This is a genomic window from Rahnella sp. 1L-D-7-B-C2 (genome assembly GCF_057290995.1).
Window position 1 is genome coordinate 287,383 of the sequence record NZ_JBXAVQ010000003.1, and the last position, 57,671, is coordinate 345,053.

At 52.8% G+C, this 57,671-nt stretch carries 48 protein-coding genes and 1 pseudogene (2 of these 49 only partly in view); 29 read left to right on the forward strand and 20 right to left on the reverse strand.

The genetic code is table 11. The annotated features are described in order from the left end of the window. The 3 genes from AC0Z7K_RS07565 to AC0Z7K_RS07575 all read left to right on the forward strand — a co-directional run. Positions 1–658, forward strand: partial view of a glycoside hydrolase family 10-like protein gene (locus AC0Z7K_RS07565; protein ID WP_485613680.1) — the 3' portion only. 617 nt of this gene lie to the left of the window's left edge; the window shows 658 of its 1,275 coding nt (coding positions 618–1,275); the start codon falls outside the window, past its left edge; the stop codon is at positions 656–658. A 452-nt stretch (positions 659–1,110) separates the two neighbouring features. Beyond that, complete coding sequence (locus AC0Z7K_RS07570) at positions 1,111–1,416, forward strand: YdgH/BhsA/McbA family protein (protein ID WP_413530805.1); 306 nt, start codon at positions 1,111–1,113, stop codon at positions 1,414–1,416. 508 nt (positions 1,417–1,924) lie between these two features. Next, positions 1,925–2,185: a helix-turn-helix domain-containing protein gene (locus AC0Z7K_RS07575; RefSeq protein ID WP_413530830.1), complete on the forward strand. Its 261-nt coding sequence runs from the start codon at positions 1,925–1,927 to the stop codon at positions 2,183–2,185. Between the two features lie 77 nt (positions 2,186–2,262). Here AC0Z7K_RS07575 and AC0Z7K_RS07580 read toward each other — a convergent pair whose 3' ends face one another. Together AC0Z7K_RS07580 and fabV are read right to left on the reverse strand one after the other, a co-directional pair. Next, complete coding sequence (locus tag AC0Z7K_RS07580; protein ID WP_485613682.1) at positions 2,263–2,943, reverse strand: GNAT family N-acetyltransferase; 681 nt, start codon at positions 2,941–2,943, stop codon at positions 2,263–2,265. 502 nt (positions 2,944–3,445) lie between these two features. Continuing rightward, positions 3,446–4,642, reverse strand: a complete 1,197-nt coding sequence (gene fabV / locus AC0Z7K_RS07585) for an enoyl-ACP reductase FabV (protein WP_485613684.1) — start codon at positions 4,640–4,642, stop codon at positions 3,446–3,448. A gap of 350 nt (positions 4,643–4,992) precedes the next feature. Between fabV and AC0Z7K_RS07590 the strand changes: the two genes are divergently transcribed. Next, positions 4,993–6,489, forward strand: a complete 1,497-nt coding sequence (locus AC0Z7K_RS07590; protein ID WP_485613685.1) for a sugar porter family MFS transporter — start codon at positions 4,993–4,995, stop codon at positions 6,487–6,489. A gap of 138 nt (positions 6,490–6,627) precedes the next feature. Here AC0Z7K_RS07590 and AC0Z7K_RS07595 read toward each other — a convergent pair whose 3' ends face one another. Beyond that, positions 6,628–7,557, reverse strand: a complete 930-nt coding sequence (locus AC0Z7K_RS07595; protein ID WP_413530801.1) for a LysR family transcriptional regulator — start codon at positions 7,555–7,557, stop codon at positions 6,628–6,630. A gap of 180 nt (positions 7,558–7,737) precedes the next feature. Between AC0Z7K_RS07595 and AC0Z7K_RS07600 the strand changes: the two genes are divergently transcribed. From AC0Z7K_RS07600 to AC0Z7K_RS07615, 4 genes and pseudogenes are all read left to right on the forward strand, one after another. Continuing rightward, positions 7,738–8,868 (forward strand): alkene reductase, encoded by a 1,131-nt coding sequence (locus tag AC0Z7K_RS07600; protein WP_485613686.1) that lies wholly within the window; start codon positions 7,738–7,740, stop codon positions 8,866–8,868. Between the two features lie 112 nt (positions 8,869–8,980). Continuing rightward, positions 8,981–10,132, forward strand: coding sequence for an MFS transporter (locus AC0Z7K_RS07605; RefSeq protein WP_485613687.1), 1,152 nt, complete (start codon positions 8,981–8,983; stop codon positions 10,130–10,132). Between the two features lie 80 nt (positions 10,133–10,212). Then, positions 10,213–11,412 carry an MFS transporter gene (locus AC0Z7K_RS07610; RefSeq protein ID WP_413530798.1) on the forward strand — a complete coding sequence of 400 codons (1,200 nt, stop codon included), beginning with the start codon at positions 10,213–10,215 and terminating at the stop codon, positions 11,410–11,412. 193 nt (positions 11,413–11,605) lie between these two features. Continuing rightward, positions 11,606–11,809, forward strand: a pseudogene (locus AC0Z7K_RS07615) (hypothetical protein); the annotation flags it as partial. A 37-nt stretch (positions 11,810–11,846) separates the two neighbouring features. On the opposite strand, the gene AC0Z7K_RS07620 reads toward AC0Z7K_RS07615, so the two are convergent. The 3 genes from AC0Z7K_RS07620 to AC0Z7K_RS07630 all read right to left on the reverse strand — a co-directional run bounded on the left by AC0Z7K_RS07620 (position 11,847) and on the right by AC0Z7K_RS07630 (position 14,870). Further along, positions 11,847–12,629, reverse strand: a complete 783-nt coding sequence (locus AC0Z7K_RS07620) for an ABC transporter ATP-binding protein (RefSeq protein ID WP_485613689.1) — start codon at positions 12,627–12,629, stop codon at positions 11,847–11,849. After that, on the reverse strand, positions 12,626–13,678 hold the full coding sequence (locus tag AC0Z7K_RS07625; RefSeq protein WP_485613691.1) for a FecCD family ABC transporter permease: 1,053 nt from the start codon (positions 13,676–13,678) through the stop codon (positions 12,626–12,628). Before AC0Z7K_RS07625 ends, AC0Z7K_RS07620 begins: the two co-directional genes overlap by 4 nt. Before the next feature lie 73 nt (positions 13,679–13,751). Further along, the gene (locus AC0Z7K_RS07630; RefSeq protein WP_413530795.1) at positions 13,752–14,870 is read right to left on the reverse strand and encodes an ABC transporter substrate-binding protein; all 1,119 of its coding nucleotides are present in this window, start codon (positions 14,868–14,870) and stop codon (positions 13,752–13,754) included. Between the two features lie 260 nt (positions 14,871–15,130). Between AC0Z7K_RS07630 and AC0Z7K_RS07635 the strand changes: the two genes are divergently transcribed. The 16 genes from AC0Z7K_RS07635 (at position 15,131) to AC0Z7K_RS07710 (ending at position 33,630) form a co-directional block, all read left to right on the forward strand. Then, positions 15,131–15,793: a DUF3313 domain-containing protein gene (locus AC0Z7K_RS07635; protein ID WP_485613693.1), complete on the forward strand. Its 663-nt coding sequence runs from the start codon at positions 15,131–15,133 to the stop codon at positions 15,791–15,793. Continuing rightward, on the forward strand, positions 15,735–16,424 hold the full coding sequence (locus AC0Z7K_RS07640; RefSeq protein WP_485613695.1) for a paraquat-inducible protein A: 690 nt from the start codon (positions 15,735–15,737) through the stop codon (positions 16,422–16,424). The genes AC0Z7K_RS07635 and AC0Z7K_RS07640 overlap by 59 nt, the downstream gene beginning before the upstream one ends. Continuing rightward, positions 16,421–17,044: a paraquat-inducible protein A gene (locus tag AC0Z7K_RS07645; RefSeq protein WP_485613697.1), complete on the forward strand. Its 624-nt coding sequence runs from the start codon at positions 16,421–16,423 to the stop codon at positions 17,042–17,044. The genes AC0Z7K_RS07640 and AC0Z7K_RS07645 overlap by 4 nt, the downstream gene beginning before the upstream one ends. Further along, positions 17,037–18,632, forward strand: a complete 1,596-nt coding sequence (locus AC0Z7K_RS07650) for a PqiB family protein (protein WP_485613699.1) — start codon at positions 17,037–17,039, stop codon at positions 18,630–18,632. Before AC0Z7K_RS07645 ends, AC0Z7K_RS07650 begins: the two co-directional genes overlap by 8 nt. Further along, positions 18,629–19,219: a PqiC family protein gene (locus AC0Z7K_RS07655; RefSeq protein WP_485613701.1), complete on the forward strand. Its 591-nt coding sequence runs from the start codon at positions 18,629–18,631 to the stop codon at positions 19,217–19,219. The genes AC0Z7K_RS07650 and AC0Z7K_RS07655 overlap by 4 nt, the downstream gene beginning before the upstream one ends. Before the next feature lie 271 nt (positions 19,220–19,490). Beyond that, positions 19,491–19,985 (forward strand): PadR family transcriptional regulator, encoded by a 495-nt coding sequence (locus AC0Z7K_RS07660; RefSeq protein WP_485613703.1) that lies wholly within the window; start codon positions 19,491–19,493, stop codon positions 19,983–19,985. A 147-nt stretch (positions 19,986–20,132) separates the two neighbouring features. Further along, positions 20,133–21,293 carry an efflux RND transporter periplasmic adaptor subunit gene (locus tag AC0Z7K_RS07665; RefSeq protein ID WP_485613704.1) on the forward strand — a complete coding sequence of 387 codons (1,161 nt, stop codon included), beginning with the start codon at positions 20,133–20,135 and terminating at the stop codon, positions 21,291–21,293. Then, positions 21,293–24,403, forward strand: a complete 3,111-nt coding sequence (locus tag AC0Z7K_RS07670) for an efflux RND transporter permease subunit (protein ID WP_485613706.1) — start codon at positions 21,293–21,295, stop codon at positions 24,401–24,403. The genes AC0Z7K_RS07665 and AC0Z7K_RS07670 overlap by 1 nt, the downstream gene beginning before the upstream one ends. 6 nt (positions 24,404–24,409) lie before the next feature. Next, positions 24,410–25,780 (forward strand): efflux transporter outer membrane subunit, encoded by a 1,371-nt coding sequence (locus AC0Z7K_RS07675; protein ID WP_485613923.1) that lies wholly within the window; start codon positions 24,410–24,412, stop codon positions 25,778–25,780. A gap of 95 nt (positions 25,781–25,875) precedes the next feature. After that, positions 25,876–26,262 (forward strand): methionine-R-sulfoxide reductase, encoded by a 387-nt coding sequence (locus tag AC0Z7K_RS07680; RefSeq protein WP_485613707.1) that lies wholly within the window; start codon positions 25,876–25,878, stop codon positions 26,260–26,262. A gap of 200 nt (positions 26,263–26,462) precedes the next feature. Next, positions 26,463–27,266 carry an ATP-binding cassette domain-containing protein gene (locus tag AC0Z7K_RS07685; protein ID WP_485613708.1) on the forward strand — a complete coding sequence of 268 codons (804 nt, stop codon included), beginning with the start codon at positions 26,463–26,465 and terminating at the stop codon, positions 27,264–27,266. After that, positions 27,266–28,087, forward strand: coding sequence for an ATP-binding cassette domain-containing protein (locus tag AC0Z7K_RS07690; protein ID WP_485613709.1), 822 nt, complete (start codon positions 27,266–27,268; stop codon positions 28,085–28,087). The genes AC0Z7K_RS07685 and AC0Z7K_RS07690 overlap by 1 nt, the downstream gene beginning before the upstream one ends. A 4-nt stretch (positions 28,088–28,091) precedes the next feature. Continuing rightward, positions 28,092–29,330, forward strand: a complete 1,239-nt coding sequence (locus AC0Z7K_RS07695) for an MDR family MFS transporter (protein WP_485613711.1) — start codon at positions 28,092–28,094, stop codon at positions 29,328–29,330. A 13-nt stretch (positions 29,331–29,343) separates the two neighbouring features. After that, on the forward strand, positions 29,344–30,852 hold the full coding sequence (locus tag AC0Z7K_RS07700) for an ABC transporter substrate-binding protein (RefSeq protein WP_485613712.1): 1,509 nt from the start codon (positions 29,344–29,346) through the stop codon (positions 30,850–30,852). Next, positions 30,852–32,636: an ABC transporter permease subunit gene (locus AC0Z7K_RS07705; protein ID WP_485613713.1), complete on the forward strand. Its 1,785-nt coding sequence runs from the start codon at positions 30,852–30,854 to the stop codon at positions 32,634–32,636. Before AC0Z7K_RS07700 ends, AC0Z7K_RS07705 begins: the two co-directional genes overlap by 1 nt. A 64-nt stretch (positions 32,637–32,700) precedes the next feature. Continuing rightward, positions 32,701–33,630: a DMT family transporter gene (locus tag AC0Z7K_RS07710; protein ID WP_413530780.1), complete on the forward strand. Its 930-nt coding sequence runs from the start codon at positions 32,701–32,703 to the stop codon at positions 33,628–33,630. Between the two features lie 229 nt (positions 33,631–33,859). Here AC0Z7K_RS07710 and AC0Z7K_RS07715 read toward each other — a convergent pair whose 3' ends face one another. Both AC0Z7K_RS07715 and AC0Z7K_RS07720 read right to left on the reverse strand, forming a co-directional pair. Further along, on the reverse strand, positions 33,860–34,891 hold the full coding sequence (locus tag AC0Z7K_RS07715) for a methionine synthase (protein ID WP_413530779.1): 1,032 nt from the start codon (positions 34,889–34,891) through the stop codon (positions 33,860–33,862). A gap of 26 nt (positions 34,892–34,917) precedes the next feature. After that, positions 34,918–35,901 carry a DUF1852 domain-containing protein gene (locus tag AC0Z7K_RS07720; RefSeq protein WP_485613715.1) on the reverse strand — a complete coding sequence of 328 codons (984 nt, stop codon included), beginning with the start codon at positions 35,899–35,901 and terminating at the stop codon, positions 34,918–34,920. A gap of 370 nt (positions 35,902–36,271) precedes the next feature. Between AC0Z7K_RS07720 and AC0Z7K_RS07725 the strand changes: the two genes are divergently transcribed. Next, positions 36,272–36,982, forward strand: a complete 711-nt coding sequence (locus AC0Z7K_RS07725) for a GntR family transcriptional regulator (RefSeq protein ID WP_413530777.1) — start codon at positions 36,272–36,274, stop codon at positions 36,980–36,982. Here the strand turns inward: AC0Z7K_RS07725 and AC0Z7K_RS07730 are convergent. Then, positions 36,979–38,178, reverse strand: a complete 1,200-nt coding sequence (locus AC0Z7K_RS07730; RefSeq protein ID WP_485613717.1) for an enolase C-terminal domain-like protein — start codon at positions 38,176–38,178, stop codon at positions 36,979–36,981. The two genes, AC0Z7K_RS07725 and AC0Z7K_RS07730, sit on opposite strands and share 4 nt — an antisense overlap. 328 nt (positions 38,179–38,506) lie before the next feature. Here AC0Z7K_RS07730 and AC0Z7K_RS07735 point away from each other — a divergent pair, with 328 nt between their 5' ends. After that, positions 38,507–39,895 (forward strand): PTS transporter subunit EIIC, encoded by a 1,389-nt coding sequence (locus AC0Z7K_RS07735; RefSeq protein ID WP_413530828.1) that lies wholly within the window; start codon positions 38,507–38,509, stop codon positions 39,893–39,895. Positions 39,896–39,900: 5 nt separating this feature from the next. Here AC0Z7K_RS07735 and AC0Z7K_RS07740 read toward each other — a convergent pair whose 3' ends face one another. Then, positions 39,901–40,773 (reverse strand): fumarylacetoacetate hydrolase family protein, encoded by an 873-nt coding sequence (locus AC0Z7K_RS07740; protein ID WP_485613718.1) that lies wholly within the window; start codon positions 40,771–40,773, stop codon positions 39,901–39,903. Between the two features lie 159 nt (positions 40,774–40,932). On the opposite strand from AC0Z7K_RS07740, the gene AC0Z7K_RS07745 reads away from it, so the two are divergent. Then, positions 40,933–41,856, forward strand: a complete 924-nt coding sequence (locus tag AC0Z7K_RS07745; RefSeq protein WP_485613720.1) for a LysR family transcriptional regulator — start codon at positions 40,933–40,935, stop codon at positions 41,854–41,856. 28 nt (positions 41,857–41,884) lie between these two features. Here AC0Z7K_RS07745 and AC0Z7K_RS07750 read toward each other — a convergent pair whose 3' ends face one another. The 9 genes from AC0Z7K_RS07750 to pdxR form a co-directional block, all read right to left on the reverse strand. Continuing rightward, complete coding sequence (locus AC0Z7K_RS07750; protein ID WP_485613721.1) at positions 41,885–42,850, reverse strand: ABC transporter ATP-binding protein; 966 nt, start codon at positions 42,848–42,850, stop codon at positions 41,885–41,887. Further along, positions 42,847–43,851, reverse strand: coding sequence for an ABC transporter ATP-binding protein (locus AC0Z7K_RS07755; protein WP_485613723.1), 1,005 nt, complete (start codon positions 43,849–43,851; stop codon positions 42,847–42,849). Before AC0Z7K_RS07755 ends, AC0Z7K_RS07750 begins: the two co-directional genes overlap by 4 nt. Next, a complete protein-coding gene (gene opp4C, locus AC0Z7K_RS07760; protein ID WP_413530771.1) occupies positions 43,848–44,795 on the reverse strand; it encodes an oligopeptide ABC transporter permease in 948 nt (315 codons plus the stop codon). Before opp4C ends, AC0Z7K_RS07755 begins: the two co-directional genes overlap by 4 nt. Then, positions 44,795–45,754: an ABC transporter permease gene (locus tag AC0Z7K_RS07765; protein WP_485613725.1), complete on the reverse strand. Its 960-nt coding sequence runs from the start codon at positions 45,752–45,754 to the stop codon at positions 44,795–44,797. The genes opp4C and AC0Z7K_RS07765 overlap by 1 nt, the downstream gene beginning before the upstream one ends. A 50-nt stretch (positions 45,755–45,804) precedes the next feature. Then, positions 45,805–47,424: an ABC transporter substrate-binding protein gene (locus tag AC0Z7K_RS07770; RefSeq protein ID WP_413530769.1), complete on the reverse strand. Its 1,620-nt coding sequence runs from the start codon at positions 47,422–47,424 to the stop codon at positions 45,805–45,807. Positions 47,425–47,784: 360 nt separating this feature from the next. Further along, complete coding sequence (locus tag AC0Z7K_RS07775) at positions 47,785–48,771, reverse strand: replication initiation protein (RefSeq protein WP_485613726.1); 987 nt, start codon at positions 48,769–48,771, stop codon at positions 47,785–47,787. Between the two features lie 1,387 nt (positions 48,772–50,158). Further along, positions 50,159–50,368, reverse strand: coding sequence for a plasmid partition protein ParG (locus AC0Z7K_RS07780; protein ID WP_056779680.1), 210 nt, complete (start codon positions 50,366–50,368; stop codon positions 50,159–50,161). Beyond that, the gene (gene parA, locus AC0Z7K_RS07785) at positions 50,365–50,991 is read right to left on the reverse strand and encodes a ParA family partition ATPase (RefSeq protein WP_056779683.1); all 627 of its coding nucleotides are present in this window, start codon (positions 50,989–50,991) and stop codon (positions 50,365–50,367) included. Before parA ends, AC0Z7K_RS07780 begins: the two co-directional genes overlap by 4 nt. 1,647 nt (positions 50,992–52,638) lie before the next feature. Beyond that, a complete protein-coding gene (pdxR, locus tag AC0Z7K_RS07790) occupies positions 52,639–54,231 on the reverse strand; it encodes a MocR-like pyridoxine biosynthesis transcription factor PdxR (protein ID WP_485613729.1) in 1,593 nt (530 codons plus the stop codon). Between the two features lie 140 nt (positions 54,232–54,371). On the opposite strand from pdxR, the gene AC0Z7K_RS07795 reads away from it, so the two are divergent. Further along, positions 54,372–55,640, forward strand: a complete 1,269-nt coding sequence (locus tag AC0Z7K_RS07795; protein ID WP_485613731.1) for a 4-aminobutyrate--2-oxoglutarate transaminase — start codon at positions 54,372–54,374, stop codon at positions 55,638–55,640. An 8-nt stretch (positions 55,641–55,648) separates the two neighbouring features. Continuing rightward, positions 55,649–57,103, forward strand: a complete 1,455-nt coding sequence (locus AC0Z7K_RS07800) for an NAD-dependent succinate-semialdehyde dehydrogenase (protein WP_485613733.1) — start codon at positions 55,649–55,651, stop codon at positions 57,101–57,103. A 101-nt stretch (positions 57,104–57,204) separates the two neighbouring features. Here AC0Z7K_RS07800 and AC0Z7K_RS07805 read toward each other — a convergent pair whose 3' ends face one another. Continuing rightward, positions 57,205–57,671, reverse strand: partial view of a LysR substrate-binding domain-containing protein gene (locus tag AC0Z7K_RS07805; protein ID WP_485613735.1) — the 3' portion only. The gene runs 460 nt beyond the window's last position; the window shows 467 of its 927 coding nt (coding positions 461–927); the start codon falls outside the window, past its right edge; the stop codon is at positions 57,205–57,207.

The following is a 57,671-nucleotide window of genomic DNA, read 5'->3' on the forward strand; positions in this document are numbered from 1 at the left end:
CGAAGTCGTCGCGCATTATCCCGTTGACGGCGTTCAGTTCGATGACTATTTTTATGCCGAATCGCCCGGATCCAGCCTCAATGACAACCTGACGTTTCAGAGATATGGGAAGGGATTTGCATCCAAAGCTGACTGGCGACGCCACAACACTCAGCAGCTGATCGAGCAGGTTTCGCGCACCATTAAGCAGATAAAACCAGACGTCGAATTTGGCGTCAGCCCGGCGGGCGTGTGGCGAAATGCCTCACACGATCCGGCGGGTTCTGATACGCGCGGCGCGGCGGCTTACGATGAATCTTATGCCGATACCCGCCGTTGGGTGCAGCAAGGCCTGCTCGATTACATCGCCCCGCAGCTCTACTGGCCCTTCTCGCGTCAGGCCGCCCGTTATGACGTATTAGCCCATTGGTGGGCGGAAGTGGTGAAACCCACTCACACACGTCTGTATATCGGGATTGCGCTGTATAAAGTTGGCGAGCCGTCAAAAAATGAACCGGACTGGATGGTGAACGGCGGCGTTCCGGAGCTGAAAAAGCAGCTGGATATGAATGAATCCGTCCCGCAAATTAACGGCACCATTCTGTTTCGTGAAAACTATCTGAATCAGCCGCAGACCCAGCAGGCAGTACATTATTTGAAAAGCCGCTGGGGAAGCTGATTGGTTAAACCAGGCATTTACAAATTTGTCTGCCCTTACTGCAATCTGGTTATATTCAACCGGGATTTCTCATAAGCAGACTAAACCATGACCACGGGAAAGCCCCCACGAGTTCTGTGTAAAACAAAAAAGCCGCCTTGGTTTCCTGAGGCGGCTTTTGTATTCATGACACGGCATTTTAGAGACGTTATCCAATAAAATTTGGGCGCAGATATACGCATGTCAAAAACACCTGACCTGTAACCAACTGCAAATATCTTCATGAAAAACTGCGTTAATTATGGCGGAAGTTTTCTTAACAACTAATTAGCAATTAAAGCTAAAGGTCGAAACAAAAATGGGTGTCTATTGGAACGGTGCCGGTGAATAAATCAGATTGGCCATCAGTCTCGTTTATTTACAGCATTCTCTGACACTCCGATGTAGAACTTGACCTGATGAGGGGTAAATCCATGAAAAACTTAGTGAACGATATCATATCCATATTCTACCCCAAGACGGTTACGCCTGTTTTGGTTCGCACAGGATTATCGCATCGTGAAATCGCCTCGCTGCAAGCCGTCGGCGTGACCACGGTTTCCTGGGCAACCTCCATGGAAGAACTCAACAACGCATTTGTTAAAAAAGCGTTAGATGCAGGGGCTGCCGGTTATCACATTACCAATGTGGAATCGCACAAACCGGGCAAAGAAGATCAGCACGTCATGGCCGCCACCGCGACCTTCTACCATATCAATCAGAAAGCGGCTTATGACTGATGTTTCAGCTTAGCCGTAACGAAATACAAAAAACCACTCTCACTTTTCAGCGGGAGTGGTTTCTTTCAATGTAACCCAATGCAACGCATACACTTTCTCTGGAAAGCAAACCTCAATTCCGCATGTAGCCTGTTGGTTTACCTCCCTGTCTTACGCTATAGTGCGCCCGCAGCGGCAAAATCCGCAGCCGGGTTTCGCAGCCTGAATACCACGTTAGAAACACATATGTAATAATTATGTGTTGAGCCTCGCTGTACCTGTCAAACATGGATATCGTGTTTGCACATTCAATGGCAGCTCAGGCAGGGCAACCTTTGGGTTGGCCGGGTTTCTAACGTGTGCCGGTACTGCGAACCTTGTCTGAGCTACCACCAATAAGAGTTTCGCAGCTCTTTCGGTGGGTTTATTCACACGTTAGAGTGCCAAAAAATGAAACTATCACATAGCCCGACTTTTCTGCCCTTCTGCACCGATGTTCCTGCACATTCAAAAACAGGAGCACTTCATGATGAATAATCACGACTGGCATCAGGCCGATATCATTGCCGCATTACGCAAAAAAGGCACAACGCTGGCCGCCGTTTCCCGCGCCGCCGGTCTGAGCTCCTCGACGCTGTCGAATGCGCTCGCAAGACCCTGGCCTAAGGGTGAAATCATTATTGGTCAGGCGCTGGGCATTCATCCGAGCGTCATCTGGCCAAGCCGGTATTTCCATCCCTTTACCCATGAGCTGATGCAACGCAATCCGCGTGCGGCGAACAGGGTTTAGGTTGATAAGGGGCGCAGGAGCGCCCTTTTATCAACGATGGAAATGTGGTCTCCAGCCTTCAGTCCGCTTTTCCCGACTCATTCAACAATTAACCATGAGCTCAGAATATTTGCTCGCAAACGCCGATAAATATCGGGAATGCTGCCAGTCCAGGTTGGGCCTCGAAAATCGTGATTGAGAAATGATGATTTTTCAAACCCACGCACCCAGTCAGGGTTTAACTTCCCATTGTGGGACTGCAGTACAGAGTCTCTGGCAGTCATTCTGTTGGGTTTGCCTCTCACCTCGGGATGAAGACCCATTTTTAAATAGAATCCTTCACTTCCATCAAGCGGTGCAAGTCTTGCCAATCTGACATTATGTTCAAATCCAAATTTAACCGCGGCAAAAACCAAGATTTGCCCCAATCCAGCGTACTGATTGGGATTCTGCTTGGTTGGTGTATTGGTATGACCTTCGACATAAATTGCAGAGATGTGTAAAAAAGTTTCGCTTTCTGATTCACTGTCGACGGAACAACGCCCGTCCGCAACACTATTTCTGTCCTGCGTGATTAACGAAAAATTCATTGCATATTGATCATCTTCAGGCGGTTGCTCTCTATCTTCATGTAAAAATAAAGTGAGCGCTTTCGCACCGCGTGGATTTCTTTCTATAAATCGCATGATTGGTTTTTTACCTTTAGTTGCTTCGAAACAAATAATTACTTCATTGCCTATGGATACTCTCGATGTATTTTGCTCATCAATGTTATTCAAATTATGACGCCGGGATAATAGTTTTCCACTTCCAGAAATATCCACCAGCGCTATTTGAGAGTCAGATAACCTGCTTGCATTATCTCATCCGTCGTTAATACCTTGAATTTTAATTATATTTTACTTATTATTTTTCATTCACTAAAAATGAGTTATCAATGAATTAGGATAATCGACCTGCGTTATTTAGCTATTCTTAAATGAGCATTACGGATTTTGAAAACAGAATTCCTCCGAGATTGTCAATTCAACCTCAGACCCATATCATCAGTAATTAATATAAATAACCGTTATTAATACAAATATATTATACTTGTGTGGGGAATGAATTATTATACGTTTCTTTAAAAGAAGATGCCATTCATCGGAAAAATTCAGGTGAATATGTCCGGTCGTGCTGGCTGAACCCGGCGATTTATTTGACAGTGAAATCTGTAAAAAAAACCCACCCCCACCTTTCGGAGGGAGTGGGTTTTCATCAATCCGCTACCTGAAATTCAAATTACATCTGAACCAGATTTTTGATTTTCACATCAGGATTGGTGTCAGCGGCATAATCGACGCCGTCCAGACCAAAACCGAACAGACGCATGAACTCGCTTTTGTAACCGACGAAATCCGTCAGTTCGGCCAGCGTTTCATTGGTGACGGTATCCCACAGTTTGCCGACTTCGCCCTGTACTTCTGGCGTGATTTCTTTCAGGTCAGCGCGCAGGCGGCCTTCTTTATCCAGCAGCGGAGAAGTGCCGTACAGGCTGTCTTTGTACAGACCGTAAACCTGTTCGATACACCCTTCGTGCGTGCCGTTCTCTTTCATCACTTTGAACAGCAGGGAAAGGTACAGCGGCATTACAGGAATAGCGGAGCTCGCCTGAGTCACGACGGCTTTCAGCACGGAAACGCGCGCGTCGCCGCCTTTCTCAGCCAGTGAGCTGCGGATGTCCAGAACGCGTTTGTCCAGATCCTTTTTCGCTTCGCCGATAGAGCCGTTCCAGTAGATGTCCTGCGTGATTTCTTCGCCCAGATAGGTGAACGCAGTGGTTTTCGCGCCATCAGCCAGCACACCGGCGGCTTTCAGATCGTCGATCCACATCTGCCAGTCTTCGCCACCCATAACCGCGACAGTACCCGCGATTTCTTCAGGAGAAGCCGGTTCCAGCGTAGTTTCGTTGATGGTTTCTTTGTCGGTGTTCAGGCCGCGAATGGTGACCTGCTTGCCGATCGGTTTGAGCGTGGAGTTGAACACTTCGCCGGTTTTCGGATGGGTACGGCGCGGCGCAGCCAGGCTATAAACCACCAGATCAACCTGACCCAGATCCTCTTTAATCAGCTCGATGGTTTTTTGCTTCACTTCATCAGAGAACGCGTCGCCGTTGATGCTTTTGGCATACAGGCCTTTCTCTTCAGCGAATTCTTCGAAGGCGGCAGAGTTGTACCAGCCAGCCGTCGCAGTTTTGGATTCGTCGCCCGCACGCTCAAAGAAAATGCCCAGTGTGGCAGCGTCGGAGCCGAAAGCAGCGGAGATACGTGCAGCAAGGCCGTAGCCGGTAGAGGAGCCGATCACCAGGACTTTCTTCGGACCACCGTCGATTTTGCCCTGACGGGTCACGTAATCGATCTGCTCTTTAACGTTTGCCTTACAACCTTCAGGATGGGCAGTAACACAGATAAAGCCACGGATGCGTGGTTTGATAATCATATAGACCTCATTGCAACTGTCTCAGTAAATTGGCCGATAGAATATAGGTTTGCGCCGTTTCAGGCAAAACCTGACGCTTTATCCTTGCGTAAACAGACATCTCTGACGCGAAATCACGCTGATTTTCTGCCGAAAGGATAAAAAATGAGCCAAAAAGATATCCCCTGAAGTGTAACCCAGTTCTCCGCGCCAGAGCGTGATGCGGTAAACTTCCCGCGCCTGCCAGCCCCGTTTGAGTAGGACTTGTCCGTAAAACCCGCAGTCACCGCTTTTCCGGCAATTAATTTCCCTCCTCGCCTACCAAAATCCCAATCTTGCATTAGATTTACCTGTTGTGTGATCTGCGTCACATGAATAACCACAACAATAACGAAATCCAGGGAGTATTTGTGACTGAGAAATTAAACAGCGGTACCGGGAACGACGCGGCGAAAGCACCGCAGTCGACCGAGCCGCTGGTGAAAGTAATTGCCTTTATTGCGACATTAGGGGGCTTGCTGTTTGGCTACGATACCGGCGTGATTGCCGGTGCGCTGCTGTTCATGAAGCACGACCTGCATCTGACATCGTTAACCACCGGGATGGTCACCAGTTTCCTGATCCTCGGTTCAGCAGTAGGCGCCATCTTTGCCGGGCGTTTCGCTGACCGCTTCGGACGTAAAAAAATCATCCTCGCGATGGCGCTGATTTTCATGATGGGCTCGCTGGGCTGCGCCATGGCGCCGAACGTCGAGCTGATGATCATGTTCCGCTTCATCCTGGGGCTGGCGGTGGGCGGCGCGGCGGCGATTGTGCCGATCTATATCGCCGAAATTGTGCCGTCTAACCGCCGGTGGCAATTTGTTACGTTACAGGAGCTGATGATCGTCTCAGGGCAGTTGATCGCATACACCAGTAACGCGGCGATAAACGAAGTCTGGGGCGGCGAAACCACCTGGCGCTGGATGCTCGGCGTTGCCTGTGTTCCGGCGGTGATCCTGTGGGTGGGAATGCTGTTCCTGCCGGATACGCCGCGCTGGTACGCCATGCATGGCCGCTATCGTGAAGCACGCGATGTACTGGAGCGCACGCGTAAATCAGGCCGCGTCGAGAAAGAGCTGGGCGAAATCCGCAAATCGATGGATTCGAAAAGTGAAAAGCACAGCCGCCGCCAGAAAACGATTTCCGTGTGGATGAAACGCCTGGTCGCGCTGGGAATTGGTATCGCCATGCTTCAGCAGTTGTCCGGTGTGAATACCATCATGTTCTATGCGCCAACGATGTTGCAGGCGACCGGTCTGAGCACCAATGCCGCCCTGCTCGCCACCATCGCCAACGGTGTGATTTCGGTCATCATGACATTTGTCGGGATCATGTTGCTTAGCCGTTTTGGTCGCCGTCCGCTGTTGCTGACCGGACAAATCGGGTGTACTTGTACGCTGCTGGCTATCGGTCTGGTCACCTGGCTGATGCCTGAGACGGTGAACGGCCACCCTGACCTGGTGCGCAGTTATCTGGTGCTAGGCGGGATGCTGATCTTCCTGTGCTTCCAGCAGGGCGCGCTGTCGCCGGTCACCTGGCTGCTGCTGTCGGAGATGTTCCCGATGCGCATCCGTGGTATGGCTAACGGCGTCTCTGTCTTCGCCATGCAGATGACCAACTTCTCGATAGCGTTCATGTTCCCGATACTACTGGAAACCTTCGGGCTGACGATGTCCTTCTTCACCTTCGCTGCCATCGGCGTCGGCGGCGGGATATTCGCCATCATTTTTGCCCCCGAAACCCAGGGCAAAACGCTGGAACAGATCGAAAAGCATTTTAAAAAGAACTTACAGGATGACCCTGCCCCGCAACAGTCGGGCAGTTAAGGGATTTGCAGCGCAAGGATGCGCGATCTGCCACCGCCGTGAAGCCCTCTCTTACCGGGGTCCGTCTGGTAAACGGGAAATATCCTACCCTAAGACTATTTTTTGCGCGGATATCAATAGTATTCATCTCATAAACGCTTAGCTGAACCACTGATCCCAGTACGGTGGTGTCCCAAATTCGTTCACAAAAAAACTGGAAACCTCACGGACCTTCCTTGATCGCAAACGGTTTTCTGGAGAAAGAATTTGTATAAATGATTCCTGAACCGTGGCGGACATCTGCCATTCCGGCAAGATGCTCACAAGCTGATTCTCAGCAAAACTCTCAGGTTGAAACATCCAGGTCGGTAAAAGCACAATTCCTCGCGCGGCAAGAGCAGCAGAGACCAGGCTTTCTGAGTTGTTACTGCGCAGCGTTCCCGACACATCATATTGTTTCAATTCCTGATCCTGATTTCGCCGGAAGAACCACCTTTGTGTTCCTCTTACACCGCGATAAAGCAGGCAGTTATGCCTCAGTAAATCCAATGGACGGGCGGGTACACCATATCTGTCGAGATAAGCAGGACTGGCGGCCAGAATATAGCGCTGCGATGCGATTACTTTGCCAATAAGCCCTGAGTCAATTAGCGGGCCAACCCGAATAGTGATATCTGCGCCTTCACGTACCGGATCGATGTAGGTATCAGTCAGTGTCAGCTCAACGGACAGATCAGGATACCGCTCCTGTAGTTTATTTAGCACACCGGCAACATGCAGTCGGCCCAAAGCTTCCGGCGCATTTATACTGAGTTGGCCGTGGATTTGTTCATCTCTGAGGGCAAGTTCACCAACGGCACTGTCCAGCAATTCAAGCGCTTCGTTGGCCTGCAACCTGAAACGCGCACCTTCCTCAGTCAATCTTATTGCCCGGGTGCTTCGGTAGAACATCTGATGGCCGAGATCCTTCTCCAGTGAAGAGATATACCGCGATACGGAGGATGCTGGCGTGTTGAATATCCGCGCGGTTTCAAGAAAACTGCCGGTTTCCGCTGCTTTTAAAAAGTAACGTAAGCCTTTTAAGTCCATTGTCGACCCCACAAAATCTCATAAAGATCTGAGCATGATTTATGAATGCAATAATAGCAATAGTGATATGCAATATCATGTCATTGTTACTATTACTGCAACCTTATAAACTTGCTGACATCTACAGTGAGCACCTTTTATGAGATGCATTGATATTAACTTCTGGCATATGGACACAACATGAAAACGTTATTTGAACCGTTTAATCTTTCTGGTGCGATGTTGCAGAACCGCATCGTAATGGCACCGATGACACGTGCTCGCGCAGTCAATGACATTGCGAATGAACAGACCGCACTGTATTACACACAACGTGCGACAGCCGGTCTGATTGTCAGTGAAGGTACGCCCGTTTCCCGCCAGGGTCAGGGCTATCTGTTCAATCCGGGGATTTATACCGATGCTCAGATTGCAGGCTGGCGTCTGACGACAGATTCCGTTCATGCCGTTGGCAGTAAAATTTTTGCTCAGCTATGGCATGTCGGCCGCGTTTCTCATCCCTCCATCCAGTTCGATAATGCCCAGCCAGTAAGCGCAACATCAAAATCCGCCAAAGGCGCAATGGCGTATGGATATGACCAGAATGGTAAACCTGGTCTGGTTCCAGCTGCGGCCCCCCGCCAGTTAACCACCGGTGAGGTAGAGGATGTCATCAGACAGTTTGCGAGAGCCGCAGAGAATGCCATTAAAGCCGGCTTTGACGGCGTGGAAATTCACGGTGCAAATGGCTATCTACATGAGCAGTTCCTTAACCCCGTGGTCAATGACCGTACAGATCGATACTCAGCAAAATCCCTGAAGGATCGACTGCGCTTTACTACCGAAGTCATTGATACCATATCGAGTGCTATTGGTGCAGAACGCACAGCTATCCGCCTTTCACCCTATGGTCAACTTTTTGATATGCCACTGTATGATGAGATCGATGAAACCTATTCAGCACTTGTTAAAGCTATCGGCCAACGCAAGCTAGCATATGTCCACATTATGAATCAGACCGGATTTAAACGTATAGATAATGGTTCTGAGCAGAGCAATCCTGACAATTTCTTTGCACTGCTGGAAACGTTCAAACGTTTCTTACCAGATACTGCACTAATACTGGCAGGAGGTCTGACACGGACTATTGCTGAAGATATGGTGAATAACAATATCATTGATCTTGCTGCGTTTGGTGTTCCTTATATCAGTAATCCAGATCTCGTCGCCAGATTAAAAAACAACTGGCCTATCGCTGATGCGGATTGGGATACCTTTTACGGACAGTATGCAACAGGTTATATTGACTACCCTCCTTATAATTCTTTGTAAGTCATAAAAGAACATTCAGTTTCAATGAAATTCTTCAACACATCAATTCTGGTGAGGGATTTCATTCGCTAAAAATCCATTTCTTATATAAACGGGTTACAAAAAAATCGCCATGCAAAATAATAAATTATTGCTTCTCGCACTGTCACTGGCCGTATTTGGGGTTATTACGACAGAGTTAGGAATAATCGGTTTACTCCCTGAACTTGTGAAGACGTTGCATGTAACCCCCACGCAGGTCGGTTTTCTGGTCAGCATCTATGCCATTGTTGTGGCTATTTCTGGTCCCTTCATTACTCTGTTGCTTTCACGGTTTGATAAGAAAAAAGTTCTGGTCTCTATACTCGCTGTATTTGTATTTTCTAATTTAATGTACGCAGTGACGGATGCATTAAATCTGATGATTGTATTCAGAATTATTCCTGCACTGTTCCACGCTGTTTTCTTTGCTGTCGCCCTGGTAACAGCAACCCGTTCGGTTCCCAAAGAGAAAAGTGCTGGCGCGGCAGCGAAAGTCTTCGCCGGTGTTGCAGTCGGCCTGGTAATAGGCGTTCCTCTTAGCACCCTGATTGCAGAGAACCTCAGCCTCAGTGCCGCTTTTCTGTTCTCAGCAGCGGCGTGTTTTGTTGCACTGTTGGGTATTCTTTTTTACGTGCCATCGATGCCGACAACCAACCGTCTCTCTTTCTCGAGCCAGTTAAGTATCTTACGAAGCAAGACGGTCTGGCTTGCCCTCATGATGGTGACTTTTGTTTTCTCTGCCATGTTCTCAAGTTTCAGCTATATAGCAGATTATCTGTCAGCCATTACCCACCTGAATAATAATTATATCAGCGCTATGCTGGTGGCATTTGGTGTATTTGGGCTGATAGGTAACTTTATATTTAGTGTTTTTTTACAGAAAAATACTGTCAGAACAACATTGTTGTATCCATTATTTTATATCCTGATTTTTCTCCTCGTCTGGGAGTACGGACATTCCGCCATGCTCATGTGTGGACTGATTGTTATATGGGGTGCTTTTCATTCCTCAGGATTACTAATTAGTCAGACGTGGTTAATGCGTGAAGCAAGCCGAGCCCCGGAATTTGCCAACAGCCTGTATATCTCTTTTTCTAACTTAGGAATAACTATTGGCTCGCTGGCAGGTGGGTGGTTTATCTCCCGCTTTGGAACGCATTCTCTTGTACTGAGCAGTATCATTTTTTCCGTACTGGCATTCTTATTTATCGTCGCGGGTAGAAAATCCACTGTAACTGTATAACTGGATGATATTTCAGCAATCGAAACAATACATATCATGTTTACGCAATTTTTCGCCCTTATTAGTGAAAGAGAGGCTTTATGATTTCCTCATCAGAAGTAAAAGCAAACCCGTCGATATGGCTTTTCTTTTGTCTCGCTGTCTGCTCAGGATTAGGCGTTGCCAATGTCTATTACCTTCAACCGGGTCTTTCCCTGATCCAGAATGAGTTTGGTGTCAGCCCGGATGCAGCAGGGTGGCTTGCTGCCGCGACTCAAATTTGTTACGGGCTGGGTATGTTACTTCTGGCTCCTTTAGGCGATATTCTTCCCCGGCGAAAACTCGTTACAGTGAAAGCAATACTCCTTCTTGCAGCATTGACCATGGCCGCAAGCGCACATTCGTTCATGCTGTTGGTGATCGCAAGTATGGTGGTCGGATTGCTGGGTAGCATTGGACAGGATTTTATCCCGATCGCCGCACAGCTGGCACCCGACAATAAACGTGGCCATCTGGTGGGAATAGTAACGACCGGTCTTCTGACGGGCATCTTGCTGTCCCGAACGCTGGGTGGGTGGATCTCCCAGCTCCTGGGCTGGCGTGAAATGCAGTATCTGGCATCGTTTTTAATGCTCATTGTTCTGGTTATTGTCAGATTTATGCTCCCTGAGCAAAGGCACACGGGCGAGCACCAGAAATACAGTCGCCTGATGTCCAGCTTATGGACTCTTTGGCGAACACATCGTGTTCTGCGGATTTCCGTCATGACACAGGCATGCCTTGGCGCAACACTGGGTGCATTCTGGTCTTGTCTGGCTTTCGTACTGACTGCTGAACCTTTTCATTTCGGGCCTGCTGTTGCGGGGAGTTTTGGTATTGCCGGAGCCGCGGGTGCATTAGCGGCCCCAGTTTTTGGTAAATACACCGACAGAAAGGGTCCGCTTCCGGTGATACGTTTTGGCTGCATTCTGGTCATTTTATCCTTTGTCGGGTTACTGGCTCTGCCACCCAGTATCTGGGCGTTGATTGTTGGAGCCGTGCTGTTTGATCTTGGCGCACAAGCCGGGCTTGTTTCACATCAGATTATTGTAACTGGTATTGGACAGGATTCGCGGAGCAGAACAAATGGCCTGTTGATGACGGGGGCTATGGTCGGTATGGCTCTTGGGGCAGTAATGGGAAGTCTTCTCTGGTCGCACGCTGGCAGCACTGGGTTATTTAGTTTTGCTGCGGTGGCTGGCCTGCTTGCTTTTGGAATTTCATTCGGACATTCCCGAACGAAGCCAACACTGAGTGCTTAGTCATTTTCCCGATAACAACATTGACTGACAGGAGTTTCAGGAGGCTGCATCAACAAGTGAAAGAAAATACTTTCGCAGCCCCTTCGACATTGTGTATATAAAGTTTTATTGGTTTGGCAGGGGGAATAAGATCTTTTAAACAGATCAATTCACCGGATAAATATCATTATCCGGCGATGTATTTGCCGCTTTAACCCTGAGAATAGAAAGAGTCAAAGATTCTTTGAGAGGGAAAGAGATCCCGATTAATGAGCAACTGATTACCCATCTGCCACTGCTGGGATGGGTACATATCAACCTGAGCGGGGATTATCTCTGGAGAACAAACCTCAAACTGGTACAGGATAAATACCGCGCATTACGCTCAGTGAATAGTAGCCTGTACAAAAAACAGGCTTGGCGTAGGATGTTTTCCGTTTGTCCAGGTGGCCCCCTTACCCTCCGCTTACCGGCTGAATCACCGGATTGCCCAGACGGTCCTGCAACACCTCCACTTCAACGCCATAGGTTTGGGCGATCAGTTCTGCTGTGATGACCTCACGCGGCGTGCCCGCTGCCTGAATTTTGCCCTGTGCGACCACCAGTAAGTTATCGGCATACTGACAGGCCAGATTGAGATCGTGCAGCACGATCACCGTGACCCAACCCCGTGAGCGGGTTTCACGTCGTACCAGATTCAGTAATGAAATTTGATGCTTCAGATCCAGCGCGCTGACCGGTTCGTCCAGCAACATCGCTTTCGGTTCGCGCGTCATCACCTGTGCAAATAACACCATCTGCCGCTGCCCGCCGCTCAGCGAAGCAATTTCACGGCCAGCCAGATGCGCGATGCCCGCCTGTTCAAGCCGCTGCATCGCGGCATCCAGCGTATCATCGTCAATGTGCAATGAAAGCTTACCAAGCCGACCGAGCACCACCACTTCCAACGCCGTCAGATCGATATCGGCAGTGGTGTCCTGCGGCAGATAGGCAATTGTGTCGCGCCAGCCATGTAGCAATTTACCACGCACTTTCCCCGGCAATAAGTGTTGATCGCCAAACTTTATCTGCCCTTCTGCCAACGCCAGTTCACCAAACATGGCGTTCAGCAGCGTGGTTTTTCCCGTGCCGTTCGGGCCGATAATGACGTGAATTTTACCCGCATCCAGTTGCGTACTAACTCCGCCGAGAATGCTGCGCCCCTGCCGGTGAATACCGACGTTTACAAGCTCAATCATAAGGTTCTCCGGCGCGGCGCAAAGATCAGCCAAAGCAAGAACGGCACGCCGACAATCGCCGTCACAATACCCACCGGGAATAACGCGCCGGGAACGATCGATTTCGACAACACCGACGCCGCTGAAAGCATCAGCGCTCCAGCCAGCACCGACATCGGCAGGGAGAAACGCTGATCTTCGCCCACCACCATGCGGGCAATGTGCGGTGCGACCAGTCCGATAAAACCGATGACACCGACGAAGCTGGTCGCCGTCGCCGTCATCACCGCCACGATAATCAGAATTTTCATCCGCAGCTGCCGAACGTTGACGCCAAGGCTCAGCGCCCGCATTTCTCCCATGCGCAGTGCCGCCAGTTTCCATGAATCCGCCATCAGCATCAGGCAGCACACCAGCGTGACTACTGCGGTCAGCGCCAGCGTCGGCCATGTCGCTTTGGTCAGGCTGCCGAACAGCCAAAAAAGAATCTGCTGTGAGAGCTCTGGCGATGACAAAAACTGAATCAATGACAGCAGCGACTGGAAAAGAAACAGCAGCGCAATGCCGCCAAGAATGATGGTCTCGGTTCTGACCGTGCGTATTGAGGCCAGCATGAAGAGAAACAGCGCGGCAAACATTGAAAAGATAAACGCGCCAATCGGCACGGAAATCATCGGGTGCAGGCCGAATCCGCCAAACGCCAGGCTCAGCGCCGCCCCGAAACCGGCCGCCGCTGCCATGCCGAGCGTATACGGGCTGGCCATCGGGTTGTTCAGCAATGTCTGCATCTGCGCGCCCCCCGCGCCCAGTGCGGCGCCCACCACCAGTGCCATCAGCGCCATGGGTAAGCGGAATTCACGCACAATGGCGTCGGTCATCGCCGCGCGTTCGCCGAAGCCGGTCAGTGAGCGGATGACTTCAGAAGGCGACAACATCGACGGGCCGGTGGCGATATCGAATACCAGACTCACGGCAGTAATCAGCAGAAATAACACCACGTAGCGCCAGCGCTTACGTTCCCGCGAGCGATGAGCGATAATCGCCTCACTACGGTCGGCAGAAATAGTCATCAAAATCCCCTTTCAAAAAACGAAAGAAGCGCTGCTCAGAGGCAGCGCTTTTCGGTACGACACAAAATCAGAATCAGTCTTTCAGACCAACCACAAACGTGCCTTGTGGCGTCACAGGGAGATATTTTTTGTAGAAATTAAGGTAGTTCGCCAGCGGATCCATATCTTTAAACTGCGCCGGATAAAGCTGTTTCGCCATGTACTGCACCATCGCGAAATCAGAAATCGTGCGGGATGCGCCCTGATAAACACCGTATAACTGACCGTTTTTGACCGCAGGTAACTCCGCCCAACCGCGACGATTCTCAAAACCTTTCAGTTTTTCACGCGCATCGGCTTTGCTGATGCCCACGCCCATCGGCAGCGCAGATGAATTCTTATTGTTCTCACGGCCAGAAATGAAGATCACGTCAGGCTTAGAGGCCAGTACCTGCTCAGGGTTAATCGGCCCCCACCACTCAACGAACGGCGCAGCAATGTTGTCGCCGCCCGCCGCGGTCGCCATAGCGCCCCACATATTTTTGCCATAGGTGAAGGAATATTCTTCCGGGCCTTTGTTGCCAAATTCTACATACACTTTTGACTTCGCTTTGCCGGAAGCGGCAATGCGTTCAGAGACGTCTTTCAACGATGACGCATACAGATCGGCCATTTCTTTCGCACGCGCTTCTTGCCCGGTCAACGTACCCAGCACGCGGGTCGAGGCCACATGGCGTTCCACGGTTTGTGCGTTGTAATCGATCACCACCACCGGAATGCCCTGCTTCTCAATACGTTCCACATCCAGCCCCAGCGCCTTAAACTGCCAGTCAGCCAGCACCAGCAAATCCGGATTCAAGCTGAGCAATTTCTCGACCGAGAAACTTTGTGCTTCAACTTCTCCCACGTCGGAAATGTTTTTCAGTGAAGGGCGATGCGCGACGTGCATTTCCCAGTTAGCCGGTACCCAGCCTTCCCACGCTTCGCGTGAGATACCGACTACCGAGTCATAGGCTTTTTCGCCGCCGACCGACATGTAATCTTCAAAGTAAAAGCCCACCACGACACGTTTCGCAGGCAGATCAACGTTTACCTGACGGCCAATAACATCGGTGATCGTTTTGATTTCTGCCTCAGCAGACGCACTGAGCGCCAGCGTGGCAAAGGACAACGCGCAGGCAAGCGAGCGCAGAGTAAAGGTATGTGCAGCCATGAAAGTCAGTTTCCCAGGATAAGTAGAACAATTAAATGAAAATGATTATCAATTATGTTTGACACTTTTATTTACACAAATACACATTTCATTTCAACATATTTAACACGTTCCGCGCTGAAATCTTTTGATAACTGTACCGACGTGTACATTTTCTTGACATCACTTGGGTCATCACTCATAAATATACCGTACCGTACGGTTTTGATGAAAAATAAACCGACGTCCCGCTACGATTATTCACAGAAGGTGTATGACGAATGTCTGCGTTAACAAACGGCTATTCTCTGGCGGCTCTGATTTCTTTGGCTTTTCTCACCGGGTGCGCGGGTACCCAGCCTGTGCCCTACACCGGGGTCACTTCTTCTACCCAGATGAAACCTGATACTCAGGATGATTCCGGCCACATTGCTTACAGCTTCAGCGCCCCGACCGACTGGAATAAATATTCCCGCGCGATCCTCGATCCGGTGGTGATTTATCAGGGCGCGGACGCGCAGTTCGACGACGTCTCGCCTGAACAGAAACAGGCGCTGGCGACCTACATGCAACAGACGTTCGGCAAGAACGTTGGCGAGCGTTTTCCGCTGACCAATGCAATCACGCCCGGCACCTTGCGCATTCGCCTGACCCTCACCGGTGCCGAAACCACCACACCGGTGCTCGGGACGTTCTCCCGTTTTGATCTCATGGGCGGCCCTTACAACATCGTGCAATCCGTGCGTGGCAAACAGGGCTCATTTACCGGCTCGGTGAGTTATGCGGTGGAAATTTATGATGCTCCATCCAACCAGCTGCTGAAGGCGTACATCTCGAAGCAATACCCGAACTCGCTCAATATTGGCGCGAGCTGGGGTGCGCTGAGTGCAGCAGAAACCGGCCTCGACAAAGGCGCTGAACAGCTGCAAGACCAGCTTCAATAAGCAGGATCAGTCGATGAAAATCTATCCGCAGCAGGTCATTTGCAAACACTGCGACAGCCTCTATAGCCGAAAATCTGTGCGGCCGGGCGAGGCGGCGCAGTGTCAGCGTTGTCGGGCTGTGCTGTACCGGGGAAGCTGGCTGAGTCTGGAACAATGGTTCGCCCTGACGGTGACAGCGGCGCTGTTTTTTATCATCGCCAACCTGTTTCCTGTGCTGGAGATCCAGTTCCACGGCCAGTCGCAGGCGACGACGTTAGCCGAAACCGCGATGGCGCTGGCGCATAGCTATGCCTCGCCGCTGGCCATTCCGCTGGCGCTGCTGATTATCGTCTGTCCGTGCCTGCAAATCCTGCTGCTGAGTTGGGTACTGTTTCACGCCTGCCGGAGAAAAGCTGCGCCGGGGTTTGCGCCCGCGATGCGTCTGCTGGCCGGGCTCGCACCGTGGAGCATGGCGGAAGTGGCGCTGCTCAGCATTCTCATCGCCGCCATCAAACTCTCCGGGCTGGTAAATATCACCACCGGTCCAGGCACCTGGGCATTGCTCGGTTTATGCCTGCTATTGCCGGTGATCAATCATCAGGATGTTCACCCGTTGTGGATGCTGAAAACCGTAAAGGGGAAGCACGGATGACAATTGCGGGACAGGCCTTATCTCAGGGGCTGGTGCGCTGCCACGTTTGCGGGCTGGCCTGTGAACACATCGGCGGTGTGCATGAGTTGCCCTGCCCGAGATGTCATGCGCCGCTGCATCCGCGTCTGCCGGACAGCCTGACGCAAACCTGGGCGCTGCTGCTGACCGGCCTGTTGCTGTATCTGCCCGCCAATGTATTACCGGTGATGTACAACAGCGTCGGCGGGCGTGGCAGCGAAAGCACCATTCTCGGCGGCATCGCCGGATTCTGGTCGTCAGGCTCTTACGGCATCGCGATAGTGATTTTCACCGCCAGCGTGGTGGTGCCCTGCGCCAAGTTTGGCATTCTCGGCTGGCTGCTGATCGCCACAAAACGACGAGATACCGCCGGACGCGTCCGGCGATCGCGTCTGTTTCGCCTGACCGAACATATCGGTTACTGGTCAATGTTGGATGTGATGGTGGTGGCGCTGATCGCCGCGCTGGTGCAGTTCCCCGGATTTAGTACCGCCGAGCCGCGCATCGGCATTGTCTTTTTTGGGGCCGTGGTGATGTTCACCCTGCTGGCAGCAATGAAGTTCGACCCACGTTTGCTTTGGGAAAATAATAAGAATGAGTGACTATGATCCACCGCCGCCGGAGCTTATCCCGCGCCGGTTGCGCCCTTCGCTGATCTGGCTGGTGCCCGCTGCGGCTGCGTTAATCGGCCTGTTTCTCTTGTTTCAGCTGTGGGCTTCATCAGGGCCGGAAGTTTGTATTACCTTTCAGACGGCCAGCGGCTTACAGGCCGGTAAAACCGAAGTGAAATACAAAGATGTCACCGTCGGACTGGTGAAGTCTATCGTCTTAAGCCCGGACAGCCAGCGCGTGCTGGTCACCGTCTCGCTGATGAAAAATGCTGATAATCTGGCGAAAGCCGACACCCGTTTCTGGGTGGTGCGTCCGCGCGTTGGCATGGGCGGTATTTCAGGGATCGACACTCTGCTGTCGGGCGCATACATTAGCCTCGACACCGGCACATCAAAGCAATCCGGCACCACGTTTACCGGGCTGGAATCGCCGCCGACGGTGATAAACGGCATGCCAGGCAAACAGTTTGAAGTGGTGGCCGACGATCTCGGCTCGCTGGATATCGGCTCGGCGGTGTATTACCGTCGGATCCCGGTTGGCCGCGTATCGTCTTACGCGCTGCGCCCGGAAGGTAAAGGGGTGAGTGTCAATATTTTCATTGATGCGCCCTACGACAGGTTTGTCACGCCATCTACCCGTTTCTGGAATGCCAGCGGCGTCGATTTGTCGCTCAATTCAGAAGGATTGCAGCTGAAAACGCAGACCATGGCCTCGGTCATTGCCGGGGGTATTGCGTTCGCCAATCCTCCCGATTCAGAGACCGCAAAATCTTCCACCAATCACAGCGTTTTCCGGCTGGCCGACGATCAGCTTTCGGCGATGGCACCGCAGGACGGTACACCGCAAATTCTTCAGCTGCGTTTTCAGCAGTCGCTGCGCGGAATGCAAACCGGCGCGCCGGTGGAATTTTCCAGCGTGAAGCTCGGCAAAGTCACGGCCATCGATCTGGATTTTGAACCGTCAGGCTCGCGGTTTATTTCGGTGGTCACCATTGAGGTGTACCCGAACCGCTTAGGCCGCGTGCTGGAGAAATTACCCAAGCCTGAAAAAGATGGCGAAAAACAGGCCGCCGTCTTCCTGCGTGATCTGGTGCAGCACGGGCTGCGGGCACAGGCGCGCACCGGCAACCTGCTGACCGGTCAGCTGTACATTTCGCTCGATTTTGTCCCCAACGCCGCGCCGGTGCCTTTCGATCTCAGCGCGCGGCCTTTGCGCATTCCAACGCTAAACGGCGGGTTCGATCATTTACAGGAGCAGGTCGCGACCTTGATTGGCAAAGTATCGAAAATGCCCATTGAATCGATCGGCAATAATCTCAACGCCACGCTGGGGACTCTCAATCAGACGCTAATTCAGGTCAACGGGCAGGTCTTACCGCAGACCACGCAAACCCTGCGCCAGCTCGACCAGACGATGAACGGCGCACAAGAGTTGCTGGCGGCGGATTCGCCGCTCTTACAAACGCTGGCCGAATTTCAGCGCACGCTCTATTCCCTGCGCACGCTCACCGGTTTACTGACGCGTCAGCCGCAGGCGCTGCTGACCGGCAGACAGAATGACCCCAAGGAAAAACCATGAAACTGAACACTGCCCTGAACATCGCCGGTGCCCTGCTGCTGTTAAGCGGATGTGCAACGTCCACGCCGCCGCACTATTACACGCTGGTGAATGGCGACAGTACGCCGCCCGCCGCTGCCGCCGCACCCTTTGTGATCCGCATGCATCCGGTGACGGTGCCGGGACAGCTGAATCAGCCGCAATTGGTGACGCGCAAAAGCAACGGCGAAACCTTTATCTCAGATAACGCCCTGTGGGCATCGCCGCTGCCAGAGGAAATGCGCAGCGCGCTCACCGGCCAGCTGGAACGCTCACTGAATACCGTCGAGGTCAGCGGGCTGACGCCGCCGCAGGACAAACCGGTGGTGGGCATCAGCGTAGCGGTTCAACAATTTGATGCCTGGCCGGGCAACCGCGCCAGCATTGCCGTGACCTGGCGGCTAAGTTTCGAGGCGGGTTCAGCAGAAGAACAGTTACTCACCTGCCGTACGCAGCATCAGAAAATGTCGCAGGCAGGGTATCCCGGACTGGTCGCCACTCAGCAGGCGCTGATGCGCGACGTGGCTTCAGACATTGCGAACAGCATTAAAAGCCGTCAGTGCAGCTGACAAATGGCGCTTTTTCGCAATGCTTACATAACGAAACCGTCACCTCCGTGATGAATTGATTTTATATTGCAATTCAGACAGATAATGGCGGGAGCAGAATGTTAAGTTTTGTCAGGCGTTATCGATTCAATCTGCAAGAATGAAATTTTAGTTGTTTTAAAACAATCGATTAACACTATTCTTACGCAACATTTACGCCCCGTCGCAGGCTTGACCCTCAACGCTCACAAGATATATCTTGAGGCCGTAGCCGATGAAGGGAAAAGGGAAAATGATGAAAACGTCCGAACCGGCAGCACGCCGCAAAAGCAAACTGCTCACGCGTCAGGAACTGACGTTGTTTGTATTGCATCTGATCCAGATAAATCCGGCGCACGGCTATGAGATCATTAAAACCATTGAGGGCTATTCGATGGGGGCCTACATCCCCAGCCCCGGCGTGATCTACCCGATCTTGTCGCTGATTGTCGAAGAAGGCTACGCCAGCGTAGCGGAAATCGACGGCGGCAAAAAACAGTTTTCCATGACGCCTGCCGGATCTGAATATCTGGCCGCCAGAAGGAAGGAAATTCGCGTCGTCGAAGAGAAAATAAAAACCCGTGTGATGGAAACGAATCCGCCACCGCCGCCAGAAATTATATATGCCATCGAGAACTTTAAAATAACGTTACGGACGAAGAAATATAATGAAAAACCGTCTAATGAAAAACTGGTTAAAATCATAAATATTATTAACGAAGCTACAGATAAAATAAAAAAATTATAATAGTAATGGTGAGTCAGTTTCGCCAGACCTCATTCTTTACCCTGCTTAATTAAAGCCTTACGCAATCTGCCCTTAATATTTCCGCATTATATTTATAATGCGGTCACCGGGATTTTCATGCCTGTTTCAGACTGACGGAAAACCATCATGCCAATAAGACCCATAAAACTCACCTGCCTGTTCGTTATTCTCGGGCTGAGCGGTTGCGATAATTCGCCGACGGTTCAGCAAGCCCCGGCCCCCACCGACGTGGGCATTGTCACGCTTAAAGCCCAACCGTTTAATCTTGTCAGCGAATTAACCGGGCGCACCACCGCCACGCTGACTGCCGATGTGCGGCCACAGGTGGGCGGGATTATTCAGAAACGGCTGTTTACCGAAGGCGATATCGTCAGGGCCGGTCAGGCGCTGTATCAGATTGATCCGTCATCTTATAAAGCCACCTACGATCAGGCCGCCGCTGCGTTGAAAAGCGCCAAAGCACTGGTGATTTCCGACTGTCAGAAAGCGAAGCGCTACGCCACGTTGGTGAAACAGCAAGGTGTGTCGCAGCAGGACGCCGATGATGCGCAATCCGCGTGTGCGGAAGACCGTGCCAGCGTCGATGAAAAAGCCGCCTCGCTGGAAACCGCCAGAATCAATCTCGACTGGACGCGCGTCACCTCCCCCATTGACGGACGCATTGGCATCTCTTCTGTCACGCCAGGCGCGCTCGTTTCCGCCTCGCAGGACACCGCGCTCGCCACCGTGCGAAATCTCGATTCGATGTATGTCGATCTCACCCGATCCAGTGCCGATTTACTGAGCCTGCGCAAACGCGCGCTGGCGACCAACAGCGATACGCTCGGCGTCACGCTGACGCTGGAAGACGGCTCGATATATGCCGAAAAAGGACGTCTGGAGCTGACCGAAGTGGCCGTCGATGAAGCCACAGGTTCTGTCACCCTGCGCGCCGTGTTCCCGAATCCGAAACACGTGTTATTACCCGGTATGTTTATTCGTGCTGCGGTCGATGAAGGTGTAGTCGAAAATGCGATTCTGGCACCGCAGCAGGGCATTACCCGCGACGCGAAAGGCGAAGCCACCGCGCTGGTCGTCACGGCAGAAAACAAAGTTGAACAGCGCCATGTGGAAACCGGTGAAGCGACCGGCACCTTTTGGGTAATTACCAAAGGCCTGCAGGCAGGGGATCGCATACTGGTAGAAGGCAACGATAAAGTAGCCGCCGGTGACACCGTCAAACCGGTAGAAGTACAACCCGCCGTCGTGAATGACAACACCACCCAAAGCATTGAAGGAGCAGCCTGATGTTTTCACGCTTCTTTGTACGCCGCCCGGTGTTCGCGTGGGTGATTTCTATTCTGATCATGATGGCCGGTGTGATGGCGATCCGCACGCTGCCTGTGGCGCAGTATCCGGACGTCGCGCCGCCGTCGGTTAAAATCAAAGCTACCTATACCGGCGCTTCCGCCGAAACCCTTGAAAACAGCGTCACGCAGGTCATCGAGCAGCAGCTTACCGGTCTCGATAACCTGCTGTATTTTAGTTCAAGCAGCAGCTCGGACGGCTCTGTGGATATCACCGTCACCTTCCAGCAAGGCACTAACGCGGATACCGCGCAGGTACAGGTGCAGAATAAAGTGCAGCAGGCCGAGTCGCGCCTGCCGACGGAAGTGCAGGAAGCGGGCGTGACCGTCACTAAATCGCAATCCAGCTTCCTGCTGATCATGGCGGTGTACGATAAAACCGACAAAGCCACCAGTTCGGACATCGCCGACTGGCTGGTGAGTAACATGCAGGATCCGCTGGCGCGCGTCAGCGGCGTCGGCAGTCTGCAAGTGTTCGGGGCGGAATACGCCATGCGCATCTGGATGGATCCGACCAAACTGGCGGCCTATGACCTGATGCCGTCCGACGTGCAAAGTGCGATTGAAGCGCAGAACGTGCAGATTTCAGCCGGTAAAATCGGCGGACTGCCCTCTTCAGACACGCAGCAGCTGACCGCCACCGTGCGGGCGCAGTCACGTCTGCAAACCCCGGAGCAGTTTCGCAATATTATCGTTAAGAGCAATACCGGCGGCGCGGTTGTGCGCATCAGCGACATCGCCCGTGTCGAGATGGGCAGCGAAGATTACACCGCGTCTTCACAGCTGAACGGCCATCCGGCGGCAGGTGTCGCCGTGATGCTGGCACCCGGAGCCAACGCACTCGATACGGCGACGCTGGTAAAAAATACCATTGCCGAATACCAGCGCAGCATGCCGAAAGGCTATGACGTGGCGTATCCGAAAGACAGCACTGACTTCATCAAAATCTCCGTTCAGGACGTGATCAAAACGCTGGTCGAAGCCATCGTGCTGGTGATCGTGGTGATGTACCTGTTTATGCAGAATATACGTGCCACGTTGATCCCGGCGCTGGCGGTGCCCGTCGTTCTGCTCGGCACCTTCGGCGTGCTCGCGCTGTTCGGGTATTCGATCAACACCCTGACGCTGTTCGCCATGGTGCTGGCCATCGGGCTGCTGGTGGATGACGCCATTGTGGTGGTGGAAAACGTTGAGCGAATAATGCACGAGGAAGGGCTTTCCGCCCGCGAAGCCACCGAAAAATCGATAGGTGAAATTTCCGGCGCGCTGGTGGCGATTGCGCTGGTCCTCTCCGCCGTCTTCCTGCCGATGGCTTTCTTCGGCGGCTCGACCGGCGTTATCTACCGCCAGTTCTCCGTCACCATTATCTCCGCGATGATCCTCTCGGTGGTGGTAGCGCTGACGTTAACTCCGGCACTGTGCGGCGCGTTTCTGCGTCATAAACCGCAGGCCAAAACCGGCTTCTTCGGCGGCTTCAACCGCCTCTATTCACGCACTGAAAACCGCTATGAGAATGGCGTGATGCATGGCCTGCGCCGCCCGGTGGCGATGGTGCTGCTGTACGGCGCCATGTCAGCGGTAATGGCGTTCGTCATGTACAGCCTGCCCGGCAGTTTTCTGCCAACCGAAGATCAGGGCGAAATCATGGTGCAATACACCCTGCCTGCCGGCGCGACGGCCAACCGTACCGAAGCGGTGAACGACCGTGTGACGCAGTGGTTCCTCGATAAAGAGAAAGACAATACCAACGTTATCTTCACCATCACCGGGTTTAACTTCAGCGGCAGCGGCCAGAACGCCGGTATGGCGTTCGTCTCGCTGAAAAACTGGGACGACCGACCGGGCAGCACCAATACCGCGCAATCCATCGCCGGGCGCGCGATGCGGGATTTATCGGTTATTCGGGACGCAAAAGTCATCGCCATGACGCCACCGGCGGTAGACGGCCTCGGCCAGAGTAACGGTTTCACCTTTGAACTGATGTCCACCGGCGGCACCAGCCGTGACGAACTGATGAAACTGCGCACCGAACTGCTGGCGCTGGCGGGTAAAAGCCCGGAACTCCAGTCGGTGCGCGCCAACGACTTACCGCAAATGCCACAGCTACAGGTGGATATCGACAACAATAAAGCCGTGGCGCTCGGGTTATCGCTCAGTGACGTCACCGCCACCCTGAGCAGCGCGTGGGGCGGTACCTACGTCAACGATTTCATCGATCGCGGACGGGTCAAGGAAGTCTTCATTCAGGGCGACACTCAGTTCCGTTCTAAACCGGCAGACCTGGATAAATGGTTTGTGCGCAACAGCGATGGCACCAGCATGACGCCGTTCTCCGCCTTCGCCACCACCCGCTGGAGCTATGGCCCGGAAAGCCTGTCGCGCTACAACGGTTCTACCTCGTTTGAGATTCAGGGCGAAAACACTGACGGCTACAGCTCAGGTGCTGCCATGGCAAAAATGGAGGCGCTGGCGGATCAGCTGCCCGCAGGTTCGACGTGGGCGTGGAGCGGATTATCGTTGCAGGAAAAGCTCGCCAGCGGCCAGGCGCTGAGCCTGTATGCCATCTCGATTCTGGTGGTGTTCCTGTGCTTAGCCGCGCTGTACGAAAGCTGGTCGGTGCCGTTCTCGGTCATTCTGGTTATTCCGCTCGGCCTGCTCGGTGCCTCACTGGCGGCGTCGTTCCGCGGCCTTAATAACGACGTGTACTTCCAGGTGGCGCTGCTGACCACCATCGGGCTTTCGTCGAAAAACGCCATTCTGATCGTCGAATTCGCCGAAGCCGCACTTAAACAGGGCAGTACGCTGACCGCCGCCGCTGTTTCCGCCGCCCGCACCCGTTTAAGACCGATTTTGATGACCTCGCTGGCGTTTATCGCCGGGGTGATGCCGCTGGCGATTGCCACCGGCGCAGGCGCCAACAGCCGCATCGCAATCGGGACCGGCATCATTGGGGGCACGCTTACCGCCACCCTGCTGGCTATTTTCTTTGTTCCGCTGTTCTTCGTGCTGGTGAAAAAAGTGTTCACCCGCCACAAAGACGCGCAGGAGTAAGACATGATTTTTCGTCTGAGTATTCTTTCGTTGTCCATGCTGCTGGCAGGCTGTATTTCGCTGGATCCCGATTATCAGCGCCCCGCCGCCCCGGTGCCGTCCGTGTGGGCGGCGCAGGGAACCCCGGCAGACGCCAGTGCCGTGCTGACCGACTGGCAGCACATCATGACCGACGCACGCCTCAACAACGTGGTCGAACGGGCGCTGACCAGCAACCGTGATTTGCAGGAAGCGATTGCTGATATCGAATCCGCCCGCGCCCTGTACGGCGAGCAGCGCGCCAGCCTGTTCCCCACCGTGGATGCCGAGCTGTCGCAAACCCGCAGCCGGACGCAGGATGCGGGCGTCAGCAGCAGCGCCACTGCAGATGGCGCGGTGAGCAGCTTTGAAATTGATTTATTTGGCCGCAACCGCAGTCTGAGTCAGGCGGCGAAAGAGACCTGGCTGGCGAGCGAATCCACCGCCCTGAACACCCGTCTGACGCTGATTGCCGAAACCAGCACCGCGTGGATCACGCTGGCTGCGGATAACAGCAATCTGAAACTGGCGCAGGACACCATGACCAGCGCCGCCGATTCCCTGCGTATCACGCAACTGCGGCAAAAAGAAGGCGTAGCCTCCGGGCCGGACGTCAGCTCCTCGATGGCGATTTATCAGCAGGCGCGCGCCAGCGTCGCCAGCTATCAGACACTGGTCGCGCAGGACATCAATGCGCTGAACCTGTTGGTCGGCGACACCGTGCCGCAAAATCTGCTGCCGGGTACGCTCGAATCACTGTCACCGCAGGCCATCGCGCTGGTGCCTGCCGGGGTGTCCTCCTCGGTATTATTGCGCCGCCCGGACGTGCAGGAAGCCGAGCACAACCTGAAAAGCGCCAATGCGGATATCGGTGCCGCGCGGGCGAACTTCTTCCCGTCGCTGTCGCTGACCGCCAGCGCAGGCGTCGGCAGCAGCTCGCTCTCGAACCTGTTCAGCCACGGCACCAATGTGTGGTCATTCGCCCCGAGCCTTTCCCTGCCGCTGTTCACTGGCGGCAGCAACACCGCGCAGTTACGTTATGCCGAAGCGGAGAAAAAGGGGCTGATCGCCGCCTATGAAAAAGCCATTCAAAGCGCCTTCAAAGACGTCTCCAACGCCCTCGCACGCCGCGCAACGCTGGATGAGCAAATGGATGCACAACAGCAATACGTCGCTGCCGCGCAAAGCAGCTACGATATTTCCCTTCGCAGCTATCAAGCCGGAGCCGGTGATTACCTGACGGTGCTCACTAATCAGCGTTCATTGTGGTCGGCACAGCTGGATTTAATCGCCCTGCAACAGACCGATTTTGAAAACCGGATTACGCTGTGGCAGTCGCTGGGGGGTGGCGTGAAGTAAGACGTCGCAGGCAGGAAGGCACTTGCAGCTATACTCTATAGCCACAATATAGAGATACACTATCGCTGCAATGTCACCTGCCTGGAGCAATTATAATGAACAGAGAACTGAATGATTTTGAACGTTTTGTCATCGAAAACAAAGGGACAGAGCGCCCGAATACCGGCGAGTATAACGACCATTTTTCGCCAGGCCGTTATGTCTGCAAAAGATGCTCTGCGCCGCTCTATTCCTCAGAACACAAATTCGAATCCCATTGCGGATGGCCTGCTTTCGACGATGAAATTCCGGGTGCGGTAGAACGTGTACCGGATGCCGATGGCCGCAGGACGGAAATCGTTTGTGCCAACTGCAAAGCGCATTTGGGGCATGTTTTTGAGGGCGAATATTTAACTGAGAAGAATCTGCGTCACTGCGTCAATTCTGTCTCAATGATTTTTGAAAGCGCCGACGAGCAAGGCAATTATCATAAAGCAGAATAAGCGCTGATTCTGACAGAACGCTGTTTCGGACATTTTTTGTCTTAAGAATCCTGCTGAAATAAGGGTTAAATAAAGACCCTGTTATTTCTACGCACATTCCCGGTGAGAATAAAAATCACAAAACCTTTTGCATCAAATTGATACATTTTGTTATGTTATCACATATCATGTATTCAAAGACGATGAGCGGGTTGAAGGGAATGACAGCAGAAAAGGCGAAAAAGTGCCCACCGGTTCTGGCGGTAGAGGGGCTGACGTTATGGATCGCCGGTGAAAAGCGCATCTCGGACGTCAGCTTTCGCATCCATGCGGGCGAGCGCGTTTGTCTGCTCGGCGCGTCCGGGTGCGGCAAATCCCTGACCGCCAAAACCATCACCGGTACACCGCCAGCGGGTGTGCGCCTCAGTGGCAGCATTCGTGTCAACGGTGTGGAAGTCTGCGGGAAACATCCGATTATGCGGCCTCATGCAGGCCACGTGGCGACGGTGTTTCAGGATTCTTCCACCGCACTGAATCCGCTGATGACGCTCGGTAAACAATTGCGTCTCGCCCTGCCCGCTGCCTGCGAGGATGAAATCGCGGCCATGCTAGAGGCCGTCGGGCTCGGCGATATTCCACGCTTTGCGGCCCGTTATCCGGCGGAGCTTTCCGGCGGTCAGCGCCAGCGTTTATGTATCGCGCTGGCAATGCAGTCATCCTCTTCCCTTTTGGTCGCTGATGAGCCGACTACCGCGCTCGATGTACTGACCCAGCAAAGAGTCATCGACGTAATGCGCGAGGCCTGTGATGCTCGCGCACTGCTGTTTATCACCCATGACATCACGGTCGCTGCGCAGCTTTGCCAGCATGCGCTGGTGATGGAAAATGGCCGGCTGGTGGAATCCGCCAGCATGGCGCAGTTACTGTCGCATCCGCAGCATCCTTACACTCAGCGTCTGGTTCACGCGGCTAAAGAGGCCGCACTGCCTCAGCAAATGTCATCTCTTTGCGCAGTGGCGGTCTGATGTCACCTTCCCTGCATCTGGTTACCGAACCATTTCTGCACCTTCACAACGTCAGCCGCCATCTCTCACTGCCACGCGCTTTCTGGCGGGCACCGGTGGAGCCCAATATGCTGTTCTCGCGTTTGTCGCTCAGTGTTGGTCGCCATGAACGCATCGCACTGGTGGGGGCGTCCGGCTGTGGAAAATCGTCACTGCTCAAAATTCTGCTGGCGATGGACGCACCGGACAGCGGCGAGGTGTTCTGCGACGGCGTGCAAATTCGCCCCGGTTCAGCGCGTTCGCTGCGCGGGTACCGTCGCCGCGTGCAATATATTCCGCAGGATCCGGCCGGTTCACTGCCGCCGAATCACACCATCAGCCAGATCCTGGCGGAGCCGCTCAAACGCCTCGGTTATCACGGCGAAATCTTGTCGCGCATGCGTGAAGTTCTGACGCAGGTCGGGCTGTGTGAAACGCTGCTGCACCGCAAAGCGGGCGCATTGTCCGGCGGCCAGGCGCAGCGCGCAGCGATCGCCCGTGCGCTGGCGATTTCCCCTGAATTTCTGATTGCCGATGAACCGGTCAGCGGGCTGGATCTGCCACTGCGCGCGCAAATCAAACAGCTATTGCAGCAGGTGACGCAGCAAAACGGCATGGGGTTGCTGATGGTGACGCACGATATCTCGATGATCACCGGGTTGTGCGAGCGGCTGCTGGTCATGCACGCCGGCCAGATTATCGAAGACCGCGCAACACAAGATATTCTGCGTTTACCGCACCACCCGCATACCCGCCAGCTGTTGCAGGCGATCCCTCATTTACCTTTGACCTCTAACGGATAACCGGATGTTTACCCGCACTTTTTCGCGCACTGGCGCACCCTGGCCGCCGTTGCTGCTCGGCAGTAATCTGGTATTTAACATTGGCTTTTACGCGGTTGTGCCGTTTCTCGCCATCTTCCTGCGCGATGACATGCTGCTCTCAGGCTGGGCGATCGGGCTGGTGCTCGGGCTGCGTACTTTTTCGCAGCAGGGGATGTTTTTAGTTGGCGGCGCGTTGTCCGATCGCTTCGGTGCGCGGAGGGTGATTCTGTGCGGCTGTGTGGTGCGCATCGCCGGGTATCTGCTGCTCGGGCTTTCTGACACGCTGACGCCGGTGATTATCGGGGCCTGTCTGACCGGCATCGGCGGCGCATTGTTTTCGCCCTCTATCGAGGCGTTGCTGGCGCAGGCCGGGACGCACAGCGAGAAAGCGGGAAAGCGCAGCCGCGCCGAGTGGTTCGCGCTGTCAGCCGTGTGTGCGGAGCTGGGCGCAGTGCTCGGGCCGCTGCTCGGATCGCTGCTGTCCGGCTACGGTTTTCAGCCGGTGGCGCTGGCCGGTTCCGGCCTGTTCCTGGTGGCGCTGGTGGCCTTGTTCTTCACCCTGCCCGCAGCGCCGAAACGCGCAGCTGAACTGAAAATTGTCCCGTGGTGGCAGACCTTCCGTCAGCCGCGCTTTGTGGCCTTTATCGTGGCTTACAGTGCTTATCTGTTCAGCTACAACCAGCTGTATCTGGCGTTGCCGGTAGAACTGCGCCGTTCCGGCGGCAGCGAGCAGGATCTCGGGCCGCTGTTTGTGCTGGCGTCAGTTCTGGTGATCGTACTGCAAATGCCACTGGCGCGTTTCTCCCGCCGGACTGGTGCGCGAATCATCCTGCCTGCAGGGTTTCTGATGCTCTCTTCAGCCTTCGTCGCTGTCGCGCTGTTTGCGTGGACGGTGCCGCCGGAAGGCTGGCTGCGCCTGCTGCCGTCGGTGCTGCTGATCACGCTGCTGACCGTCGGCCAGATGCTGATTGTGCCGGTGGGAATGGATCTCATACCGCGCTTTGCCGGGCAACATAATCTGGGCGCGCATTACGGTGCACTCTCCTCTATGGGCGGGATTGCCGTGCTGGCGGGTAATTTCCTCCTGGGCGGCCTGCTTGATGACGCGCTGGTGCCGTCGCCCGGCGCAGTAATCCCCTGGCTGGCGCTGGCCGCCGTCCCGTTTTTAAGCGCACTGGCGATGTGGCGAATCTGCCGCCAGCTGCCTCCTCCCGCAATCTGACAAGGAATTTCTGATGTCACCGTTACGCATAAGCCCGCTGGCCGGGCTGCTTTCTGCTGCACTTTTACTGACCGGTTGCTTCAACGAGGCCGATAAAACCCCCAAAAACAGCGGGGATGCGCGCCTGCGTCTGGCGATGTTACAACCGCCGCGATCAGGCCTGACGCCGCTCAGCGATGATGCGTTCAAACTTTCGCGCTGGAGTACGGCAGAAACGCTGGTCGTTCTCGATAAACTCGGTGAAGCGCAACCGGCGCTGGCGACAAAATGGCAGCAGACCGGTGAAAACAGCTGGCGGTTCGAACTGCGCCCTGATGTTAAATTTCACGACGGCACCGCGCTGGATGCAGCCACTGTCGTGAACGCGCTGACCGTTGCAGCGCACGCGGCACCCAAACCGCGCATTCTGGATGGCGTGCAACTGACCGCCGCTGCCGACGGCGAACGGGCGGTGATCGTCACCACGGCACAGCCGGATCCGCTGCTGCCACAGCGTTTATCCAGCCCGCAGCTGGCGGTGTTATCGCAAAAAGCCTACAGCGCCAGCGGCGTGGTAGATCCGCGTCATACCGGCTCCGGCCCGTTCGAACTGGTGCAGGTCAACGGCACCAGCAGCGCGCGCCTCGAACGTTTCGATGGCTACTGGGGTGAAAGCGCCAAAGCCAGCGGCATCGACGTCAGTTTTGTGCCGGACGGTACCGCCCGTAGCGCAGCTCTGCGTACCGGCACGGCGGATATTGTCGAAGCCATTCCGGTTTCGCAGGCGCCGTTGCTCGATCAACGCTTAATCCACGAAGTGCCGATGCCACGCACCAATACGCTGTATCTGAATACGAAGTCTGGCGTGATGCAGGATCCGTCGCTGCGTGCCGCCGTACGTGATGCGATAAACCGTCAGCAGCTGGTGGATAACGTCTACGAAAAACGCGCCGACGTGGCGCAGGGATTGCTCGGCCCGGCGTTACCCTGGGCGGCGCCGCTGCGACAACCGGTGAGCGCGCCGGTGACCGCGCGTAAACCGGCGGGTGAAACCATCACGCTGGCGACCTTCAGCGACCGTGCCGAACTGCCGGAAGTGGCGGTGTATCTGGCGCAGCAGCTGACCGCCGCCGGTTTTAACGTCAAACAGGTGGTGCGCGAATATTCACAAATCGAGACCGATGCGCTGGCGGGTAAATTCGACGCCTTTATTCTGTCCCGCGCCACAGTGCTCGATTCCGGCGATCCGGTAGCGTATTTGTACAGTGATTTTTCCTGTAAAGGCTCATTTAACATCGCCCAGCTTTGCCGCCCGGAAATCGATCAGGCGCTGCAACGTGCGTCGGTCATTCCGGCCGGCGTTGAACGGTGCAAAGCCATTATCCAGGCTGAAAACCTGATCCTCGCCACCGATGCCGCCATTCCTATGTTGCACGAACGCGTCATTCAGGGTGAAGCCGCTAATGTGCGCGATGCAGTGCGTGATCCGCGTGAACGCACGCTGATCAATGCCGCAACACAGCGCGTGGAAGAGACCGACTGATGAGTGAGTCCCTGTATTGCCGCACCTGCGCGGGGGTCAGCCGTTTTCGTCAGAGCCAGCCGACGACGTTGTTGCCACTGCTCTCCCGCCTGCTGACGCTGGCCGCGATTGTGGTGCTGATCGGCCTGCTGCCATGGCTTTCCGGCACCGATCCGGCGCTGTCTTTGCTTCGTGCCCGCTCCGGCGATCAGGAAGCAACGGCGGAGATACTGAACGCGATCCGCCTCTCGCTCGGGCTGGATCAGGGGCCGTGGCACGCGCTTGTACACTGGCTCAGCGGTCTGTTACGCGGTGATGCCGGGATATCGTGGGTATCGGGAATGCCAGTGTTGCCTGGCATGTTACGGGCAACTGGAGTTTCACTGACGCTGATGGCGTCGTCGGCGCTGGTGGCGATGATCATTGCATTGTTGCTCTGTGCGGGAACGCTTAAGCGTGGATTGCAGGGCGGTACGCCGCGTCCGGCGGGTTTTCTGGCGGCGCTGCTGACTGCGCTGCCAGAGTTTTTACTGGCTTCACTGTTGCTGATCGTCGGTGCGGTCTGGCTGTCGCTTTTTCCACCCTACGGCTGGCTCGGCTGGCATTACGCCGTCCTGCCCTCGCTGGCGCTGGGTTTGCCTGCGGGCGGCTACCTCGGACGTATTTATTCCGATGCACTGACCGGCACGTTTAACGAAAGCTGGCTGACGACGTGGAGCGTGCTCGGCATCAAACGCCGCCACACGGCGCTGGCGGTCGTCATGCGCACACTGCCGGGCGTGATGCCGTTAACCGGTCTTGTGCTGGTGGCGCTGACAGGTGGTGCTGTCGCGGTAGAAAAAGTGTTCGCCATCCCCGGTCTTGGTCGCGCAACGCTCGGCGCAGCCGCAGCCGGTGACTTACCGGCGTTGCAGACCGGCGTGCTGATCCTGCTGCTGCTGGCGTCCGTCACCGGCATGCTGGCAGGCGGCGCACGACGGTTGTTGCTTGGACGTGCGCTGTCGCTCGGCGCTGTGCCGGTTCCGGTGCAGGCCGCGCCAGCGCATAAACAACGGGCGTGGATCCCGTTGCTGTGTCTGGCAATTCTGGTGGCGATGGTGATTGCCGGTTTACCGCGCGACCCGCTGACATCCGGGTATCTGCGTTTACAGCCGCCGTCGCTGGCGCTGCCTTTCGGGGCGGATGCGATGGGGCGTGACCTTCTTGCCCGCGTCGCGCACGGCACGCTCAATACCTGCTTACAGGCGCTGGCCGTATCGTTAATGTGTCTGGTTATTGGCATGGCCGTCGGTGCTTTCCCGCGGGCGATGACCGGTCCTATCGAAGTGACCAACGCGCTACCGCCGGTGATCGCAGGATTAGTGGTCGCGGCGGTCAGCGGCCCGACCGCGACCGGTGCGATTATCGCCGTTACCGCCGTCAGCTGGGCGCCGCTCGCCGCGCATACCGCCGCGCTGGTGGCAGAGATTCAGGCACGTCCCTATATGAAAATGCTGCCGGTGGTGGGCACGGGGACGTTACGCCGCACGGTATTTTATGTGCTGCCTGCCCTCTCCGGCCCCTTACTGCGCCACGCCATGTTACGCCTGCCGGGCATCGCTCTGGCGCTGGCATCACTCGGCTTTCTGGGGCTGGGCGCACCGCCGCCAGTGCCGGAATGGGGGCGCGTTCTGGCTGAAGGGATGCCCTATATCGAACGCGCCGGATGGAGCGTCTTGGCGCCTGCCGTCGCGCTGGGCGTGTTATCGGTCATGGCGGTCACGCTGAGCAGCCTGAGAGGGAAAAAATCCGCCGCCGCACATTGAACCGTTATCTGAATCGCTAAATCGCGCTAAGCTGTCGGCTCGATTTTTTAAGGGGTGACAGGAAATGGATGCGCGTAAACCGCTGGACGGCTTCGCCAGCAGTGTAATGGTGGTGTTGTGTGTAATCTGGGGCGTGCAGCAGGTGGCTATCAAAAGTGCCGCCGCTGACATCACGCCGCTGTTGCAGGTCGCGCTGCGCTCCGGCATCGCCGGACTGGCGGTACTGATTTTGTTGCTGGTGCGCCAGCGTAAAATTCCTTTCAGCGCTGAAAATATCGGCCCCGGTTTGCTGGTCGGCCTGCTGTTTTCCATCGAGTTTATGTTTGTCGCCGAAGGCCTGCGGTTCACCACGGCGGCGCACATGGCCGTATTCCTCTATACCGCGCCAATCTTTGCCGCACTGGGGCTGCATTTTCTGGTACCGGAAGAAAGGCTGAGCGGGCTGCAATGGTCAGGCGTGGGCGTAACGTTCATTGGCGTGATTGTAGCGTTTCTGTTTGGCAGTCACGCCACGAATTCACCGCAGGCCAGCAACATGCTGCTCGGCGATTTCTTCGGGCTGCTTGCCGGAGCATTCTGGGGTATGACTACTCTTGTGGTGCGCCGCAGTAAACTTTCCTCAGGCAGCGCGACCATGACACTGTTCTATCAGCTGGCAGGCGCTTTCGTGCTGCTCGGCGGGCTGGCGGTGCTGACTGGCCAGACCCACTTTCATCTCACGCCGGTGTCGGTCACCAGCATGGTGTTTCAGAGCGTGGTCGTTACCTTCGCCAGCTATCTTGCCTGGTTTAGCCTGATGCGCCGATATCACGCCTCAAGACTGGGGATCCTGTCATTTATGACACCGGTGTTCGGCATTATCGCCGGTGTTGTTTTCCTGCACGAACCACTGAAGGTGAATTTCATTATCGGTGCCCTGCTTATTATGCTCGGCATTTTGACGGTCAGCGCCGAAAGCGTGTTGAAGCAGTGGGTGGCGAAGCGACGCGGGTGAGCCGGAAGGAGCAGAGCGATTAACGCATCGTAATGACGCATGAATTTTTAAGGTGAAACGTTTGAAGAACGCCAGAACGCATCTGGCGCTACTAGAAAGACCGGCGGATGTGCTGGCGGAAATTATGGAATCTCTATAAATCTTTCATCGCTCAACCGGGGATAGTTGGCGACCGGTCTGGTCGCTCAACCCGGACAGAACTCTCGTTTAGTGAACGCTTTTGGCGAAGTTATTTAGCCAGGAGTTCTTTTCGCACGATTTCTGCCCCTGCGCTTAACGCATCAAGCTTGCCTCTTGCAACTGAACGAGGTAATGGGATCATCCCGCAGTTGGTGCAAGGATAGAGCTTGTCGGCATCGACAAACTGCAAGGCTTTTCGAAGCGTCGCCGCGACTTCTTCTGGGGTTTCGATGGTATTAGTCGCCACGTCAATGGCGCCCACCATCACCTTTTTCCCGCGAATAAGTTCCAGAAGCTCTATCGGAACATGAGAGTTTTGACATTCCAGTGAAATAATATCGATATTCGATTTTTGCAGTTTTGGAAAAATCTCTTCGTATTGTCTCCACTCTGTCCCGAGCGTTTTTTTCCAATCTGTATTGGCTTTAATACCATAACCGTAGCAAATGTGTACCGCAGTTTCACATTTAAGCCCTTCAATGGCTCTCTCTAATGTGGCAATTCCCCAATCATTCACCTCATCGAAGAAAACATTAAATGCGGGCTCATCAAACTGGATAATATCGACACCCACGGCCTCTAATTCTTTGGCTTCTTCGTTGAGAATTTTAGCGAATTCCCAGGCCAGCTTTTCGCGGCTTTTATAATGATTATCATACAGCGTATCAATCATCGTCATCGGCCCTGGCAGAGCCCATTTAATAGGTTGACGTGTTTGCTGGCGTAAAAATTTGGCATCTTCAACAAAAACGGATTTTTGGCGACTTACCGGGCCAATGACTGTCGGTACACTGGCTTCATAGCGATTACGAATTTTAACCGTCTCACGTTTTTCGAAATCAACGCCGTTGAGATTCTCAATAAACGTAGTGACAAAATGCTGACGCGTTTGCTCGCCATCACTGACAATATCAATACCGGCTTGTTGTTGATCTTCCAGGCACAAACGCAGGGCATCTTTTTTGCCGTCAATTAATTCCTGATCTTGCAATTTCCAGGGTGACCAAAGTACTTCAGGTTGCGCAAGCCAGGAAGGCTTAGGTAAGCTGCCAGCCGTCGACGTAGGTAATAACTTTTTCATTATGGATGACCTTGTAATTTTGTTAATCAAAGAACGGAATTAGCAGTCCACTGTTCAAGAACACGTTGGTATGGTTTGATGAAGTTTTCCTCAGTAAACCTCCCCTGCTCAATAGCTAATTGGCTACGTTCCTCTCGATCATAAACAATTCGCGTTAAAGAATAATCCTGGAAATTCAGGCTTGGCTGATACTCTTTTCCTGCTGCTGAATTAGCATTATAAATCTCAGGTCGGTAAATCTTTTGGAAAGTCTCCATCGTGCTGATGGTACTTATCAGCTCAAGATTAGTGTAATCACTGAGTAAGTCGCCAGAAAAATAAAAAGCCAGAGGCGCGACGCTATTTTCAGGCATGAAATAACGGGCACGTAATCCCATTTTTGAGAAATACTCATCAGTCAGGGAAAGTTCATCCTGCTGATATTCCATACCCAATACCGGATGTTCATTACCCGTACGATAATAGGTGTTTTTACTTGAAACACTCAGACAAATGACCGGTGTTTTATTGAAATTGTCTTTATAAACATCTGAGTTTAGGAAGCATTTGAATATATTACCGTGGAATTCGCCAAAATTGTCCGGCAGGCTAAATTCAGTTTGTTTTTTATTGTGCTCTGGCAGTAATACGCTAAAATCAAAATCTCGTACATAAGAGGAAAAGTTATTTCCCACAATGCCGTCAAAGCGTTCGTTGGTTTTCTTATCAACAATATTGGTTTTCAATATTTCAATCACCGGGAAGGAATCGGCCTTTCCTTCAATGTGAATATTCAACTGAACAGTAATGATTTCCAGTTCGACTGAATAACGATCACCCTTCGGATTATCCCAATGTGCCAGGGAATTGAAGCGGTTATCAATCATCACCAGGGTGTTACGCAAGTTTTCCTGGCGCTTCTCACCCCTTGCCAGATTGGCAAAGTTGGTTGTAATACGCGTACTTTCCGAGGGGTTATAATTTTCGTCGAAACGAATGCTCTTAAGAGTAAAAGTAAATTCTTTATTCATTGTAATTTGACTTCCCGACTTCTGATATAAAACCTGATTTTATTGGTTGCTTTTCAGGGCTTCCCCGTTTTTTTGGTTTTTTAGCAGTCTTCATGTTTTATTAGGTTAACGGCGATGTACAATTTATGCCTGAGTCGTTGATTGAGGAAAAGTGATTTAATTTCACTGAACATGAACGATATTCATGATCGGGTATAGGATCAGGATAGCGGCAGGGAGATGTTCAGCGTGACTCACTGAACACCTGTAGTAAAGCAATGAATAAGAGGATTGATGATGCTCTTAATCCCTAAAAGGGATAAAACCGTGATTTGCCCTCCCCGCTCCCCCATGTTCAAATACTCTTTTGCCCGTTCTCACAGAAGCGCCGATGAAAAAAAGTGAATTTATCGCTCAGGATCTGCTGAGCAAGATTTATCAACACAGCGGATCACTCCCTGAAAAATTACCGCCGGAACGCCAGCTGGCAGAAGAGTATGGGGTTTCGCGTTTCACCGTGCGTAAGGCGCTGGAAAAAATGGTGAGCATCGGGGCGGTGCGGATCGTACAGGGCTCGGGGATTTACATTAATCCGGGCGTCAGCAGTAATCCGCTGGTATACAACTCGATCACTGAAAAGAAATTCACCGATATCAGTTTCAAAATGCTCGAGCTGCACAAACGGCGGCCGGACAAAGAAGAGCAGCAGGTCTTCGGATTAACCCGCGACGATTTTATCTGGGCATTCACCCGCTTGCGCCGCATTAATCAGCGCAATGTGCAGATCGAATACTCACGCATGCCAGCAGAGGGGTTTGCCGATCTGAATCAGACAACGATTGAGCATTCTATCCAGCAATACGTACTGAGCAAAGGCTATGCGATTTCGCATTCCCTCACCCGCTATCAGGCGGTGACGGTCAGTAAAGAGCAGGCGCAAACGCTCGGTTGCAAAAAAGGCATCGCCGCCATGCACATTACCAACAGAGGCATTTTGCAGGGCGGACGGGTGTATGCGTTCAGCGATATCGTAGATATCGATTATTCCTGCACCTACGTCATCCCGTTTAATCAGGACAATCTGGCCTTCCGCCAGACTTAAGGCGTGTGGATCACGCCGTTCGGCAGGCGGCTTTGCGTCCATTCATGCGGGCGATAGACCACCGGAAACTCATCCGCTGCCGACTGGTCAAAACCTACTCCGATCCCTACCTCTTCACTCGGATAAAAATAGCCGTTCTCCGGTGCCTGCGCGCCGGGGAAGACCTGCTGCGTATTCGCCGGATAGGCCACAAACTCCTGGATCGCAGCATTATGAAGATGGACGTTCAGATGCGTATTCACCGCAGCGCCGATGGGCGTCATGTCCGGCGGGCAATGCCACGCCAGCCGTACGCCGAAACTCTGGCAGAAATGCGCCAGTTTCAGCGCCGGGGTGATGCCGCCGATTTGCGAAACGTGGCAGCGGATGAAATCGATCCGGCGGTTGATAATCAGATCTCTCCACTCGGCCGGATTGTTAAACAGCTCGCCGGTCGCCAGCGGAACAGCGGTCTGGTTGCGGATCTGCGCCAGCCATTCGTTTTGATCCGGCGGCAGAATATCTTCGATAAAGTAAGGGCGATATTGCTCGACGGCTTTGGCGAACTGCACCGCCTGCTGCGGGAACAAACGTTCGTGAACATCGTGCAGAATGTGGAACTGATTGCCATATTTCTCACGCAGCGCTTTGAACATCGCCAGCGTGTTATCTATGTATTGATCCTGGTCGTAATACGCGCCTGCCGACGGTTCACGCGTGCTGTGGAAATCACGTGCATTACCGCCGTAAAAGCCCAGCTGGCAGCGGATGTGACGGTAACCTTCGGCCAGAAGACCGTCCACTTTCACATAGAGTTCTTCCAGCGTTTCCCCGGCCGCGTGGCTGTAGGCGGTCACTGCATCTTTCGATTTACCGCCAAACAGATGATACAACGGCATATTCGCCAGTTTACCTTTAATATCCCACAGCGCCATATCAATGCCTGCGATAGCGTTGTTAATCACCGGGCCGTTGCGCCAGTAAGCGTTGACCATCATCATCTGCCACAAATCTTCGATATGATTCGCATCGCGCCCAACCAGCAACGGCTTCAGATATTCATCGACCATCAGTTTGACCGCCAGAGGGCGCTGCTGGAACGTCGCGCAGCCCAGCCCGAAAACACCGCCGTCGGTTTCAATTCTCACCACCACTAAATTATGGCGATCCGGGCGCGTAATCTGGCATTCAATATTAGTAATCAGCACAGGCTGCATGAGAAATCCTTAATACTTTTCATAATGAAAGTCTGACTTGCCAGCAGAAGAAAATGGCAAAGGAATATTCGTATTGAGGTTATTTCAACGTATTTTCATCCTGCTTGTAAACCTTAAATTAATGAATTTATTTTGGTCTGAAAGCGACACCAATAACGCATTAAAACCGTACCAATTTTACTTTTCTCGCTGATAGTGTGGCTTTATAGTAATGTTATGTGATGGAGATCGGGTTTTATTGGTTTGTTTTTAAAAACGGGCGTCATTACACTTCATTCCCATCTGACAAAACCTTTCGTCACGGAGTTCCAGGGTGAATAAAGAAACAATGCAGTCAGTCATTAAACTGGTTGGCGGTGCAGAAAATATAAATAAAGTCTGGCATTGCATGACGCGCCTGCGTTTTGATTTAGCCGATGAAAATAAAGTCGCGTGGGAAGAGATTAAAAATCTGCCGGGCGTTTTAGGTGCACAAAGCCAAAGCAGCCAGGTACAGATTATCATCGGCCCAAAGGTCAATGTGTGGTACGAAGCTATCGTGTCACAGCTGGAACCGGTCGCCGGAGCAACAGGAAATGTTTCCACAAAAGGACGCAAAAGCCTGGTCTCGCTGTTTATGGACACGGTCTCCGGCGTGTTCGGGCCGATCGTTCCGGCCATCGCAGGTGCGGGGATGATCAAGGGGTTACTTGCCGGATTGATTGCGCTGAAAATCATTTCGGGAAAAAGCGAAACGGTGATGATCATTGATTTGATCGCCAGCGGTGTTTTCTACTTCCTGCCCTTCTTTCTGGCCGTCTCTGCCGCAAGGATCTTCAAGACCAACGAATATCTCGCCGCCGCGGTTGCCGCCTGCCTGATGTACCCGACGCTCATTGACGCCGCCAAAGCGCTGGCCAGCCATACCGCCGGCGCACCGACCGCGCTGTATTTTATGGATGTGCTGCCGGTTTCGGTCTTCAACTATTCGGCCAGCGTGATCCCGGTAATTTTCTCGGTACTGGCGCTGAGTTACATCCACCGTTGGGTGGATAAAATCATGCCGGACGTGCTGAAAACCGTTTTCACACCAACACTGACGTTGTTTATTGCCGCGCTGGTTTCACTCACGGTTATCGGCCCGGCGGGGATTTACCTGGGTAAACTACTGGCGTACGGGATCCAGGGATTATTTGACGTTTCGGCCGTGTTTGCGGGCTTTATCGTCGGGGCGATCCGGCCGGTGGCGATCCTCACCGGGATGCATCACGCTATGACGCCGATCGCGCTGCAAAACTTCACCGATCAGGGCTGGGACATGCTGATGCCAATGATGTTTATGGCCAACATGGCGATTGCCGGATCAACCTTTGCGATTTACTTCCACGTCAAAACCCGCGAACAGAAATCCGTGGTACTTTCGGCGGCGATTTCAGGGCTGTTGGGGATCACCGAACCGGCGCTGTTTGGCGTACTGACGCGCTACAAAAAAGCGTTTATCGCGACGACCATCAGCAGCTCGGTGGCGTCGGCGTTCATCGCGTTCTTCGGGGTGAGATTGTACGGCTATATTCTGTCGAGCATTTTCAGCCTGCCCGCCTACATTGGCCCGTACTTTATCTATGTTCTGATGGGCGTGACGCTGTCTCTGGGGCTGTCATTTACGCTGACGTATCTGATGGTAGTAAAAGGAAAAGGCACCGAACAGACGGCGCCTCTGGTAAATCAAATACGTTAATGTGTTCAGGCCGCTGTCTGGGACGCAATAACCTCAGTCAGCGCCGAATCCTGAATACGGTTGGTCAGACGGCCAATGTTTTCAATTTCCACTTCGATGACGTCATCCTGATGCAGGAAGAGCGGAGGAACGCGTGTTTTACCGACGCCGCCAGGTGAACCGGTCATGATCACATCGCCCGGTGAAAGCTGAGTAAAAGTGCTGATATAAGCGATGATCTGCGGGATGGTGTGGATCATGTTGGCGGTGGTGTCGTCCTGCACCAGACGGTTATTCAGCCAGGTTTTAATTTTCAGATTCTGCGGGTCACCCACTTCATCCGCAGTCACCAGCCACGGGCCAAACGCGCCGGTGGACGGCCAGTTTTTCCCGGCGGTGTACCATTTATGCTGCCAGTCACGCACCGAGCCATCCATATAACAGCTGTAGCCCGCGATATGATCAAGCGCATCTTCCACTGAAATGTTGCGGCCTGTGCGCCCGATAATAATCGCCAGCTCGCCTTCGTAATCAAACTCATTCGTCGATGCCGGTTTAATCACGATGTCGTTGTGCCCTACCTGAGAATCCGCAAAGCGGATAAACAACGTTGGCGCCGGATTCGTTTCGTTAAATTCTTTACGCTTTTCTGCGTAGTTCATGCCCACGCCGAAGATTTTGCCTGGACGGTCAATGACCGGCAGAAAACTTATGTCGTTCAACTGGAGATCGGCAGACAGTGCGACGTAGCGTTGCAGTGAGTCGAGCGGATGATGCGCCATGAATTCGTTAATATCCCGGCATCCGGAGCGGAGGCCAACGTCGACGATGCCGTCAGCGTTAAGGATGCCAAAACTTTTTGTGTGTTCTTTATTGATGACGAAATTAACAATTTTCATAGATGCACTCAGATTCTTATTTTACTTAAAACAGGCGGATTCTTTGCCGCAAAAACGGGCCATACCCGGCCTGCGGTCTCGAAGATCGCGAGATTATTGACCCTGCCTCTCATGCCTTCTACTATATTTTTTTACCAAACCGATGAATTTCAGGAATACATGATAAATAACAGAGACCTGGACTACTTTGTGACGGCTGCGCAGATAATGAATTTGAGACTTGCGTCACAAAATTTAAATATAACTCAGCCCGCGCTTTCCAAATCTATCACCCGTCTGGAGAAAGAACTCAGCATAAAACTGTTCAAACGGGCAGGTCGCGGGCTGGAGCTCACCGAGGCGGGTCGCATTCTTTATCAGCGCGGTCTGGCGCTGCAAAGTTCGTATCATGAAATCACCGAAGTGATGAACGAACTAAGCAGCGGCGCGGGCGGTATTGTGCGCGTGGGTATTTCGGGTTCGTCTACCCAGTTCCTGTTACCGGAAATCTGCAAAATGTTGCAGTCGCAGGTGCCGAACATGAAGCTGGAAATTCAGATCGGCATGAACGACGTACTGTTCACCCTGCTGGAACGCCACGCGATAGATATTATTATTGGTCCGCTGGTGAATTACGAAAGCCCGGTCGTACAGCTTCCGGTCACCGCCGACCGCGTGGTGGTCTGCGCCTCCAGTGACCATCCGCTGGCCGGCAAACCCACGTCTTTGCGCGAACTCAGCCGCTTTGGCTGGATCTTACCGGCTAAAACCGTATCGATGCGCCAGTGGCTGGACGGGATCTTTTACGAGAACCACTGCCCGCCGCCGGACGTCAAAGTAGAAATCAGCTCGCTGGCGTCCGTTCCCGGTTTGATCGCCAAAAGCGGATTGCTGAGTTTTCTCTCTGAAAATATTCTGGCGGAAGAAGAGTTTATTTCGCGTCTGATCCGCATCGATAACGATCAGCTGGTGATGGAGCGCCGCGTAGGGATCACGTGGCTGGAAGGAGCATTTTTATCACCCGCTACGCAGAAAGTGATCGAAGTGACTAAAGCCGTCGGCAAGAAAATGCAGATGGAAAGCCGCCGGGTATTGGAGGAATAACCTCCTCACCGGCGCGGGGTAAAATGAATCAGACCAGATGGCAGGCCACGCGGTGGCCGCTTTCAACTTCACGCAGCACCGGAATTTCCGCACGGCAGCGTGCGGTTGCCAGCGGACAGCGGGTGTGAAAACGGCATCCGTCAGGCGGTCTGGAAGGATCCGGAATTTCACCGCTGACCATCGCCGCCGGTTCGCTGTCAGGATCAAGGGTCGGCACCGCGGCCAGCAGCGCCTGCGTGTATGGATGCAATGGCTGGCGAAACAGCGCGTCACGGCTGGCGGTTTCCACCAACTGGCCGAGATACATCACCGCCACATCATCACAAAGATGCTCAACCACGCCCAGATCGTGGGAGATGAACAAAAAGGTTACACCGTGATCGTCACGTAAATCCGAGAACAGATTAATGATCTGTGCCTGGATCGACACATCCAGCGCAGAAATGGGTTCATCGGCAATAATAAATTCCGGTTGCAGGATCAGCGCGCGGGCAATGCCGATACGCTGGCGCTGACCGCCAGAAAACTCATGCGGAAAGCGATTGTAATGCAGCGGCGACAAACCGCAGATCTTCATCACCTCCAGCACTTTGTCGCGCAGTGCAGCGCGCGTACACAGCTTGTGTTCCAGCATGGCTTCGCCAATGGCATCACCGATACGGATCCGCGGGTTCAGAGAACTGTACGGATCCTGAAATACCAGCTGGATTTTTGGCCGCAGCGCTTTCAGCTGTTTGGGTTTCAGCAGCTGCAGATCTTCGCCGCGAAACCTCACGCTGCCCGCCGTTTTGTCATACAGGCCAAGCAACGTGCGCCCGACGGTGGTTTTGCCACTGCCGGATTCTCCCACCAGGCCGAAGATCGTGCCTTTGCGGATGTTAAAGCTGACGCCATCCACCGCGCGAAGCTGGCCGGTTTCCTGCCCGAAGAGGCCATCGCGGATCGGAAAATGTTTTTTCAGGCCCTCGACTTGAATCAGATATTCCGCGCTCATGGCTGCAACTCCCTGCTTTTCATTTTATTCGCCGGACTCAGTCCGCTGTAAAAACACGCGGCCTGACGCGTCTCTCCTTCCAGCGGCGGAATGCCCTGACGGCAGCGGTCTGTCGCACGATCACAGCGATCGGTGAACGCGCAGTACGGCGGCAGTGCGGCCAAATCAGGCACCTGACCGGGGATGGAATATAACCGGCGGCGACGTTCGCCCGGCGTCGGCCTGGAGGCAATCAGCCCCCGTGTGTACGGATGCAACGGGTCACGCAGCACTTCAGCAGTCGCGCCCTGCTCAACGATTTTACCGGCGTACATCACCACCACGTGGTCGGCCATCTGCGCGATCACACCTAAATCATGGGTGATCAGCATCAGCGCCATATGATGGCGCTGTGCCTGTTCGCGCAATAAACGCAGGATCTGCGCCTGCACGGTGACGTCCAGCGCGGTCGTCGGTTCGTCAGCGATGAGCAGCTGCGGTTTGCAGCTCAGCGCCATCGCTATCATGATGCGCTGCAACATACCGCCGGATAGCTGATGCGGATAACTCTTCATCTGGCTTTCGGCGCGCGCCAGCCCGACGTCGGTAATCATTTGCGTCGCCAGCGTCCACGCCGAACGCGGTGACTCACCCCGATGGCGGATCAGCGGCTCGACCAGCTGTTCGCCAATCGTCAGCACCGGATTCAGCGCCGTCATCGGTTCCTGAAAGATCATCGCCAGCTGATTGCCGCGTAAATCGGCCATTTGAGACGGACGCAATTTAAGCAGGTCACGCCCCTGAAACAAGATTTCGCCGCCGTCGATGCGCGCCGCCTGAGGCGGTAACAGCCCCATCAACGACATGGCGGTGACACTTTTGCCGCAGCCAGATTCGCCAACAATGCCGACGGTTTGCCCGGCCTTAACGTCGAACGTAACGTCCTGCACCGCACGCACGCGCCCCTGATCGCTGGAAAACGAGAGAGAAAGCTGATTAAAACGGATCAACGGCTGAGTCATTTTTTGCTCCGTTTCATTTTAGGATCGAGCGCATCACGCAGGCCATCACCCAGTACGTTAATGGCTACCACGGTGATGAAAATCGCGATACCCGGTGGCATCCACAGCCACGGACGGCGCTGGAAGTCGATCAGGCTATTGGCCGCGTCCATCATATTTCCCCACGACGGCGTCGGCGGCACCACACCCAGACCCAGATAGCTGAGCGCCGATTCGCTGAGGATGGCATTTGCGACGGCCATCGTGGCCATCACCACCAGAATCGGGACCGTATTCGGCAATAAATGGCCGAACAAGCGACGGCGCGATGAAAGGCCGAGCACCTGCGTTGCCAGCATAAAATCACGTTCGCGCAGTGACAGGATCTGGCCGCGAACCAAACGCGCCAGCTTCGGCCACTCAAGCAAGCTAAGCATGACAATCACCATGTAGACCCGTGAATCCGGCGAGAAATCCAGTTCCGACAGCATCGCGCCCATCACAATCAGTAACGGCAGACTCGGAATAGTCATCACCAGATCGGCAAAACGCATAATGATTTTATCCGCCACGCCGCCGAGATAGCCGGACACAGCGCCCAGCAGATAGCCGAGTGACACCGAAAGCAACATCGTCAGCAGCCCAATGATCAGCGAGATGCGCCCCGCCAGCAGCAGACGCGTGTAAACGTCACGCCCGAGAAAATCCGTCCCCAGCCAGTGCTCCGCATTGGGGGCTTTATTAATCATCAGGGCATCAGTGGCATCATCCCGCCACGGCGAAAAGTAAGGGCCCACTACGCACCAGACCGCCATCACCAGAAGTAAGATCAGGCAAAACATCGCCAGCCGGTTTTCGCGCAGTGCCTTCCACGCCTGATGCCAGGGTGACGGTGTCACTTGTGCCATCGCCGGGATTTGTGCGTCGCGCAGGCGGCGTTGAGTTGAAAATAGCGATCCGAACATCACGACCTCACACGGATACGCGGGTCAGCCCACGCGTAAAGTACATCGGCAATCAGATTGCCCAGAATGGTTAATACTGCCAGAAACAGCGTGAATCCCATCAGCACCGGGTAATCCCGCGCCGCCAGCGAATCAATATGAATGTGCCCCGCTCCCGGCCAGTTAAAGACTTTCTCGGTGATTAGCGCACCGGAAAATAGCCCAGGCAGCTCGAAGCCCAGCAGCGTGATGATCGGCAACAGCGCATTGCGCAGCGCATGTTTGAGAATGACCGTGCGTTCACGCAGCCCTTTGGCGCGCGCGGTGCGGATGAAATCCATACGCACGACATCCAGCATACTGGCGCGGAAATAGCGCGTCAGGCTGCCCGCCTGCAACATCACCAGCGCAACCACCGGGAGCACCAGATGCGCCGCCACCTGCATCACCCAGGCCCAGCCCGTGGCATCGCTGCCGGTGTTAGTCATTCCGCCGACCGGCAGCCAGTGCAAATCCACCGCAAACCATTTGATCAGCAGCAGACAGAGGAAAAATGTCGGAAAGGACATTGCGGCGAAAATCACCACGCTGACCACGTGATCAAACAGCGAATAGGGTTTCATCGCCGAGACAATGCCAACTGCCAGTGCAATCCCCCAGTACAGAACCATCGCGATAGTCGCCAGCAGGAAGGAGTTCCAGATGTACTGGTTCAGAAGCTGGCTGACGGGGATCTGATATTGCAGCGAGAACCCGAGATCGCCCTGTAACAGATGCCCGAGCCAGCGCAAATAGCGGCTGATTAAAGGCTGATCGAGGCCATATAACGCTTTCAGCTCGGCAGCGCGTTGTGCCGTAAGGGTAATATTTCCGTCGATGAAATCGCCCGGCGTTTTGGCAAACAGCATAAAGATGAGCAATGAAGCGAGGAACAACATCGGAATGGTTTGAAGCAAACGACGCAGAATGAAATTTCTCATGACTTTCTCATTGAAGCTGCCGGTAAAGACCGGCAGCAACGTGATTTTGATTATTTGACGATTTTGACATCCGGCAGACTGCCGGTCAGACCGTTATAGATGTCCGGTTTGAAGCCGGTCACGCGGGCGCTGCTGGCCGAAAGAATCTTGCGGTTACCGAGCAAGATCACCGGAGGATCATTAGCCAGCACCTTATAGAGTTCATGATAAATCGGCTTACGTTTTTCGATATCCAGCGTGGCGTTCCCTTCGTTGATAAGCTTATCCACTTCGGCATTGTGATAACCCTGAACGGCAGCCTCGGTGCTGTAGAAGTCCCATACGCCATCGTGTGGATCGTTCAGCGTACTGGTGCTGAAGGACGCCAGATCGTAGTTACCGGCCTTGCGTTGTGACATCAGCGCATTGAAGTCCACCACCTGAGGTTTCAGCAGCACACCAATTTTCTGATAATCCTCTTTAGCGATCGGGATCAGCGCATCGTTCAGCACTTTTTTGCTCACCAGCAGCGTCAGTTCCAGACGTTTGCCGTCTTTTACGCGGATGCCGTCGCCGCCGGTTTTCCATCCCGCTTCATCGAGCAATTTCTTCGCCTGCGCCGGATCGAATTTATACGGGTTCACACCTTCTGTGTTGTAAGCCCAGGAGATCGGCGAAATCGGCTCGATAGCGACAGTCCCGTAGCCCTGATACACCACGTCGATCAGTTTCTGACGATCCAGCCCGTAAATAAGCGCCTGACGCACTTTCGCATCCTGCAAAGCCGGGCGTTTTAAATTGAATTCAATCTTGCTGTAATCGCTGGATCCATACAGGTTGATGTTGGCAAAGCCGAGTAACTTCAGCTGTTCGATATCATCCGGACGGGAAGTGAACGCATCGTAATCGGTATCGCCGGTCTGGAATAACTGGAAGTTGGTCGATGGATTAGTGACACGATAGATGAAGCGCGGGGTTGGCGGGACGCCACGGTAGTAATTGGTATTAGCGTGGAAACGGATCTCCTGCCCCGGAATGTATTTGTCATAGACATACGGACCGTTACCGAGCGGTTTGCCATGAAGCGTGCGCAGGTAATCGAGATTTCCACGCTGATAGTCTTTGCCGTAATACGCTTTCGACAGCACCGGGCCGCCGATCTTTTGCAGCGTGGTCGCACCGGGCTGGGTAGTTGTAACTTGCAGGGTCAGCGGATCCACCACTTTCAGGCCGCTGACTCTGTCAGCTTTGCCTTGTTTGTAATCATCACCACCTGCGATGTGTGCCAGCGTGATATCCGTGTCGCCGTCATATTTCGGGTCATACAGCACGGTCAGGGTGAAAGCGACATCCTCTGCCGTCAGCGGTGAGCCATCGCTGAATTTCAGGTCCGGTCGCAACTTGATGGTGTAGGTTTTACCGTCCGGGCTCACCGTCCAGCTTTCAGCCAGGCCGGGAACCAGCTTGCCCTGACTGTCCCAGTCGACCAGGCGAGCGAAGATAACGTTAGTGACATTCTCGTCCCACCCATTTACGAAGAAGTACGGGTTGAAAATCCCCTGCGGTTCGGAGATCCCAGCTATTACGGTGTCGGTGCGCAGTTTTGCAGAAGCAGGTACCTGACTGGCATCGGTCGCTGGCGTGATGCCTTCTTTGAGCACGTCATCCGCAAATCCAAAAGAAGAAAACATTACGGCACTGGCCAGTAATGCGATTTTAAAAGAATTCGGTACTGTAGCCAAAAGACATCCCTCATCAATATATGTGCATGCAGTTTACAAAACATGACGAAGAGTAAGGTTGGGGTTTGTCCTTGTCTAACAACGAAAAAATATGGCTTATAGCTTTTGGAGAGATTGCTTTAAAAGTCGCCAAAACGGTTATGTGGAAACTTTTCCTGATCACACCCAGTAAGTACTCACTAACTCCTTGGCACTGAGAAGCAGCGGATCAGAAGAAACAGACCGAATAAGACGGTGGGATCTCGGGCAATAAAAAACGGCGTATCTCGTGAAAGATACGCCGTGATTACTGATTCAGCAGTATGGCGACTACGCGACAGCTTTCTTGCTACGGGCGCTGACTTCGGAGAGGATCTCTTTTTGTTTGTTCTTCTCGCCAATCATCTTGTACCAACCTGAAAGTTTGCGCAGATCCGGTAATGTCGCTTTCTCATCCACATCGTAAGCACTTAATTTATCGCGATACTCTTCAAAGATAGCGATACAGCGCCGCGCCCACTCGCCTTCCAGCACAGAGCCCGCAACAGCACGCGGACGGCGTGGTAACCGCGGACGCAGTGGTTTACTGGCCTCGGGTGTGGATTCATCCACGTAGGCGAACTTGATGGACATGACCGTTCTGCCCTGCTTCACCGGTTCCCAAACCACGGAGATATCCGTGTTGGCATTGATCCGGTTTATCGTTGGCTCCAGCAGCTTCTGGCGGAAGTCACGATAATCCTCATATTTGCCCGCCAAACCGGCCTTCTCGCGCATCCAGTTAAGATCCAGGGTCACTTCAATAGCTTTACCGCTGCGGCGTCCGTAGAGGTTCTTAGCTTTGATTAGCCAGCCATACAGGCGAACGGAGAAAGGGGTATCGAGTTTTGCAATGTTGGCAAAATTCAATTTAGTAAAAGACTCTTTGAGTTCATAGAGATACGGCGCAACATCCTGCCCAAACCTCAGTACCACCGCGCTATGATCGTCGCTACTGACGTATTCAAGACGCGAGAACCAGGACAATTGCACGGTACGTACCTTGCCGGTTTTGACGTCCGGTTTGTAGATCGTCACCGGTTTTTTCATCAGGCTTTCCGCCGCTTCGCGCAGCTGCCGATGGCTGCTGGTCGGGTTTACCCCGTAGATACGCTGATAATCCTGAGGAAAAAGACGGTACAACGTGTCTGGTTGCGGTTTCCTGCTATCAATTTGTGCCAGAGCCAGGTTCAGCAGGCGCATTTCATCCAGAGTGACGCTGTAAGCGCCTTCCAGAAGATCGTTCCCCTGAACTACGGTCAGTTTATTCAGTTCCATGTAGCAGGATCCATAGGTGGAAAGTAGGTAAATTATTCCACATAAAAAATACTAACGTAAAGTAAAAACAGGTGTTATTTACTCATTAAATTTCAATGATTTAAGTGAGGATCGAAAAAGATGGATCAGGAAAAATCTCCACATATTGATTTCTGAACGACTGAGGATCCTTTTTTTAACATCTTGGATCATGACTCTTTTTACAGGAAATCACTCCACATATACCATCGACGATCATTTTTGACGTTCGCGATTATTCTTCATCGTGGAAAGATAAAATTTTCCCAGATAACAGAAAATCACTCCACATAAGTGCCCTGAGTGCTGATTAATCATACGTAGTAGTTTTGAGATCGGCATCTCACTTTTTCGGAATTGCCGAAAGTGCCCTATCCACGAAGCTGAACAGGAAAAATCTCCACCTATTTCTCACTGAGGGATCAGATAATCTTTCCACATATCGCGAAAAGCAATCGCATGATCAGGAAATCTCTCCACATTGGTTTTTGGCAGGATCACAGAAAATGTCTCCACGTATCCCCCAGCTTGTGGATCAGGAAATCTTTCCACTTATGTGAGCGGAACTCTTCATCGGATCGAATTTATCTAACATCGATAACGTTAAGAGATCAGGTAATGTCTCCACATATGCAGATGTGACAATGTCACTTAAACAAGTAACATCTTGATTTAAAATAATTAATCAACCTAAAGACTCCTCTCTATGGAATGAGTTGATCAGATAATTCTTCCACATAAGAGAACTTAGCGATCAGATAATCTTTCCACATATGCACTTTTACTGTGAAAGTGATGAAGCAGATTTGCCAGATATAGCGCGATCACGATCCAAAAGTGACAGTTGTAGCTTCACGTGACGCTGTCACAGGAAATTCTTCCACATATGGAATAACTCAGGTGATCAGGAAATCCCTCCACCTTGGAGAAAAAGTGTTTTCTGACGGTAAGTTAGCGAAGAAATGGCTAGAATGGGCGTAGGATTAGCGTATCAGACAGGATATCCACAGGAAATCTCTCCACGTCGATAATCTTCTGATCCCTAAAGAGTTTATCCACAGGAAAAAACTCTACATTGATCATGAAAAGGATCCACATCCAACAGGAATGATCTCCACCCCAGACAGGAAAACCCTCCACAATAAAGCGTGTAACCCATTAATAAATAAGGTTAAAAATGCCCCTTAAAGAGAAAGATCTAAACTTTAAAAAGAAACAAAACATTATTTGATCTTGGGGTCTTCTTTAAGTCTGGTAGGGTCTTTGGGGAAATATCGAAGTGCAAAATATTGCTTATCTGGCAGAGGGTTAGTGCGGTATTTGCCAGAAACGGACCTGCTTTGGCCCGCTTCTGCTCAAGATCAGTGACTCACGAGCGTTCGTTATTGATAAGCCAACCCTGGATCAACTCAGTCAATACGTCTTTCATCTCGCGATCCTGTAGGAAGCAGCTGGTTTTGAAGCGGCGATGCAGCTCTTCATCAATGTTGGTCTGCAATTTTTTCACGGAAGCAGGTGGCTTCGCTACAGCGTCCAGTGCTGTAGTCAGTTGTCTGTGCTGCCCAAGTTTCATTTTCATTTCAACAACTCCGTAATTTCTTTTGTCATGATTTCAATCTCGCCCTTCGCGTTACCATCCGTTGTATCGAAAACAGTGCCCCCGTCCATCATCGTACGTATGTAAACCTGGCGCTGAGTCGTGCCGGTACGTAGTGCAGGAACGCCTGTATCAGCAATCGAGGCTTTAAGTACTTCCAGCATCTTAGCGGATGCGACCTTTTTAGTGATCAAGAAACGCGCTATCACCGGCTGCAAGTTTTCGCGTGCCTCCACGACGGCTAGAATAGCGCCACAGGCGGCAAAATCTAAAGGTGACGGTGTCACGGGGATCAGCACCAAATCACTGACCATGACAGCGGCCGATGAAATTGCTGAAATTGCGGCTGCTCCATCAATTACCACGTAATCATATTCTTTCAATTGCTTACGTACGGTATAGACTTCTTTTTCAGAGGCGGCTTCCGCCAGGTCGAACTGACATTTGCTATCGTCGTACCAGTTGCTGATACTTCCTTGTGGGTCGGTATCGACCATCACGACCTTATGGCCTTGTCTCGCAAGACAGGTAGCAATGTTAATGGACGTCGTGGTCTTCCCTACCCCGCCCTTCCCGTTGAGGAAGGAAATAATTTTCGCTGCCATAACACCCTCTTGATGAAGCGTTCGGTGAGTTACTCGCATCCTAAAATTCTGAGATTTCAGGATACAAAAAGTTTGTAATCTTAGGATTATGAGATTTCTAAATCCATGAATCATAGGATTGAGCTGCTACTATAAGGTTTGCATCCGAGGATTTCAATATTTAAGGATTATTGAATTATGAAATCCTGTGATTCAAGGATTATGTAATCTTTTTTATCATAGGTAGTTGTGAGGTATGGTTATGAATTTTATGTGTAGTGTGGATTTCAATATGGGGGGATGTTTCAATCCTGAGATTAGGAGATTAGGAGATTAGGAGATTAGGAGATTAGGAGATTAGGAGATTAGGAGATTAGGAGATTAGGAGATTAGGAGATTCAGTAAACCTCGTTATCCCATCATTCGAGAAGTTTAACGTTATGTGATTCTGGAATTCCAGGATTGCTAGAATCAGAGATGCTATGATTTTAAAATCTTCTTTTCCTCTGATCCTATCCGCTCGAAAATGAGTATCGTTAAACAGCATTCGATAAATTTACTGGACAAGGCAGGCCGCCCACATAAAATCTCACCATCTCACCATCTCACCATCTCACCATCTCACCATCTCACCATCTCACCATCTCACCATCTCACCATCTCACCATCTCACCATCTCACCATCTCAACATCTCAACATCTCAACATCTCACCATCTCAACATCTCAACATCTCACCATCTCAACATCTCACCATCTCAACATCTCACCATCCTAAGAGTTAATGAGTATTGAATCATTAAATTATAGAAGTGTATGATTCTTAGGTTCTGGAATCACCGAATCATTCAGTCAACGATTCTGGGATTTTGTAATTATAGGATTCTGTGATTGGCGCATGCAGGGCGTGAGGATTATAGGATGTGGTGATTCTGTGAGCATGGAATTACGGGGTTCACAGGGCGAATGATAATTATCTCAGGATTACAGAATTCCCGGATAGGGGGTGATTCAAAGATTCTGAGATTACAATGACAAAATGTAAATTTTTCCTATGTGTCTTTAAAGAGATGAAGAAAATGATTTTAGGATTACATGATTATATAAACATCCCATAATCCCGGGATTATTATGATTTATCTCATCATGTGGTTTCGTAATTATAGTAATAATATCAATATTTTATAAGTAATTATGTTTTATAAATCATAAGATTACAGGATTCTATTCTGACAGCGGATTCTCATTAACAGAAGACTAATCCGGTAATCATAGGATTTATATTATGGGATTATGCAATCCTGAGATTCAATCATCAGGATTCAGTAAGTTCCAGGATTGTAGGATTCTGTCATCCCAAGCTGGGATGATTCTGAAGAGAGAAGATACAATCCCTATGAGATTCCAAGCTTATGGGATTATAGGATTGACTCAAAGGTTGGATTAGAAATCACAGGATTTATGGATTATTTGATTTATGGATTATTGGATTCGGAGATTCATGAATCCTGATGTGGCAGAATTACAGAATTACAGAATTACAGAATTACAGAATTACAGAATTACAGAATTACAAGATTACAGGAGGCATCGCTATGACACCTCCAGAGATTTTATTGTGTCCCATATCTAAAGCATGAAGATAATCGGCAGGCTGGGGAGTAAAACGTCAGTGCCCAATATGATGTTTGGTACCCCTTAAGGTTAAAGCCGATTCACAATCTTGCAGGTCTCCACCCACCGTAACCGCATTTCCATTCGCTATTGCCCTTTGGGGTTTCATCCTTCGCTTTAGTGAATCAACGATATGTCCAAAAGCCGCTTCGATATCTTCTTCAGCCACGCATCCATAACCGAGCAATAATCCCCGCCGTGGAGCAGGGCGCAGGTAGTAAGCAGAAAGCGGCCGGGTGAGCACATTTTTTTGTTCGAGCTCTGCACTCAGAGCCACATCGTCAATTGAATCCGGTAAGGAAAGAGTCAGATGTAACCCGGCGTTACTGTTTTCGCACATAAATTCCTGGCCGAGTTCTTGCTCGATCAATCGCGTCAGTGCGCTACGGCGCTTGCCGTAAATCAACCGCATGCGGCGGATATGCGCGGCGTAATGCCCTTCACGAATAAACTCCGCCAAAGTCAGCTGCGTCAGCCCGTTCCCCCCACGATACAACTCGGAGTGCGCGATTTTCAGTCGGGACGCCAGCGGACGCGGCAAAACGACGTAGCTGATACGCATTGCGGGATACAATGTTTTACTGAACGTTCCGATATAAATGACCGGCGCATCGCTGGTCAGCCCCTGAAGTGCGGGGATGGGGCTGCCGGAATAGCGAAACTCGCTGTCGTAATCATCTTCTACCACCCAACTGCCTTGCCGCGAAGCCAGCGCGAGGATTTTTTGTCGGCGCGCCAGACCCATTACGGACCCCAACGGGTAGTGATGTGACGGTGTCACGCATATCAACTTTGGTGCACGAGATTCTGGTTGATTTTCCGGCGGGTCCATCCCGTTATCGTCCACGGCAATCGGATGAATTTCTACCCCGTTCACCGAAAGGACGTTACGGATCCCCCAGTAACTCGGTTCTTCAATCCATGCTATATCCCCCGGGTCACACAGCATTTTCGCCAGCAAGTCCAGTGCCTGATGGGTACCAGCGGTGATGAGGATCTGGTCCGGCGTGCACTCTACAGAGCGTGCGATGCGCAGATAATCCGTCAGTGCCTGTTGCAGTTGAGGGCAACCACCGTGTCGGGAGTAGGTGAGAAATTCAGGATGCAGGCGACGGCTCAGACGGTTTTGCAGCTTACGCCAGATATCGTGCGGGAACTGAGTGACATCGGGCACACCTGGCATAAATGCACCCCATTGGTGTGAGGCGACACCGGTGCGAGTCAGCAACTGCGAGCCGCGTTTAGAAAGCGTGACGTGGCTACGCGCCGGTTCGCACTTCGTTAGCGTCTTATCGGCAATCACGCCGTCTTTCGGTAAATCAGCGCTGACGAAGGTCCCGCTTCCCGTCCGGGTCTGAATATATCCCTCGGCCTGCAATTGTTCATAGGCCGCGAGCACCGTATTACGGGAGATATCTAATTCTTTGGCGAGATCGCGCGAAGCGGGCAGGCGGCTTCCAGGACTAATGCTGCCGTCGAAGATAGCCTGTTGTAATGCCTGATAAACCCGCTTGTGCAGGGTGCCTGGAGTGGCATCGGCAATACTGTTCAGCCGCTGAAAAATGAGGTCAGAAAGCAGTGATCGCAAAAGTGGATCCTCGAAATAAACAGAACTGGTTCTGGATTATAGGGCCGCTGACAGGATAAAAAACAAGGGTAGATAACAACTTTCATACTTTATTTACCCCGTAACCCACAAAAACATCAGCCTCAGGGCAGGAGAAAAACATGAGTCACAGCGAACTGGAAAAACGCCGTAAAGAAGCGACACCGCGCGGTGTCGGCGTCATGTGTGATTTTTACGCAGCGAAGGCTGAAAATGCCACGCTGTGGGATAAAGAGGGTAAGGAATATATTGATTTTACGGCAGGGATTGCCGTGCTGAATACCGGTCACCGCCACCCGAAAGTCGTTGAAGCGATCCGAAAACAGCTCGACCTGTTTACGCACACGGCCTATCAGATCGTGCCTTATTCCAGTTATGTCACTCTGGCGGAACGTATCAACGTAATTTCACCGGTGGCCGGAAAAGCCAAAACGACCTTTTTCTCAACCGGTGCTGAAGCAGTGGAAAACGCGGTGAAAATTGCCCGAGCCGCAACCGGTCGCCCCGGCATCATCACGTTCTCCGGCGCATTTCACGGACGCACGTTACTGACCATGGCACTCACCGGCAAAGTGGTGCCGTACAAAGTAGGTTTCGGGCCGTTCCCGTCGTCCGTTTTCCACGCGCAATTCCCGAACGCCCGACATGGCGTTAGCACAGAAATGGCGCTCGACAGCATCGAACGTATTTTCCGCAGTGACATCAGTCCGTCGCAGGTCGCCGCGATTGTCTTCGAACCTGTCCAGGGGGAGGGCGGTTTCAACATCGCACCGGATGATTTCGTCACGGCTCTGCGTGACATCTGCGACCGCCACGACATTGTACTGATCGCCGATGAAGTGCAGAGCGGCTTTGCGCGCACCGGCAAAATGTTCGCAATGGAGTACTACGGCAATGCGAAACCTGATCTTGTCACTATGGCGAAAAGCCTCGGCGGCGGTCTGCCTATTTCTGGCGTGACTGGCCGCGCTGAATTGATGGATGCGCCGGAACCGGGTGGCCTTGGCGGCACTTATGCCGGTAACCCGCTGGCCGTCGCCTCTGCGTTGGCGGTGCTGGACATTATCGACGAAGAAAAACTGTGTGAACGTGCTAATCGTCTGGGGGCAGAACTGGTCGAGGTGCTGGAAACCGCGAAAGGCAACTGTGCTGCGCTGGTGGATGTCCGCGCTCGGGGTTCGATGGTAGCCGCCGAATTTAACGATCCGACTACCGGAAGGCCTTCGCCGGAGCTGACCAAACAATATCTGCGCAAGGCGCTGGATGCCGGTTTGCTGATGCTGAGCTGTGGCGTACACGGCAACGTGATCCGCTTTCTGTATCCGCTGACTATCCCTGACGCCCAGTTCAAAGAAGCACTGGCGATTTTATCTCGCGTTCTGGCTGACTGAGGGATCTCATGCAACTGAAACATCAAATACTGCTGCGCCAGCAATGCCTGATCAATGGTGAATGGCTGGACAGCGAAAATAGCGAACGCGAAAACGTGATCAATCCGGCGACCGGTGCGGTTGTCGGCAGTGTTCCACAAATCACTATCGCGCAAACGGCGCAGGCGATTATCCATGCGGAACAGGCACAAGTGGGCTGGCGGGAGAAAACCGCCAAACAACGTGCTGCGCTGATGCAAAAATGGGCGCAACTGATGATCGAACACGCAGAGGATCTGGCGGCCTTGTTGACCGCAGAACAGGGCAAGCCGCTGGCGGAAGCGCGGGGCGAAATCGTTTATGCCGCCTCCTTTATAGAATGGTTTGCGGAAGAAGCTAAACGTATTGAAGGCAGCGTGCTGGCGCCGGTTCAGACGACACAGCGCATGCTGGTGCTGAAACAACCGATTGGCGTGTGCGCGGCGATCACCCCGTGGAATTTCCCGGCGGCGATGATCACCCGCAAGGCCGCGCCTGCATTGGCGGCGGGATGCGCGATGATCGTCAAACCGGCTGAACAAACGCCACTCACTGCGCTCGCGCTCGGGCAGCTGGCGATTGAAGCCGGTATTCCTGATGGCGTCCTGCAGGTGATCACCGGTTCCGCCCATGAAGTCGGTAAAGTGCTTTGCGACAGCCCGGAGGTTCGCAAGCTCAGCTTTACCGGTTCGACCGAAGTGGGACGTATCCTGATGGCACAAAGTGCGCCAACGGTGAAAAAACTCTCTCTGGAACTCGGCGGCAACGCGCCGTTTATCGTCTTTGATGATGCAAATCTGGAACGCGTGGTAGCGGGTATTATGGCGTCGAAATTTCGCAACAGCGGGCAAACCTGCGTCTGCGCCAACCGTATTTATGTCCAGCAAGGCATCTATCCCGCGCTGGTAGAAAGACTTGTGGCAGAAGTAGAAAAGCTCTGTGTTGGCGAGGGTATGCAACCTGGCGTGACGCAGGGGCCACTTATTGATGATGCGGCGATTGCTAAAGTGCGCGAACACATTGCGGATGCGCTGTCTCACGGTGCAACGCTGCTAACTGGCGGGGAACCGCACGCGCTGGGCGGTACGTTCTTTCAGCCAACGGTGGTGGGGAATGTCACATCAGCGATGAAATTCGCCCGCGAAGAAACCTTCGGACCGGTCGCGCCCGTCTTCCGCTTTACTGACGAAGCCGAGGCCGTGGCGATGGCCAACGACACAGAGTTCGGGCTGGCGGCGTACATTTTCACGCGTGATGCGGCACGCCAGTGGCGGGTGCCTGAGGCGCTGGAGTATGGGATGGTAGGCATTAATACCGGGCTGATTTCCAATGAAGTCGCGCCGTTCGGTGGCATCAAACAGTCCGGGTTGGGACGTGAGGGCTCACGTCACGGTATGGATGATTATCTGGAAATGAAATACCTGTGCATCGACCTTAGTGAGTAAGAACCAAGATTATGGGCTGTAAAGTAGCCACTACAAATGTTTTTAATAGCAGTCAAAACACCAGAAAACACTTCTGGTGTTTTGCTTTAAATATCTTATGGTTAGCCTTCTTCAAGCTTACTTAAAATATCAAATATCCATTTCATGCCAGGGTCTAGCAGCCTGTCTTTGCGGAAAACTACGTACAAGGGTGGCGGCCTGAATCCTAAAGAAAAATTATAAGAAAGAGATTTAATGTTAAATGAAGAGCGCATTTTGCTAAAAAGCATCTGTGGTACCAGACAGATCATATCTGAGATTTCAACTACCGCTAGCAAGTCGAGATAATAGCTGCTGCTGAAACCTATACTTCGGTTTGGAAATTGCGTTTCGACCATCTGCTTGATGTTATGTATGGCTGGCGATAGCGTGTCCAGCACGGCATGCGTACCATTTTGGTACTCCGCTTTAGTGATGGATTTTTGAGAAAGTGAGCTGTGTTGCTTTGAGCAAATAATCTCAACAGAATCAGTGAATAACTTCCTGCACTCCAGGCCGATATTGTTTAATGGAGTATAAGACAGGACGA

Excerpts from the sequence above, each read along its gene's own strand:
- AC0Z7K_RS07685 (WP_485613708.1), top strand. The coding sequence starts at position 26,463 with ATGACAGCAGAAAAGGCGAAAAAGTGCCCACCGGTTCTGGCGGTAGAG.
- AC0Z7K_RS07660 (WP_485613703.1), top strand. The coding sequence starts at position 19,491 with ATGATGAAAACGTCCGAACCGGCAGCACGCCGCAAAAGCAAACTGCTC.
- AC0Z7K_RS07570 (WP_413530805.1), top strand. The coding sequence starts at position 1,111 with ATGAAAAACTTAGTGAACGATATCATATCCATATTCTACCCCAAGACG.
- AC0Z7K_RS07655 (WP_485613701.1), top strand. The coding sequence starts at position 18,629 with ATGAAACTGAACACTGCCCTGAACATCGCCGGTGCCCTGCTGCTGTTA.
- AC0Z7K_RS07780 (WP_056779680.1), bottom strand. The coding sequence starts at position 50,368 with ATGAAAATGAAACTTGGGCAGCACAGACAACTGACTACAGCACTGGAC.
- AC0Z7K_RS07600 (WP_485613686.1), top strand. The coding sequence starts at position 7,738 with ATGAAAACGTTATTTGAACCGTTTAATCTTTCTGGTGCGATGTTGCAG.
- AC0Z7K_RS07605 (WP_485613687.1), top strand. The coding sequence starts at position 8,981 with ATGCAAAATAATAAATTATTGCTTCTCGCACTGTCACTGGCCGTATTT.
- AC0Z7K_RS07770 (WP_413530769.1), bottom strand. The coding sequence starts at position 47,424 with ATGTTTTCTTCTTTTGGATTTGCGGATGACGTGCTCAAAGAAGGCATC.
- AC0Z7K_RS07745 (WP_485613720.1), top strand. The coding sequence starts at position 40,933 with ATGATAAATAACAGAGACCTGGACTACTTTGTGACGGCTGCGCAGATA.
- AC0Z7K_RS07610 (WP_413530798.1), top strand. The coding sequence starts at position 10,213 with ATGATTTCCTCATCAGAAGTAAAAGCAAACCCGTCGATATGGCTTTTC.
- AC0Z7K_RS07650 (WP_485613699.1), top strand. The coding sequence starts at position 17,037 with ATGAGTGACTATGATCCACCGCCGCCGGAGCTTATCCCGCGCCGGTTG.
- AC0Z7K_RS07750 (WP_485613721.1), bottom strand. The coding sequence starts at position 42,850 with ATGAGCGCGGAATATCTGATTCAAGTCGAGGGCCTGAAAAAACATTTT.
- AC0Z7K_RS07735 (WP_413530828.1), top strand. The coding sequence starts at position 38,507 with ATGCAGTCAGTCATTAAACTGGTTGGCGGTGCAGAAAATATAAATAAA.
- AC0Z7K_RS07800 (WP_485613733.1), top strand. The coding sequence starts at position 55,649 with ATGCAACTGAAACATCAAATACTGCTGCGCCAGCAATGCCTGATCAAT.
- AC0Z7K_RS07635 (WP_485613693.1), top strand. The coding sequence starts at position 15,131 with ATGTCTGCGTTAACAAACGGCTATTCTCTGGCGGCTCTGATTTCTTTG.
- AC0Z7K_RS07795 (WP_485613731.1), top strand. The coding sequence starts at position 54,372 with ATGAGTCACAGCGAACTGGAAAAACGCCGTAAAGAAGCGACACCGCGC.
- AC0Z7K_RS07670 (WP_485613706.1), top strand. The coding sequence starts at position 21,293 with ATGTTTTCACGCTTCTTTGTACGCCGCCCGGTGTTCGCGTGGGTGATT.
- AC0Z7K_RS07700 (WP_485613712.1), top strand. The coding sequence starts at position 29,344 with ATGTCACCGTTACGCATAAGCCCGCTGGCCGGGCTGCTTTCTGCTGCA.
- AC0Z7K_RS07595 (WP_413530801.1), bottom strand. The coding sequence starts at position 7,557 with ATGGACTTAAAAGGCTTACGTTACTTTTTAAAAGCAGCGGAAACCGGC.
- AC0Z7K_RS07695 (WP_485613711.1), top strand. The coding sequence starts at position 28,092 with ATGTTTACCCGCACTTTTTCGCGCACTGGCGCACCCTGGCCGCCGTTG.
- AC0Z7K_RS07720 (WP_485613715.1), bottom strand. The coding sequence starts at position 35,901 with ATGAATAAAGAATTTACTTTTACTCTTAAGAGCATTCGTTTCGACGAA.
- AC0Z7K_RS07715 (WP_413530779.1), bottom strand. The coding sequence starts at position 34,891 with ATGAAAAAGTTATTACCTACGTCGACGGCTGGCAGCTTACCTAAGCCT.
- AC0Z7K_RS07705 (WP_485613713.1), top strand. The coding sequence starts at position 30,852 with ATGAGTGAGTCCCTGTATTGCCGCACCTGCGCGGGGGTCAGCCGTTTT.
- AC0Z7K_RS07730 (WP_485613717.1), bottom strand. The coding sequence starts at position 38,178 with ATGCAGCCTGTGCTGATTACTAATATTGAATGCCAGATTACGCGCCCG.
- opp4C (WP_413530771.1), bottom strand. The coding sequence starts at position 44,795 with ATGTTCGGATCGCTATTTTCAACTCAACGCCGCCTGCGCGACGCACAA.
- AC0Z7K_RS07710 (WP_413530780.1), top strand. The coding sequence starts at position 32,701 with ATGGATGCGCGTAAACCGCTGGACGGCTTCGCCAGCAGTGTAATGGTG.
- AC0Z7K_RS07765 (WP_485613725.1), bottom strand. The coding sequence starts at position 45,754 with ATGAGAAATTTCATTCTGCGTCGTTTGCTTCAAACCATTCCGATGTTG.
- AC0Z7K_RS07775 (WP_485613726.1), bottom strand. The coding sequence starts at position 48,771 with ATGGAACTGAATAAACTGACCGTAGTTCAGGGGAACGATCTTCTGGAA.
- AC0Z7K_RS07575 (WP_413530830.1), top strand. The coding sequence starts at position 1,925 with ATGAATAATCACGACTGGCATCAGGCCGATATCATTGCCGCATTACGC.
- AC0Z7K_RS07620 (WP_485613689.1), bottom strand. The coding sequence starts at position 12,629 with ATGATTGAGCTTGTAAACGTCGGTATTCACCGGCAGGGGCGCAGCATT.
- AC0Z7K_RS07625 (WP_485613691.1), bottom strand. The coding sequence starts at position 13,678 with ATGACTATTTCTGCCGACCGTAGTGAGGCGATTATCGCTCATCGCTCG.
- fabV (WP_485613684.1), bottom strand. The coding sequence starts at position 4,642 with ATGATTATCAAACCACGCATCCGTGGCTTTATCTGTGTTACTGCCCAT.
- parA (WP_056779683.1), bottom strand. The coding sequence starts at position 50,991 with ATGGCAGCGAAAATTATTTCCTTCCTCAACGGGAAGGGCGGGGTAGGG.
- AC0Z7K_RS07740 (WP_485613718.1), bottom strand. The coding sequence starts at position 40,773 with ATGAAAATTGTTAATTTCGTCATCAATAAAGAACACACAAAAAGTTTT.
- AC0Z7K_RS07665 (WP_485613704.1), top strand. The coding sequence starts at position 20,133 with ATGCCAATAAGACCCATAAAACTCACCTGCCTGTTCGTTATTCTCGGG.
- AC0Z7K_RS07680 (WP_485613707.1), top strand. The coding sequence starts at position 25,876 with ATGAACAGAGAACTGAATGATTTTGAACGTTTTGTCATCGAAAACAAA.
- AC0Z7K_RS07630 (WP_413530795.1), bottom strand. The coding sequence starts at position 14,870 with ATGGCTGCACATACCTTTACTCTGCGCTCGCTTGCCTGCGCGTTGTCC.
- AC0Z7K_RS07690 (WP_485613709.1), top strand. The coding sequence starts at position 27,266 with ATGTCACCTTCCCTGCATCTGGTTACCGAACCATTTCTGCACCTTCAC.
- AC0Z7K_RS07590 (WP_485613685.1), top strand. The coding sequence starts at position 4,993 with ATGAATAACCACAACAATAACGAAATCCAGGGAGTATTTGTGACTGAG.
- AC0Z7K_RS07725 (WP_413530777.1), top strand. The coding sequence starts at position 36,272 with ATGAAAAAAAGTGAATTTATCGCTCAGGATCTGCTGAGCAAGATTTAT.
- AC0Z7K_RS07645 (WP_485613697.1), top strand. The coding sequence starts at position 16,421 with ATGACAATTGCGGGACAGGCCTTATCTCAGGGGCTGGTGCGCTGCCAC.
- AC0Z7K_RS07755 (WP_485613723.1), bottom strand. The coding sequence starts at position 43,851 with ATGACTCAGCCGTTGATCCGTTTTAATCAGCTTTCTCTCTCGTTTTCC.